This is a genomic window from Paraclostridium sp. MRS3W1 (assembly GCF_032465715.1).
Taxonomy (GTDB): Bacteria; Bacillota; Clostridia; order Peptostreptococcales; family Peptostreptococcaceae; genus Paraclostridium; species Paraclostridium dentum.
Genome location: NZ_JAWDJM010000149.1, coordinates 1 through 57,671 on the forward strand (window position 1 = coordinate 1; position 57,671 = coordinate 57,671).

At 29.0% G+C, this 57,671-nt stretch carries 55 protein-coding genes, 1 pseudogene and 2 other annotated features (1 of these 58 running past the window's edge); of the genes and pseudogenes, 2 read left to right on the forward strand and 54 right to left on the reverse strand.

What is annotated here, in order from left to right; genetic code table 11:
* Positions 1–78 precede the first annotated feature (78 nt).
* The 49 genes and pseudogenes from RWY47_RS11810 to RWY47_RS12050 form a co-directional block, all read right to left on the reverse strand.
* Positions 79–813: a polysaccharide deacetylase family protein gene (locus RWY47_RS11810; RefSeq protein ID WP_224170848.1), complete on the reverse strand. Its 735-nt coding sequence runs from the start codon at positions 811–813 to the stop codon at positions 79–81.
* A 15-nt stretch (positions 814–828) separates the two neighbouring features.
* Positions 829–1,320: a TraR/DksA C4-type zinc finger protein gene (locus RWY47_RS11815; protein ID WP_150843303.1), complete on the reverse strand. Its 492-nt coding sequence runs from the start codon at positions 1,318–1,320 to the stop codon at positions 829–831.
* Between the two features lie 9 nt (positions 1,321–1,329).
* On the reverse strand, positions 1,330–1,731 hold the full coding sequence (locus RWY47_RS11820; RefSeq protein ID WP_150843304.1) for a DUF5665 domain-containing protein: 402 nt from the start codon (positions 1,729–1,731) through the stop codon (positions 1,330–1,332).
* A gap of 155 nt (positions 1,732–1,886) precedes the next feature.
* Positions 1,887–2,891, reverse strand: coding sequence for a tryptophan--tRNA ligase (trpS, locus tag RWY47_RS11825; RefSeq protein ID WP_021430009.1), 1,005 nt, complete (start codon positions 2,889–2,891; stop codon positions 1,887–1,889).
* Between the two features lie 12 nt (positions 2,892–2,903).
* Positions 2,904–3,602 (reverse strand): 5'-methylthioadenosine/adenosylhomocysteine nucleosidase, encoded by a 699-nt coding sequence (locus RWY47_RS11830; RefSeq protein WP_053832620.1) that lies wholly within the window; start codon positions 3,600–3,602, stop codon positions 2,904–2,906.
* 64 nt (positions 3,603–3,666) lie between these two features.
* Positions 3,667–3,897 (reverse strand) — a binding site (T-box leader).
* Positions 3,898–4,303: 406 nt separating this feature from the next.
* Positions 4,304–7,411 carry an isoleucine--tRNA ligase gene (gene ileS, locus RWY47_RS11835; RefSeq protein WP_150843306.1) on the reverse strand — a complete coding sequence of 1,036 codons (3,108 nt, stop codon included), beginning with the start codon at positions 7,409–7,411 and terminating at the stop codon, positions 4,304–4,306.
* A 52-nt stretch (positions 7,412–7,463) separates the two neighbouring features.
* Positions 7,464–7,697 (reverse strand) — a binding site (T-box leader).
* A 61-nt stretch (positions 7,698–7,758) separates the two neighbouring features.
* A complete protein-coding gene (locus RWY47_RS11840) occupies positions 7,759–8,268 on the reverse strand; it encodes a DivIVA domain-containing protein (RefSeq protein ID WP_021430014.1) in 510 nt (169 codons plus the stop codon).
* A 12-nt stretch (positions 8,269–8,280) separates the two neighbouring features.
* Complete coding sequence (locus tag RWY47_RS11845; protein WP_025162244.1) at positions 8,281–9,066, reverse strand: YlmH family RNA-binding protein; 786 nt, start codon at positions 9,064–9,066, stop codon at positions 8,281–8,283.
* Between the two features lie 22 nt (positions 9,067–9,088).
* Positions 9,089–9,340, reverse strand: coding sequence for a YggT family protein (locus tag RWY47_RS11850; protein ID WP_021429989.1), 252 nt, complete (start codon positions 9,338–9,340; stop codon positions 9,089–9,091).
* Positions 9,341–9,362: 22 nt separating this feature from the next.
* Entirely contained in the window at positions 9,363–9,833 is a 471-nt protein-coding gene (locus tag RWY47_RS11855) for a cell division protein SepF (RefSeq protein ID WP_021430031.1), read from the reverse strand.
* Between the two features lie 28 nt (positions 9,834–9,861).
* Positions 9,862–10,566: a YggS family pyridoxal phosphate-dependent enzyme gene (locus RWY47_RS11860; RefSeq protein ID WP_025162242.1), complete on the reverse strand. Its 705-nt coding sequence runs from the start codon at positions 10,564–10,566 to the stop codon at positions 9,862–9,864.
* A gap of 4 nt (positions 10,567–10,570) precedes the next feature.
* Positions 10,571–11,860 (reverse strand): annotated as a pseudogene (locus RWY47_RS11865) (HlyD family efflux transporter periplasmic adaptor subunit); the annotation flags it as partial.
* 53 nt (positions 11,861–11,913) lie between these two features.
* Positions 11,914–13,386: a stage IV sporulation protein A gene (gene spoIVA, locus RWY47_RS11870; RefSeq protein ID WP_150843308.1), complete on the reverse strand. Its 1,473-nt coding sequence runs from the start codon at positions 13,384–13,386 to the stop codon at positions 11,914–11,916.
* Positions 13,387–13,477: 91 nt separating this feature from the next.
* Positions 13,478–14,491: an NAD(P)H-dependent glycerol-3-phosphate dehydrogenase gene (locus RWY47_RS11875; protein ID WP_021430033.1), complete on the reverse strand. Its 1,014-nt coding sequence runs from the start codon at positions 14,489–14,491 to the stop codon at positions 13,478–13,480.
* Between the two features lie 29 nt (positions 14,492–14,520).
* Positions 14,521–15,126, reverse strand: coding sequence for a glycerol-3-phosphate 1-O-acyltransferase PlsY (gene plsY, locus RWY47_RS11880; protein ID WP_021430032.1), 606 nt, complete (start codon positions 15,124–15,126; stop codon positions 14,521–14,523).
* Between the two features lie 17 nt (positions 15,127–15,143).
* The gene (gene der, locus RWY47_RS11885; protein WP_021430122.1) at positions 15,144–16,466 is read right to left on the reverse strand and encodes a ribosome biogenesis GTPase Der; all 1,323 of its coding nucleotides are present in this window, start codon (positions 16,464–16,466) and stop codon (positions 15,144–15,146) included.
* 14 nt (positions 16,467–16,480) lie between these two features.
* Positions 16,481–17,809 (reverse strand): DUF512 domain-containing protein, encoded by a 1,329-nt coding sequence (locus RWY47_RS11890; RefSeq protein WP_150843309.1) that lies wholly within the window; start codon positions 17,807–17,809, stop codon positions 16,481–16,483.
* Between the two features lie 92 nt (positions 17,810–17,901).
* Entirely contained in the window at positions 17,902–18,093 is a 192-nt protein-coding gene (locus RWY47_RS11895) for a capping complex subunit for YIEGIA (RefSeq protein ID WP_021429980.1), read from the reverse strand.
* 3 nt (positions 18,094–18,096) lie between these two features.
* A complete protein-coding gene (locus RWY47_RS11900; RefSeq protein ID WP_224170847.1) occupies positions 18,097–19,023 on the reverse strand; it encodes a YIEGIA domain-containing protein in 927 nt (308 codons plus the stop codon).
* Between the two features lie 11 nt (positions 19,024–19,034).
* Positions 19,035–19,967 (reverse strand): YIEGIA domain-containing protein, encoded by a 933-nt coding sequence (locus RWY47_RS11905; protein ID WP_150843310.1) that lies wholly within the window; start codon positions 19,965–19,967, stop codon positions 19,035–19,037.
* A 61-nt stretch (positions 19,968–20,028) separates the two neighbouring features.
* Entirely contained in the window at positions 20,029–21,315 is a 1,287-nt protein-coding gene (locus RWY47_RS11910) for a HAMP domain-containing sensor histidine kinase (protein WP_168930348.1), read from the reverse strand.
* A gap of 13 nt (positions 21,316–21,328) precedes the next feature.
* Positions 21,329–22,021 carry a winged helix-turn-helix domain-containing protein gene (locus RWY47_RS11915; protein ID WP_021433875.1) on the reverse strand — a complete coding sequence of 231 codons (693 nt, stop codon included), beginning with the start codon at positions 22,019–22,021 and terminating at the stop codon, positions 21,329–21,331.
* A gap of 17 nt (positions 22,022–22,038) precedes the next feature.
* Positions 22,039–22,749: a peptidoglycan editing factor PgeF gene (gene pgeF / locus RWY47_RS11920; RefSeq protein ID WP_150843311.1), complete on the reverse strand. Its 711-nt coding sequence runs from the start codon at positions 22,747–22,749 to the stop codon at positions 22,039–22,041.
* Between the two features lie 6 nt (positions 22,750–22,755).
* The gene (gene nrdR, locus RWY47_RS11925; RefSeq protein ID WP_021430012.1) at positions 22,756–23,211 is read right to left on the reverse strand and encodes a transcriptional regulator NrdR; all 456 of its coding nucleotides are present in this window, start codon (positions 23,209–23,211) and stop codon (positions 22,756–22,758) included.
* A 29-nt stretch (positions 23,212–23,240) separates the two neighbouring features.
* Positions 23,241–23,504 carry a YlmC/YmxH family sporulation protein gene (locus RWY47_RS11930; protein ID WP_021430001.1) on the reverse strand — a complete coding sequence of 88 codons (264 nt, stop codon included), beginning with the start codon at positions 23,502–23,504 and terminating at the stop codon, positions 23,241–23,243.
* Positions 23,505–23,577: 73 nt separating this feature from the next.
* Positions 23,578–25,260 (reverse strand): bifunctional diguanylate cyclase/phosphohydrolase, encoded by a 1,683-nt coding sequence (locus RWY47_RS11935; RefSeq protein WP_224170846.1) that lies wholly within the window; start codon positions 25,258–25,260, stop codon positions 23,578–23,580.
* 67 nt (positions 25,261–25,327) lie between these two features.
* Positions 25,328–25,447, reverse strand: coding sequence for a cyclic lactone autoinducer peptide (locus tag RWY47_RS11940; protein ID WP_150843313.1), 120 nt, complete (start codon positions 25,445–25,447; stop codon positions 25,328–25,330).
* Positions 25,448–25,470: 23 nt separating this feature from the next.
* The gene (locus tag RWY47_RS11945) at positions 25,471–26,112 is read right to left on the reverse strand and encodes an accessory gene regulator ArgB-like protein (protein ID WP_150843314.1); all 642 of its coding nucleotides are present in this window, start codon (positions 26,110–26,112) and stop codon (positions 25,471–25,473) included.
* Between the two features lie 10 nt (positions 26,113–26,122).
* A complete protein-coding gene (locus tag RWY47_RS11950) occupies positions 26,123–26,587 on the reverse strand; it encodes a hypothetical protein (protein WP_021430048.1) in 465 nt (154 codons plus the stop codon).
* Positions 26,588–26,715: 128 nt separating this feature from the next.
* Positions 26,716–27,489 carry an RNA polymerase sporulation sigma factor SigG gene (gene sigG, locus RWY47_RS11955; protein WP_150843315.1) on the reverse strand — a complete coding sequence of 258 codons (774 nt, stop codon included), beginning with the start codon at positions 27,487–27,489 and terminating at the stop codon, positions 26,716–26,718.
* A 90-nt stretch (positions 27,490–27,579) separates the two neighbouring features.
* On the reverse strand, positions 27,580–28,311 hold the full coding sequence (sigE, locus tag RWY47_RS11960; RefSeq protein WP_021429981.1) for an RNA polymerase sporulation sigma factor SigE: 732 nt from the start codon (positions 28,309–28,311) through the stop codon (positions 27,580–27,582).
* Positions 28,312–28,331: 20 nt separating this feature from the next.
* A complete protein-coding gene (locus RWY47_RS11965; protein WP_168930346.1) occupies positions 28,332–29,168 on the reverse strand; it encodes a sigma-E processing peptidase SpoIIGA in 837 nt (278 codons plus the stop codon).
* Between the two features lie 134 nt (positions 29,169–29,302).
* Complete coding sequence (gene ftsZ, locus RWY47_RS11970; protein ID WP_021430078.1) at positions 29,303–30,484, reverse strand: cell division protein FtsZ; 1,182 nt, start codon at positions 30,482–30,484, stop codon at positions 29,303–29,305.
* Between the two features lie 104 nt (positions 30,485–30,588).
* A complete protein-coding gene (locus RWY47_RS18125; RefSeq protein WP_114543618.1) occupies positions 30,589–30,771 on the reverse strand; it encodes a DUF1290 domain-containing protein in 183 nt (60 codons plus the stop codon).
* 281 nt (positions 30,772–31,052) lie between these two features.
* The gene (locus RWY47_RS11980; protein WP_168930345.1) at positions 31,053–31,787 is read right to left on the reverse strand and encodes a cell division protein FtsQ/DivIB; all 735 of its coding nucleotides are present in this window, start codon (positions 31,785–31,787) and stop codon (positions 31,053–31,055) included.
* A 144-nt stretch (positions 31,788–31,931) separates the two neighbouring features.
* On the reverse strand, positions 31,932–33,185 hold the full coding sequence (gene murA / locus RWY47_RS11985) for a UDP-N-acetylglucosamine 1-carboxyvinyltransferase (RefSeq protein ID WP_150843318.1): 1,254 nt from the start codon (positions 33,183–33,185) through the stop codon (positions 31,932–31,934).
* 84 nt (positions 33,186–33,269) lie between these two features.
* Positions 33,270–34,478 carry an undecaprenyldiphospho-muramoylpentapeptide beta-N-acetylglucosaminyltransferase gene (gene murG / locus RWY47_RS11990; RefSeq protein ID WP_021429984.1) on the reverse strand — a complete coding sequence of 403 codons (1,209 nt, stop codon included), beginning with the start codon at positions 34,476–34,478 and terminating at the stop codon, positions 33,270–33,272.
* Between the two features lie 17 nt (positions 34,479–34,495).
* The gene (ftsW, locus tag RWY47_RS11995; protein ID WP_021430094.1) at positions 34,496–35,626 is read right to left on the reverse strand and encodes a putative lipid II flippase FtsW; all 1,131 of its coding nucleotides are present in this window, start codon (positions 35,624–35,626) and stop codon (positions 34,496–34,498) included.
* 33 nt (positions 35,627–35,659) lie between these two features.
* Positions 35,660–37,018 (reverse strand): UDP-N-acetylmuramoyl-L-alanine--D-glutamate ligase, encoded by a 1,359-nt coding sequence (murD, locus tag RWY47_RS12000; RefSeq protein ID WP_150843319.1) that lies wholly within the window; start codon positions 37,016–37,018, stop codon positions 35,660–35,662.
* Between the two features lie 18 nt (positions 37,019–37,036).
* Entirely contained in the window at positions 37,037–38,002 is a 966-nt protein-coding gene (mraY, locus tag RWY47_RS12005) for a phospho-N-acetylmuramoyl-pentapeptide-transferase (RefSeq protein WP_025162704.1), read from the reverse strand.
* Between the two features lie 39 nt (positions 38,003–38,041).
* Positions 38,042–39,415 carry a UDP-N-acetylmuramoyl-tripeptide--D-alanyl-D-alanine ligase gene (locus RWY47_RS12010; protein ID WP_150843320.1) on the reverse strand — a complete coding sequence of 458 codons (1,374 nt, stop codon included), beginning with the start codon at positions 39,413–39,415 and terminating at the stop codon, positions 38,042–38,044.
* 248 nt (positions 39,416–39,663) lie between these two features.
* Positions 39,664–41,643 (reverse strand): stage V sporulation protein D, encoded by a 1,980-nt coding sequence (locus RWY47_RS12015; protein WP_025162706.1) that lies wholly within the window; start codon positions 41,641–41,643, stop codon positions 39,664–39,666.
* 11 nt (positions 41,644–41,654) lie between these two features.
* Positions 41,655–42,011, reverse strand: a complete 357-nt coding sequence (locus RWY47_RS12020; RefSeq protein ID WP_025162707.1) for a hypothetical protein — start codon at positions 42,009–42,011, stop codon at positions 41,655–41,657.
* 132 nt (positions 42,012–42,143) lie between these two features.
* Positions 42,144–43,079, reverse strand: coding sequence for a 16S rRNA (cytosine(1402)-N(4))-methyltransferase RsmH (gene rsmH / locus RWY47_RS12025; RefSeq protein WP_150843321.1), 936 nt, complete (start codon positions 43,077–43,079; stop codon positions 42,144–42,146).
* A gap of 3 nt (positions 43,080–43,082) precedes the next feature.
* On the reverse strand, positions 43,083–43,838 hold the full coding sequence (gene lgt, locus RWY47_RS12030) for a prolipoprotein diacylglyceryl transferase (RefSeq protein ID WP_021430114.1): 756 nt from the start codon (positions 43,836–43,838) through the stop codon (positions 43,083–43,085).
* 10 nt (positions 43,839–43,848) lie between these two features.
* Positions 43,849–44,628 (reverse strand): tyrosine-protein phosphatase, encoded by a 780-nt coding sequence (locus RWY47_RS12035; RefSeq protein ID WP_150843322.1) that lies wholly within the window; start codon positions 44,626–44,628, stop codon positions 43,849–43,851.
* Positions 44,629–44,883: 255 nt separating this feature from the next.
* A complete protein-coding gene (gene yfmH, locus RWY47_RS12040; RefSeq protein WP_021430050.1) occupies positions 44,884–46,170 on the reverse strand; it encodes an EF-P 5-aminopentanol modification-associated protein YfmH in 1,287 nt (428 codons plus the stop codon).
* Between the two features lie 9 nt (positions 46,171–46,179).
* A complete protein-coding gene (yfmF, locus tag RWY47_RS12045; RefSeq protein ID WP_035115479.1) occupies positions 46,180–47,442 on the reverse strand; it encodes an EF-P 5-aminopentanol modification-associated protein YfmF in 1,263 nt (420 codons plus the stop codon).
* Positions 47,443–47,451: 9 nt separating this feature from the next.
* On the reverse strand, positions 47,452–48,558 hold the full coding sequence (locus tag RWY47_RS12050) for a CbiX/SirB N-terminal domain-containing protein (protein ID WP_224170845.1): 1,107 nt from the start codon (positions 48,556–48,558) through the stop codon (positions 47,452–47,454).
* A 113-nt stretch (positions 48,559–48,671) separates the two neighbouring features.
* Between RWY47_RS12050 and ychF the strand changes: the two genes are divergently transcribed.
* The gene (ychF, locus tag RWY47_RS12055) at positions 48,672–49,769 is read left to right on the forward strand and encodes a redox-regulated ATPase YchF (protein ID WP_021430018.1); all 1,098 of its coding nucleotides are present in this window, start codon (positions 48,672–48,674) and stop codon (positions 49,767–49,769) included.
* Positions 49,770–50,081: 312 nt separating this feature from the next.
* On the opposite strand, the gene RWY47_RS12060 is transcribed toward ychF, so the two are convergent.
* The 3 genes from RWY47_RS12060 to deoC form a co-directional block, all read right to left on the reverse strand.
* Complete coding sequence (locus RWY47_RS12060) at positions 50,082–51,536, reverse strand: UDP-N-acetylmuramoyl-L-alanyl-D-glutamate--2,6-diaminopimelate ligase (RefSeq protein ID WP_168930333.1); 1,455 nt, start codon at positions 51,534–51,536, stop codon at positions 50,082–50,084.
* 197 nt (positions 51,537–51,733) lie between these two features.
* On the reverse strand, positions 51,734–55,273 hold the full coding sequence (nifJ, locus tag RWY47_RS12065; RefSeq protein ID WP_168930331.1) for a pyruvate:ferredoxin (flavodoxin) oxidoreductase: 3,540 nt from the start codon (positions 55,271–55,273) through the stop codon (positions 51,734–51,736).
* 227 nt (positions 55,274–55,500) lie between these two features.
* Positions 55,501–56,175: a deoxyribose-phosphate aldolase gene (gene deoC / locus RWY47_RS12070; protein WP_021430057.1), complete on the reverse strand. Its 675-nt coding sequence runs from the start codon at positions 56,173–56,175 to the stop codon at positions 55,501–55,503.
* A 250-nt stretch (positions 56,176–56,425) separates the two neighbouring features.
* Here deoC and RWY47_RS12075 point away from each other — a divergent pair, with 250 nt between their 5' ends.
* Entirely contained in the window at positions 56,426–56,821 is a 396-nt protein-coding gene (locus tag RWY47_RS12075; RefSeq protein ID WP_021430030.1) for a winged helix-turn-helix transcriptional regulator, read from the forward strand.
* 138 nt (positions 56,822–56,959) lie between these two features.
* On the opposite strand, the gene pduL is transcribed toward RWY47_RS12075, so the two are convergent.
* Positions 56,960–57,529 (reverse strand): phosphate propanoyltransferase, encoded by a 570-nt coding sequence (pduL, locus tag RWY47_RS12080; protein ID WP_021430061.1) that lies wholly within the window; start codon positions 57,527–57,529, stop codon positions 56,960–56,962.
* Positions 57,530–57,606: 77 nt separating this feature from the next.
* Positions 57,607–57,671, reverse strand: the final stretch of a protein-coding gene (gene aroA, locus RWY47_RS12085) for a 3-phosphoshikimate 1-carboxyvinyltransferase (protein WP_224170844.1). Its footprint extends 1,204 nt past the window's final position; the window shows 65 of its 1,269 coding nt (coding positions 1,205–1,269); the start codon falls outside the window, past its right edge — the gene reads right to left on this strand; the stop codon is at positions 57,607–57,609.

Here is a 57,671-nt window from a genome sequence, read left to right on the forward strand (position 1 = left end):
ATATTATATATATTAACATATATATGGGCAATACATGTTAATATCAAAAAAAGATAGCAATTGCTATCTCTCTTTGATTTATTCTTTAACAAGATCTGATATAGTTACAAATTCATATCCTTGTTTTTGTAACTCTGGAATTATACATTCTAAAGCTTTTATAGTTTGTGATTTATCATTTCTTATACTGTTGTAGTCATGAAGTAAAACTATACTACCATTTTTCGCATTTTTTTCTATTATGCTTATAATATTTCCAACTCCAGGGTTACTCCAATCTCTAGCATCAAAATCAGACCATAACACAACTTTCATATCTTTGGATTTCATTAAGTTAAATAAACTTTCATTTATTGCTCTATATGGAGGTCTAAACCAAGTTGGCTCCTTCCCTGTAACTTTTTTTATAATTTCTTGAGTTTTTATAATTTCATTATTAAGCTTTTCAGGTGAATTGTTGCATACATTTATATGCGTAAACGTATGATTCCCAATTTCATGCCCTTCATAAAATGCTCTTTTTACAATTTCAGGGTTCCACCCAACTTTTTGACCTACTACAAAAAATGTGGCTTTTGCATTATTTTTTTTAAGTATGTCTAGTATTTGTGGTGTAAAATCTTCATCAGGACCATCATCAAAGGTTAAAGCTATAACTTTTTTCTGATCACTACCTCTTTTAATTATTATATCTTCATACTTTTTTGATATATTATTTTTATTATTAAAAACTTCACTTTCACTTGACTTTGGCATATTAAATATACCTAATGCTAAAATTAAAAAGAATATAGGTATAATTAACTTCTTCATATTATCGCCTCTTTTCTAGTAGTCATCTCTCATATCTCTATTCATATCAACTAAATCTTTAACTTCTCGTGTAAATAAATTAGGTCCACTAAAATTATCTTTTATACTAACACTCTCTATATTATTTACTGGTCTTTCTTCTTTTTTAGCACAATCTACACATAATCTAGTTTCTGGAATAAAATCTAAACGATCTTCCTCTATACCTTTTTTGCAACTTTCACAAATTCCATAAGATCCATTTTTTATTTTATATAAAGCATTATCAATTTCATTTAGCTTAAATTTTTCATGATTAGTTAAACTATTTTGCATCTCTTGCATATATACTTCACTTCCTATATCTGCAAGATGATTATCATAACTTGAAAGCTCACCTGATGTGTACTTCTCACTTGTATGTTCAGTAGTATTTCCAAATACAGTGTTATCTTCCATTTCTGATACTAACGTTATTATATTATTTTTTTCTTCTAGTAACATCTTTTCATATTTTTTATTATTCATAATAATCCTCTACCTTCCTCTAAAATTATCTACCATATCTAAAAATTCAGCTATATATTCTCCTATAATAGGTAAGTTAACCCATTTAGATACAACATATAAAACTAAACCTGTAAGAAAACTGAATCCAATAGCTTGCCCAAAACCTTTTCCAATTCCTGCTATAAAGTTAATTGCAAACATTCGTCTTCTACTATCTGTTAAAATCATATAATCCATAATTCTACTTCTTTCAAACATGTATAGCAGACTGTCTATTCTATTATTTGCAATTTCTAGTGCTTTAACTAATGCGCTCGATTCATCATCCCCATGGATTCTTTTATCAATATCTTTCATACTCAATGCTTTAACTTCTTCTGTATATATTTCTTTTTCATTTTTTCTATTTCCTAATCTATATCGCTTCAAAACTTAACACGTCCTCTTCACATAGAAAAACTTTTTACAATTTTATTATTCCAACTTTTATATTTTAAATACAAGAATTTGCTTTACTAATAGTACTTAATTAATGTTTTATTGCACAAAAAAAGCCCTATTAAATAGGGCTTTCAATTTTAATTTTATAAAAATTTCTTTTCTATCAATCCAACTTTTTTATAAACTTTTCTTAGTGTTTTTCTAGCTTGATATTCTGCCTTTTGAGCACCTTTGGCATATATATCTTCTAAGTAATCCTTGTTTGACAGTAAATATTCATATTGGTCTTTTATAGGTTTTAAAGTTTCTACTATTACTTCAGCAACGTCATTTTTAAAATCTCCATATCCTTTACCTTCATACATAGCAACTACATCTTCTATAGATTTATTGTCTAGTTTTGAGTATATATCTAAAAGATTTTTTATACCTGGTTGCTCATCACTATATCTGACTACTCCAACAGAATCTGTTACACTTCTTTTTATTTTTCTTCTTATTGTATCAGCATCATCAACTAATAATATATATCCATTTTCATTTTCATCTGATTTACTCATTTTTTTAGTTGGTTCTTGTAAGCTCATTACTCTGGCTCCAGCTTTTGGTATATATGGTTCTGGAACTTTAAATGTAGGGCTATATCTGTTGTTAAATCTATTTGCTAAATCTCTAGCTAACTCTAGATGTTGTTTTTGATCTTCTCCAACTGGCACTAAATCTGTTTGATATAGTAATATGTCTGCGGCCATTAAAACTGGATAAGTAAACAATCCTGCATTTAAATTGGCTTCGCTTTTTTGAGATTTATCTTTAAACTGAGTCATTCTACTTAATTCACCCATATATGTCATTGTATTTAAAATCCACATTAACTCTGTATGACAACTAACATGTGACTGTATGAATATAGTATTTTTTTCTGGATCTAAACCACTTGCCATATATTGAGCTAATAACTGCATTGTGTTTGCTCTTAAGTTTTTAGCTTCTTGTGGAACTGTTATTGCATGTAAATCTACTACACTGTAATAGCAGTTATAATCTTCTTGTAATTCTTTCCAATTTTTTATAGCTCCAAGATAATTTCCTAATGTTAATTTACCTGATGGTTGAGCCCCACTAAATATTATTTTCTTTTCACTCATATTTAATGCCTCCTATAAATTTTTTAACATTCTAAGTACTATATCTTTTGAATTGTGAGCTGCTTGACCTACAAACTCTTCATATGTTACATCTGCACTTCCATCTGCTTTATCTGACATAGCTCTTATAACTACAAATGGAGTATGGTTCACATAGCATACATGTGCTATAGCAGCTCCTTCCATTTCTCCACAGTATCCGTTAAATTCTTTTACTAATTCATCTTTTAATTCCTTGTTGCTTATAAATATATCTCCACTTAAAACTCTACCTTTTAAAACTTTATGAGTTTTAACTTCTGCTTTTGATGATTCATAAGCCGCATTTATTAATTTTTCATCTGCTTTAAATATTGAATTATCCATTCTAGGTATCATACCTTTTTTATCACCAAATACAGTAGTGTCAAAGTCATGTTGTATCGCATCTGTAGATATAACTATATCATATACATCTAGTTCTTCATTTAATGCTCCTGCCACACCTGTATTAACAACTGCATCTACATTAAATTCACTTATTAATATTTGGGCACATAATGCAGCATTTACTTTACCTATTCCACATCTAACTAAAACAATATCTTTATTTTCTAATTTTCCTACATAAAATTTTAAACTAGCTTTTTCTATAGTTTCTTCTATGTCCATTATATCTCTTAATATATCTACTTCCTCATCCATTGCACCTATTATTCCTATTTTGTTCATTTCTAAATTCCTCCTATATGTTATCAATCTTTACTTTTTTATAATTAAAAAATCCGTCCTAAATAAATAGGACGGATATATTTTCCGCGGTACCACCTAAATTATATGCATTTTTATATGCATATCACTTAATAATTTCTGCTATAACGTGCAGTCACGATATCAGCTACTCTTTAAATTTCACCTAATTCCTCAAAGGTCCATTCATTAAATTTATTTATATTGAGTTCTCAGCTACCTCAATTCTCTGTATTAAATAAGAAATTTAATTACTAATCCTCTTCACTGGATTCTTGTATTATATTTTTATATTTATTTTATATGATATGTTTTAATCTACAAAAAGTCAACCATTTAAACTACATATTTTTTTCTACTACCTAATTTCCACAAAAAAAAATAAGCTATCTAATAAATAGATAGCAAGGATAAATAGTGTAGTTTTAGCGACATTTAAAAGCATCTTTTAAGCTTTTTGGAGCAAAACTAGACTATTTATCCGAAGCTTTATACTATTTATAGAAAGCTTATTTTCATTTTAAAATGGTAAATATATAAGTTTTAACGACCTTTAAATCTTCTTTTCAGCTTTGGGATCAAAACTTTTCTTTTTTATTCTTAATTGGGTATATTATAAGTTTTAGCGACTTTTAAAGCTTTTTTTTAGCTTTAGAAACAAAACTTATAATATACCCTAATCCTTATTTTCTTGTAACTTTTATACCTGTCATGTGGTCATTTAAGTTATGTTTTTCTATAGTTTCATCATCAACTCTATTTATGTTTAAAGCTAAAGTTTCTGATTTTATATATTCAGAGTATTCATTTATAGCATTTGCTATTTCATCATCTGAACAATAATCAATATCTATATTGTCTAAAACATCAAAGTCATTAGATTTTCTTAATTGTTGAACTTTAGATATAAATTCTCTAGCATATCCTTCGTTTATTAAAGTCTCATTTAAAGTTGTATCTAATATTACAAATAGGTTGTTTTCCATAGTAACATTAAATCCTTCTTTAGCTGATATATTTATTAATACATGATCTTTATTAAACTTAAATTCATCTCCGTCTATATCTACACTTATAGACTCTCCAGCTTCTAGCTTAGGTACAACTTCACTTGCATCAAGTTTATTTAATGCTCCAGCAAAGAATTTCATCTTAGCTCCAAGCACAGGTCCTAAAACTTTGAAGTTTGGTTTTAATGTAAAGTTCATATATTCTCCTAAATCTTTAGCAAATATAACTTCTTTAACATTAAGTTCTTCTTTTATTAAGTCAACAACATCACTTATAGTACCTTCATATTTTCCATCTACTAATACTTTTTGTATAGGTTGACGAACTTTTATTCTAGTAGCTTCTCTTGATGCTCTTCCTAATGTAACTAAGTTTTTAACTAAATCCATTTTTTCTTCTAGATTATTATTTATTAAATCTAAATTAGCTTTAGGATAAGTAGCTAAGTGAACTGAAGTTTCATTAGTTAAGTTTCTATATATTTCTTCTGCTATAAATGGTGTAAATGGAGCTATTAACTTGCAAAGCTCTGTTAATATCTCGTAAGTTGTATTATAAACTGATTTTTTATCTTCTGTTAATTCAGTTGCCCAGAATCTTCTTCTTGAACGTCTTATATACCAGTTAGATAAATCTTCATTTATAAATTCTTGAACCATTCTAACAGTTTTATTTAATTCAAATATCTCTAAGTTTTCTTCTACTTCTTTCTTTAAGTTGTTAAATTTAGATAATATCCATCTGTCTAATTCTGGTCTATCTTTATATTCAACGAAGAACTCTGATGGATTTATATTATCTGTATTTGCATATAATGTGAAGAAGTTATATACATTTTTCATAGTTCCTAAGAATTTACTTTGAACCTCTTTTAATCCATCTACATCAAATCTTGTTGGAGTCCATGGTGGAGATACATATAATAAATACCATCTTAATGCATCTGCTCCATATTGATCAAATAATTCAAAAGGATTTACTGTGTTTCCTCTTGATTTACTCATTTTCTTACCTTCTTTATCAAGTACCAAGTCATTAACTAAAACTCTCTTATATGGAGCTTTACCTGTAACAAAAGTAGATATAGCAAGTAATGAGTAGAACCATCCTCTAGTTTGATCTATACCTTCACATATAAAATCTGCTGGGAATAATTCATCAAAGTTTTCTTTATTTTCAAATGGGTAGTGATGTTGTGCAAATGGCATAGAACCACTATCAAACCAACAGTCTATAACGTCTGTTACTCTAGTCATAGTTCCTCCACACTTATCGCACTTAAAGTGTATGTCATCTACATATGGTCTGTGTAATTCTATAGTTTTTGGATCTATATCTTCTATAGCTTTTTTAGCTAGTTCTTCTCTTGATCCTACAGACTCCTTATGACCACATTCACACTTCCATACGTTTAATGGTGTTCCCCAATATCTACTTCTAGATATAGCCCAGTCATTTAAGTTTTCTAACCAGTTACCAAATCTTCCTTCTCCTACGAAACCTGGATACCATTCAACAGTTTTGTTATTTGCTATTAATTGGTCTTTTAGCTTAGTCATTTCTATATACCAGCTTGGTTTTGCATAGTATAAAAGTGGAGTTTGGCATCTCCAGCAGTGAGGATAGTTATGAGCTACCTTTTCTTTACTGAATAATTTATTTTCTCCGTGTAACCATTTTATAATTTCAACGTCTACACCATCTTCCATTACAAATTTACCTTCCCATGGAGTATTTGTAAACTTACCTGCTTCTGAAACTGGTTGTAACACTGGTAAATCGTATTTTCTTCCTAAGTTGTAGTCATCTTCACCAAATGCTGGTGCTGTATGAACTATTCCTGTACCATCTTCTGTTGTTACATAGTCTCCTAAAGTAACAAAGAATGCTTTTTTATCTGCTTCAACAAATGGCATTAATTGTTCATACTCAACGTACTCTAAATCTTTACCTTTTAACTCTTCTATAACTTCATAATCTTCTCCTAAAACTTTATTAGCTAAAGCTTTAGCAACATAGTATATTTCGTCATTTTGCTTAACTTTTATATAGTCTATTTCAGCACCTACTGTTAAAGCAACATTTGATGGTAATGTCCAAGGAGTTGTTGTCCATGCTAAGAAATATTCATTAGCATCTTTTCTCTTGAACTTAGCTATTACTGTATTATTTTTTATTTCTTTATATCCTTGTGCAACCTCATGTGATGCAAGACCTGTTCCACATCTTGGACAGTATGGAAGTATTTTATGACCTTCATATACATATCCTTCTTTGTTGAACTTATCTAATATCCACCATACAGACTCGATATAATTATTATCTAAAGTTATATACGGATTATCTAAGTCTATTTCATAAGCCATTCTTTCAGTCATGTCTCTCCATTGTTTTTCAAATGTGAAAACAGACTCTCTACACTTTTTATTGAATTTGTCTAATCCATAAGCTTCTATTTGTTGCTTATCAGATAAACCTAATTCTTTTTCTACTTGTATTTCTACTGGTAATCCATGTGTATCCCATCCTGCTTTTCTTTTTACTTGATATCCATTCATAGTTTTATATCTACAAACAGAGTCTTTTAAAGTTCTAGCTATAACGTGGTGTATTCCTGGGTTTCCATTTGCAGTTGGAGGCCCTTCATAGAATACAAAACTAGGATCATCTTTTCCTTTTTCTAAAGTTTTTTCTAACATATTTATGTCATTCCAGTAATCAGATACTTTAGCTTCAGCTTCTTTTACAGAAGAATCTACTAACGACTTAAATTTAGCCATTAAAATCCACCTTCCTTTAATTTTATTTTTTACACAAAAAAACCCGTCCCTGGAAAGGGACGAGTTATTACTCGCGTTACCACCCTAATTTTACAAATGTATATAATTAGCCTACATTTGTAACACTCTTTCAATATAACGGTATTTAACCGGCTCAGCTTAATAGATTTAATCGTTCAGCCTGCAGCTTAGGAGTGATCTTCATTTTTATAAATTTATTGGTTCTCAGCTTCTCCAACTCTCTGTAAAATTATCTAAAAACTACTCTCTCCATCATAGCATTTATTATAATATTAGTTTATATGTATGAAATTTTATAATAAATTGTTCAAATAGTCAATATATTTTTACTCTAAAGCATCTGATAATTCTTTTTGAAGCTCAGCTATTCTTTGAACTCCATTTTCATCTATGTCTGAGAAAATATCATCAACACTTCTAATTTCATCTTCTAATAATGATTTAAATTTATTTCTAAATATCTTGAACTCTTTAACTATAGAATCATATTCTTTTCTTATTTCAATAACTCTATTATTAGCTTGTCCTATTATTTGTCTTGATCTAAGTTCAGCCTCTTCAACTATTATCTTAGCTTTTTTATTCGCAGCACTACATGTATCCTCAGCTGCAGTTTGAGCAGTTATAAGTGTTGCCTTTAATGTTTCTTCTATGTTTTCAAACTTACTTACTTGTTCTTGGTACATTCTTATTTTGTCTTTTAATTCCAGGTTTTCTCTATATACGTTTTCGAAGTCTTCTTTTACTAAATCTAAAAATTCATCTACTTCATCTTCTCTATATCCACGTATACCTTTTTTAAATTCTTTATTTTCAATATCCACTGGAGTTAGCATGTATTCCCCTCCCTATATTATTAATTTTGCTTTTAATTTTATTTTTCCTTTTTTACTTATATCTCCTATATCGGCTATTATTACTCTACCTTTACCTCTTACTGATATAAGAGCATCCCGTTCTATAGTTTTTGATGTAGACATTATTTTTTCATAATCAACAAAAACTTTTTCTGCATTTATAAGCTTCAAACTTTCTTGTCTAGAAATATTGTATATCCCACTTATCAAGCAATCCAATCTTTGTGATGATACAGTTAATGATATTTCTTTGTATTTAGGTTTGGAATATGCTATATCATCTTCGGGAATTTCCTTTACCTTAACACTATTTCTAGCAACTTTGTCTAAATTCATAATAATAAAATCTGAGATATCTTTACTTACAATAACCTGACAAAAGTTATCATGTATATTTATATCCCCTATTTTTTCTCTTTTTATACCTAGACCCAATAAAGAACCTAAATAATCTTTATGCTTTATCTCTTTAAATTTAAAATTGCCCTCTATTTGTAACACTTTTATAGGTGATTGTACATCTTCATATTCCATATAATAAGGGAATATAGTAACAACTCTTCTTTCAGCTTCTTCAAAGCCTCCATCAACCCTATATTTTATATCGTCGAAACTATTTAATATTGATATAGAATTTTTTATTTCATAAGGATTTAAAAAATCAGTATACTTAATATCATAGCTTTTGATACAAGAATATGCTTTATCTATTACCTTAAACATCTTATTTTTTAAATCTATATCTTTAATATGATTTGTTAATGATACCTTGTCCATAATTTAACCTACTTCTAATATTTTAAAATATATTTATTATTAACATTCTTAAAAATTGAAGTACAAATAGCGCAATTATTGGAGAAAAATCTATTGGACCTTCAATATATCTAAACATAAAGTTTCTTATAGGCCCTTCTATAGGCTCTGTTAGCATACCTATAATATCATAGATTTTTGACTGTGTAGCTCCTGGAATCCATGACATTAATGCTCTTATTACAATCGCAAATTGAACTATGTCTGTTAAAACTAATAAAGAGTATTCTATCATTTCAATTCTTACTCCTTTTTATTTATTTATTTTGCCATGGGAAAAAAGCTTTACTTTCTAACTCTTTCTTCATGTTAGCATCTATATCTACATTATTAGGTGCTAATATAAATATTGCCTTAGATACTTTTTGTATACTTCCATCTAAAACATATACAGCTCCATTCATAAAGTCAAATATAGATTTACGAGTAACTGCATCATCTAAGTTTTCTAAATTAACTATTACAGCTCTTCTTTGTTTTAATTGATCAGCTATAGATGTAACCTCTTCATATTTCTTTGGTTCTACTATTACAACTTTCATTTGTCCTGCTGTATGTATATTTACTATTTTATTGCTTTTAGGTTGAGCTATAGATCCAACTCCATTACTTAAATCTTCTGATATCTCTACTTCTTCCTCAATCTCTTCTATCTCTTCATCCATAAACTCGTCTTCTACTTCATCTGTCATCCAATCTTTTATCTTACCTATGAAACCATTTCCCATTATTAACATCCTCCATTATATATATTCATTATTTTTTATTATAGTTTCTTTGTCCAAATATAGAAGTTCCAACTCTAACAAATGTTGCTCCTTCTTCAATAGCTATTTCAAAGTCATTGCTCATCCCCATAGATAGAGCTTCCATAGAAACATTATTTATATTTTCATGGTCTATTTTGTTAGCTAAATCTTTTAATCCCCTAAATACGGATTTTATTAAATTTTTATCATCTGTATTTGGAGCCATTGTCATAAGCCCCTTAACTCTTATATTTGGATAATTACTTGATATATTTTTTATAAAATCAATAGCATCTTCTTCAAGTATGCCGTGTTTACTTTCTTCCTTAGATATATTGACTTGTATTAAACAATTTATTTGTCTATCTATGCTTTGAGCTCGTTTTTGAATCTCATCACATAATGATAATCTATCTATAGAATGTATCATATATACTTTATCAATTATATATTTTACTTTATTAGTTTGCAAACTTCCAATAAGGTGCCATTTTACTCTATCACCTATTACTTCATATTTTCTAGCTAATTCTTGTGGCTTATTTTCGCCTACGTCAGTTACTCCACATTCTATAGCTTCATTAACTGCATCTATATCTACAGTCTTTGTTACAGCTATTAATTTAACTTCATCATTACTTCTATCGGAAGTTTTACAAGAATCATTAATTCTTTTTTCTATATTAATTAAATTAGATTTTATAGAGTTCATTTTATCACCTGCTTTTACTAATTTTTTTACCTCTTGGGTTTAATATCACTTCATCATAAATACTAATACTTTTTACTCCATTTATATGATTTTTGTAATAGTCAATAACTATATATTCTTCACTCTCATAAAAAGTTCCTTGTAATTCTACAAATTTCTCTTCTCCTGTTTCAGAAATTACGTAGACACCTTTTTTACCATCTACTTCTACAAATGCATCTTTAGGAACCTTTAAGCCTTCTGTTGACTTATATATTATATCAAATTCTTTTACTCTTGTATCGCAAATTTCCATATTTTGTTCGCTTATAGCTAATATCGCAATGTAGTCATTTCCATCCTTATATATATCATATACATTTGCATTTATTTTTTCAACGTCACTAGATAGAATTATTTTTTGTCCTACATTTAATTTTTTTGTTTCTTTTTCATTACAACTTATAGCTACATATTGCTTTAGATTGTTTACTATCCTTGCAACAGGTTCACCTTTTTTTACTTCTCCATCTTTTTTTATGTCTACATATTCTTCTTTTGCACTTTCTATATCTTCTTTTTTCACTTCTCCAATATTTTCTAAGTTAAATTTTTTCTCATTGTTATCAAACTTATATGAGATAATACCTGAGTTTTTAGCCTTAAATAATTGTGAGTTATCCTCAATTAAATTTGAAACTTTTTCTGCTTCATTTTCTTTATCTTGTAATGTCTTACTATTTAAATCACTTCCTATTATTTCATTTTTGTCTTTTAAAAGTTTAGATATTTTGTTTAAATCACTATCTATGTTTATATCTCCATCTAATAAATTGTTTTGTAAATTTAAACTCAGTTTTTTTATACCCTCATTTATGTTTTTTATATCCGATTTTACTATCTTTGTATTTCCTGATTCTATATCTGATATATCTTGTTTTAAATCTTTTAGCGTACTTACCGTTTTTTCATCTACATTACCATTGTAGATGTATGCTACTTCATCACCTTTTTTTATTTTATTACCTTCTTTAATACAGTATTTTACTTTTCCATCCATACTACTTTCCAATAAGTATTCATCTCTAATTACTAGTCCCTTTTTCTTGAAACTTTCTCGAACAACTTGATTTTCTAAAACCAAAGTATCTGCATTTTTTTTAATTATACCACTAAGTATATTTGATAATATATATATGCATATAAATATTAAAATCAACTTAGTATAATTAAATTTTAATTTTTTCAATATATATCCCCCTAAAAATAAATATAATACTATATTTATTTCTTCAATATAAATACAACTCCTCTTACTATTTTCAAAAACTTAAAAGGTGCATACCTAGATATGCACCTTTTTTAAGTTTATAAAATAATAGTTATTATATTTGAACAACCATCATTTATTATTTTTTGTAAAGTTTTTTGTATCTTAATTCTTACATCATCTGGCATCATATACAATTTACTTTGCAATTGATCTTTTACCAAATCATGTAATGATTTTCCAAACATATTGTATTCCCATATTTCATTTGGATTTTCTTCAAAACCTTTTAGTAAACTTTCTAACATCTCTTTACCTTGTTGCTCTGTTCCTACACCAGGAGAAATTTCTGTAGATATATCAGCTTTGATCATATGAATAGACCCAGCTTTTGCTCTTAATCTCACCCCATATTGTTTACCTTGTTTAACTATTTCAGGTACATCTAAAGTAAGTTCATCTATAGTAGGTGCTACTAATCCATACCCTTTCTCTCTTACATCAGTTAACGCTTGTTCTACCTTTTCATATTCTGTGTTAACTTTTGACAATCGAGTTACTAGGTTTAATAGTTCATATTCACCATCTATTTTAAATCCACTCTTCTCTTCTAAAACATTATAGAATAAGTCCTTTTTAGTTCCTAAATTTATACTTACTATACCTTCACCTAATTCTACATTGTCAACTTGAGTTTCATCTAAGAAATCTAAACTTTCAAATCCATCTATTATAGAATTCACATCTCTTATAACTCCAACCTCATTTATACTGTCTTTTATAGCACATATTATGTTATTTTTTATCCAATGATTTTTTTCTAATCCTTCTATCCATTTAGGGAAGTTTATATTTATTTCATTTATAGGGAAATCATATAATACATTTTCCATAACTTCTTCCACATCCTCTTCATCCATAGCCAAAACATTTAATGGTATTACAGGCTTATCATATTTTTCTTCTAGTTCTCTTTTTAATTCTAGAGTTGACTCAGCATATGGATCTAATGTGTTTAATACTATTACAAATGGTTTTTTAAGTTCTTTTAACTCATTTATTACTCTCTCTTCAGGTATAGAATATGATTTTCTATCTATTTCAGTAATACTTCCATCTGTAGTCATAACTATTCCTATTGTAGAATGGTCCCTTATAACTTTTTTTGTACCTATTTCAGCTGCTTTTTCAAAAGTCATAGCTTCATTAGACCATGGCGTAGATACTAATCTTTGTTTACCATCCTCTTCATGACCTAAAACTCCATCAACTATGTACCCAACGCAATCAACCATTCTAACTTTCATTGAAACATTTTCTCTAATCTTTATTTCTACACCATCAGCTGGAACAAATTTTGGTTCAACAGTCATAATTGTTTTTCCTGAACCACTTTGAGGTATTTCATCTTGTGTTCTTTCTCTTTTAAATTCATTTTCTATATTAGGTAAAACTAATAGTTCCATGAATTTTCTTATAAATGTAGATTTACCTGTTCTAACAGGTCCAACTACACCTACATATATATCCCCTTGAGTTCTTCTTGCTATGTCCTCATATATATTATTCATCTATAACCCTCCTGCATACAAATTCTTAATAAAGTATATTTTAATCTTCAGGTTAATATTACAAAAATAAAAAAAAACTAGATTTAATAATCTAGTTTTCTTTTACTACCTCTTCAACTTCATGTGTTTTGTTTCTCATCATTAACTCATCTACGACTTCATCTGGATTCGATCCATTGTGAAGAACTGAGTAAATAGCATTAGTTATAGGCATTTCTATGTTTAATTTTTTTGATACATCATAAGCAACTTCCGTTGCAGTTATTCCTTCTACTACCATTTTAACTTCTTTTAAAGTTTCTTCTAAACTTTTTCCTTGTCCTATAAGTATTCCAGCTCTTCTATTTCTACTATGCATGCTCGTACATGTAACAATTAGATCTCCTATTCCTGACAATCCAGAGAAAGTAGGTGATTCAGCTCCCATAGCAATCCCTAATCTACTTATTTCACGTATTCCTCTTGTCATAAGAGCTGCCTTGGCATTATCTCCATATCCTAATCCATCACATATACCTGCTCCAAATGCGATGATATTTTTCAATGCTCCACCTAATTCAACTCCAACAACATCCGGGTTTGTATATACTCTAAATTTAGGGCTCATAAACGTATCTTGGACTTTTTCCGCAGTACTTAATTTCTCAGATGCTACAACTACAGTTGTCGGTATATCTCTTGAAACTTCTTCTGCATGTGATGGTCCAGAAAGAACAACATATTCACATTCTGGTATTTCTTGTTCGCATACTTCAGAAAGTCTTAGTCCAGTTCCTTTCTCTAAACCTTTTGCAACATCAATTAATATTTGATTGCTTTTTACAAATGGCTTAATCTGCTTACAAATACTTCTTATAGCTTGAGAAGGTACCGCTAAAACTATCATTGAGCTATCTGTTACTGATTCCTCTATATTCGTTGTAACTTTAATATTTGTTGGTATGTTTACTCCTGGAAGATAATCTCTATTTTCTCTAGTTTCATTAATTAAACTACATTGGTCTTCATTTAAAGTCCACATAGAGACATCATAGCCTTTTTTCGCTACTACTAATGCTAATGCTGTTCCCCAACTTCCAGCTCCTAATACACAAATTTTTTCCATACAAACACCACCTAAATATACTTAAAGTATTATTTTTTTTCTCCTATTTTTCTTTCTGTTCCATTTAATAATCGTTTAATATTTTCTCTATGTTTAAAAATTACTGATGCTGATAAAAACAAAGTAACTACTAGTCCTTTATCATTTCCTATAAAAAACATTATTATAGGAGATGTACATATACTAAGTACTGACCCTAAAGAAACATATTTTGTCACGTATACAATTAGTATGAAAAATGCGAAACAACTTAAAGCTATCACAGGGTTTACAGCTATCATGGCTCCTAAAGAAGTAGCTACTCCTTTTCCACCCCTAAACCCTAGGTATATAGGCCAGTTATGACCTATTACAACAAATACAACTGCTATGTATGATGCTGTAGCTACATCTGTGTGGGCTATAGTGGCTATTACCTTTGCTATTAATACAGCTATTACACCTTTTAACAAATCTCCTACAAATGTCAGTATTCCAGCTTTTTTTCCTAATGTCCTAAGAACATTTGTAGATCCTGCATTTCCTGAACCTTGGGTTCTTATATCCACACCCATCATTCTTTTTGCTATTATATATGATGTCGATATACTTCCTATAAAGTACGATACTAAAATAATAATTAGGTAATTAATCATTTCTTCCCCCCTAATACCTATCTTCTTTTTTCTCTATAGTCAAACCATACAGGTGTACCTTCAAATCCAAAGTTTTCTCTTATCTTATTTTCAAGATATCTTTGATATGAGAAGTGAGTAAGTTGCTTATCATTTATAAATAATGTAAATTTAGGTGGTTGTGTTCCAGTTTGAGATCCATAGTATATCTTAAGTCTCTTACCTTTATCTGAAGGTGGTTGATTAAGAAGTACAGCTTCACCTATTACATCATTTAATGTTGATGTTGGAACTCTCTTAGCATGTTCTTCAGCTATATAAGTTACTGTTTCTAATATTTTGTTCATTCTTTGATTTGTTTTCGCAGATACAAATACTATAGGAGCATATGCCATGAACGGGAATTTTTCTCTTATAGTTTTTGTATATATGCTCATTGTTTTATCATTTTTTTCTATTAAGTCCCATTTATTTATTACAAATAAACAAGCCTTACCTTCATCATGTGCAATACCTGCTACTTTTGTATCTTGTTCTGTTACACCTTGTTCTGCATCTATTACAATAAGAACTACATCCGCTCTATCTACTGCACTCATGGCTCTTATTACACTGTATTTTTCTACATTTTCATATATTTTACTTTTTCTTCTAAGTCCTGCTGTGTCTATTAAAAGGAATTTATTATCTCCTTTTTCTAAATAAGTATCTATAGCATCTCTAGTTGTTCCAGCTATAGGACTTACTATAACTCTATCTTCTCCTAACATATTGTTTAATATAGAAGATTTTCCTGCATTAGGCTTACCTGTTATAGCAACTCTTATTATATCTTCGTCATACTCTGTATCTAATCCTTCTGGGAAGTTAGCTACAACTTCATCAAGTAAGTCTCCAAGTCCCATACTATTTGCACTAGATATTGCAAATGGAACCCCTAATCCTAACTCATAAAAATCATATACATTGTCAAATTGAGTTTGACTATCTATTTTGTTTACTACTAATATTACAGGTGTCTTAGTTTTTCTAAGCATTTGTGCTACTTCTTTATCTGCTGCTGTAAGACCTGCTTTACCATCAACAACAAACATTATAACGTGAGCCATATCCATAGCAAGCATAGCTTGATTTCTCATTTGAGATAATATTATATCATCACTATTTGGTTCTATCCCTCCAGTATCTACAAGTGTAAAATATTTGTTTAACCATTCTACCTCTGTAAATATTCTATCTCTTGTTACTCCTGGAGTATCTTCAACTATTGATATTCTTTTTCCTGCTAACTTATTAAATAAAGTTGATTTACCAACATTAGGTCTTCCAACTACTGCAACTACCGGTCTATTATCGTTCATAATAACCTCCCTCTCTATTTCAAAATCTTATCAACAAAGTCTTTACCTTCATTTAAGCAAGGTACAACTTCAATATTCATAGTATTTTGTAATTCTTCTAGTGTAATATTGTCTAAAAATATTTCTTCATCTGCTTTTAACATACTTCTTGGTATATATAAAGTTTGTCCTAAATCCTTGTCCTTTAACTGGTTTATTATATCTGTCGCTGTTATAAGCCCCGATACAGTTATAGTTTCTCCGAAGAAGTTATTTACTATCTTGTAAACCTCTATCTCTACTCCTGGGCATTTATTCATTATGCAACTCGCCATATTTTTTATAAATTCATATGCAGAGTGTCCCGTAGCTATAGAAATTTTCTTTTTAGAATTTATTTTTTCATCCGAAATAGTTTGTAGATAGTCATGAATTTCTCTTTCTAACTTACTTATCATACCTACTCCATTTTCGAATTGTATAAAGCCTTCATAATCGTCATACTCTAATAATTTTTTATTTGCCATTATATAAAACTCATCTGATAGGAATATAAATCTTGTTCCTAGTTCATTTAGATATTTTTCTTGTAATTCATGAACTAACTCTATAGTTTCTCCAGCAGTTTGTTCATTAAATATCTCTAAGTTTGGTAGATGGTCTCTGTGTTTAGTTATTCCTACCGGAACTGCTGCTGCACTATTTACATATGGATATAGCTTTGTTAAATCAGATACAGTTCTTTCTAATTCTGCTTTATCATTGTATCCTGGACATAAAACAATCTGACAATTCATTTGTATCTGAGCATCAGCCAATCTTTGCATTATTTCATAAAGCCTTCCAGCAAACTTATTTTTAATCATTTTTTGTCTAAGTTCTGGATTTGTAGTGTGAACAGATATATTAATAGGACTTATTCTATATCTAATTATATTATCTATATCTTCTTCACTCATATTTGTTAAAGTTACAAAGTTTCCTTGTAAAAATGACAATCTTGAGTCATCATCTTTAAAATAAAGTGTTTCTCTCATACCTTTTGGCAATTGATCTATAAAGCAAAATACACATTTATTTCTACAACTTTTAGCTTTATCTATTATAGGATTTGTAAATTCAATTCCTAAATCTTCATCATAATCTTTTTCTATTTCATACACATATATTTCATTGTTTTTCTTTTTTATTTCTACTTCTAAGTACTCATCACTTAGCAAGAATCTATATTCTATTATATCATGTATCGGTTGATCATTTATAGAAATTAACAAGTCTCCAACTTCTATTCCTAGTTCCCAAGCGATGCTATCTTTGTATACTTTACTGATTATATTATTTGTATTTTTCACATTGACTTCCATAAATTTCACCACTTTTCCTTTATAAGTACATCACATTATATTACCACGTTTTCTTTAAAATAGTCAATAAAAAGGTACCTTTAAAGGTACCTTTAATGCTTCACTACTATTAGAGTTCCATGATATACATCATGAACCATACCTCCCATAGTTTTAGATATTATTAAGCCTCTTTCTTGAAGTTCTTTTTCATCTTCTGCATAAAAAACAGGAATATTAGCCGATTTCATTTCTTTATTTGTAGTAATTATAGCTAATGTTACGTCAGTTATACCTACATTCATGTTCTACACTCCTTTTTGTTGTTTTATATTAAACCTCTTCAATGCCCAATTATTTCCTCTAGAGCTCTCAATTATAGGTGTACTTTTAACTGCTGCTATAAGCTGATTTATATCTTTCTCAATAGGTATATACGGCATTACTAAACTTTCATTTTTAGGATTTCTTCTCAAAAGCGGAACAAAGTCTGGTTCATCTGGAGTTCTCATTATTCCTAGTCTTGAGTAAGCTATATTAGCTATTGTCTGTCTTTGTCCTGGACTTAATATGATGCCACTATTTATGTAATTTCCATCTTTAGGTATTATTTCTACTGCTAGTCCATAATCTAAATATCGTTGTTTTGAAGAATCCAATCCTATATTGGAAATTACAACATCATTTACTTTTAAAAGCGGTCCGTCAAATGATATTTTTGCCGGAATAACCTCTGCTATAGCTCCTATACTTTCTCTTACAAACAGCTTTTTAAATATCAATGCCAATGCAAGCCCTGCTGCTGCCCCTAAGAAGATACTCCCTCCTTCTCCTACATAAAGCTCCGTCTTAGATAAATGGTACACCGCTGACGTCGTTAAAGCTGTAAGAATACAAGTATAACTTCTAACCTCATATGTTAGGGCAATTTCTTCAATAAACCCAGATCCACGTTTTACTAATAAAGCATCTTCCATATCTGTCAAAGACTTTCTCTTGCTATGTCTAACTTGTCTAAATTGACTAGCTGCAAGTGATAAAAATGTAATTGACGTATATGATTTTTGTATTAAAGCAGGAACTAGCATTGCTCCTAAAGCTGATCCTATAATAGCTAAAACAAGTTGTGATACTAACATATTTGGTTCTGTCGGGTATTGTTTTCGGTCTGTCTTTAAAGTTATAACCCTTGAAATAATCCCTATAACTATACCAATTATAAATATACTTTTCATTTACTCACCCCTTAATTTTGCTTGTTCTTATTTTTCTTTCTATATGCATTATTATTTCCTTTTGAACTATCTAATATAGGTGCACTTTTTATAGCTTCTACTGTTAAATCCACATCTCTAACTAATGGAATATATCCAAAGTTAACTGAATTATCTTTGGGATTTGTTCTGGCTATAGGTATAAATTCTGGCTCATCAACATCTCTATCTATTCCCATATGTAAATATACGTTATGTAGCATAGCTTGTTGTTGAGCTGGATCTCCTATTATCCCAGCAGATACCATATCTTTTGGAATAACTTTAAGCCCTATACCCTTTTCTAAATATTTTTGTTTTGATGTTTCTAGACCTATATTTGTTAAAACAACCCCACCTACTTTTAGCAATGCTCCGTCAAATTCTATAGGTACAACTTCTACATCTACAATATCCTCTAAACTCTTATTTGCTAGTATTTTTTTAAATATATATCCAACTACTCCAGTTGCCACAATTGATGATATAGTACAAATAATAAAGTTGACTTTGAATGTATTAAATACTGTTATAAATGCTATAGATGCTGCTAGTGATGAAAAAATACTAAGATAATTTCTAACCTCATAGTTTTTAGACACATCGTGAATATAAGTCATTCCTTTTCTAATTAATTCATTATCATCTATATTAGACAATGTTATTTCCTCTTCACTTGCTACTTCTTGAAACTGCTGGATCCCCACGGCTAAAAATGTAAGAGCTGCAAACTCTTTATCTAATAAAGCTGGGAATGCTACAGCTCCTAATGCTGATGCAATAAACGATAAAATAAGTTGTTCTATATAATCTTGAGGCTGAGTTGGTTGTTGTTTATTTACTATTCTTAAAACTATAAGTCTTGATAAAACTCCAAGTACTAAAGCTACCCCAAATGCACGCCTAAATAATGTAGCATCATCCATTTATTTCCCTCCTTTTATTTTTCACTATATTTATTGTGTGCAAAAATAAAAAAAAATTTCCTTAATTAAGGAAATTTTTTTTTGGTATTATAACTGTAAATTCAGTTCCTATATTTAATTCACTTTTTACACATATAGTTCCATTTAAAGATTTAACTATATGTTTTACTATAGCTAGCCCTAGCCCTGTACCACCTACATCTCTACTCCTAGCCTTATCAACTCTATAAAATCTCTCAAATACCCTGTCTTTATCTTCTTTAGATATTCCAATTCCATTATCTGAAACTTTTATAAATACCTCTTCATTACTTTCATATACACTGGTTTCTACAAAACCTCCATCAGGAGTATATTTTATAGCATTGTCTATTAAGTTTAAAAATATTTGTTTAATATAATCTCTATTAGAGTTTATAAAAATTTTCTCATCATCAAATTTATATTTTAATTCAATATTTTTTATCTTGGCAGAGTTAATCGTTAACTCATAAACTTCTTTAAATACATTTAGTACCTCTACATTTTCAGATGTTATAGTGTCTTTGTTTTCTATAAATGAAAGTAATAATATATCGTCTATAAGCCTTTTTAGTCTATCCGATTCTGTTTCAATTATTCCTAAGAATCTATCTCTCATATTTTTATCTATATTTTCATTTATTCTTAATGTTTCTACAAATCCACTTATAGATGTAAGAGGTGTCTTTAATTCATGAGTTACATTAGCAACAAAGTCACTTCTCATATTTTCTAACTTAACTCTTTCAGTTATGTTTTCTATGTTTATTATAGAACCAATGATAACATTATTGCTACTTTGAAGGTATATAGGGTCTAGCTTTATATTATATACTATGTCTTCATCATTGGTAATTTCTTTCATTTCAGTTTTCTTCGATCCTATAAATTTAGCAATTTCATTTAATATTTTATAGTCTTTTATAACGTGATGTATATTCTTACCTTCTATTATCTCAATTCCATCACTTTTTATTATTTTTTTTGCTTCTTCATTTATCAATAAAACATTTCCATTTATATCAATAGCTAAAATACCATGTGATATACTTTTTACAATAGATTTTAATTGTAAATTTTTATATTGAACTTCTTGAATCGTAATATCTATTGTATCAATCATATCATTAAAATTATCAACTAGTTGACCTAATTCACCTTTTGCTGATATGTTTATTTTTGCATGGAATTCTTTGTTGCTTATTTTTTTTGAAACAGCTATAAATTCTTGTAAGTAATTTCTTAAATTTATAGCATATCTTATTGAAATTATAGAAACTATAATTGATATTAAAACAATTAAAAAGTATATGCTTATATTATCCATGTTAAAACGCCCCTTAATCTATTTTATATCCTATTCCTCTAATAGTTTCTATATATTTTTCTTCTTCACTAGTTCCTTCTATTTTTTTTCTTAAATATCTTATATGAACATCTACAGTTCTAGTTTCTCCATAATATTCATATCCCCATATTTTATCTAATAAGTAGTTTCTTGATAAAACCTTTCCTTTGTTTTCTAGTAAAAGTCTTAAAAGTTCAAATTCTTTAAGTGTTAAATCTATCTTTTCAGTTCCTTTAATTACTTCATGCTTTTGTAAGTCTACTTTTAAATTTCCTATACTTAACACTGTTTTATCACTATTGTCATTATTTACATTATATCTTCTTAAAACAGAGTTACTTCTAGCTAATAACTCTTTTACACTAAATGGCTTTGTTATGTAATCATCAGCACCTGAATCTAAGCCTTCTACCTTGTCGTTTTCAATATTTTTAGCTGTTAGCATTATCACAGGTATATTTTTTAAATCTTTATCACTTCTAATTTTCTTTAAAAGGTCTATTCCACTTATATTTGGAAGCATCCAATCCAATAATATTAAGTCTGGCATTATCTCTTTAGCTTTTATAAATCCGTCAAATCCATCGTATGAGTAATGAACCTCATAATCCATAGTTTCTAAGTTAAATTTTAAAAGCTCTACAATATGCTTTTCATCATCTATAACTAACACTTTAGTTTTCATCTTAAGTTAGCCCCTCTCTACTTTACTTCAAGTATCATACCTAGCCTTTTTGTTGTTTGATTGTGTTTTCTATAGGAATGAAACTTGTCACTGTTACAACTAGTGCATATGTTTAAATTAACTATATTCTCTTTTTTTACACCACAACTTGTCAATATCAATTCATTTACTTTCCATAAATCTAGATAGTACTTGCTTTCTTTAATTATATAAAATTTTTCATCTCTATTTGTAATAATTGTGTTAAATTTTTCAATTAAATCTTTAGATACCTCATAACAACAAGGTCCAATTGAAGGTCCTAATACACAAACCAAATCTTCAGGGTTTGTTCCATACAGCTTTTCCATATTTTCAATAGATTTCTGAGTTATTTTTGAATATGTACCTCTCCATCCTGCATGACAAAGTGCTACAGCTTCCTTCTTAGGATCCACAATAGCCACAGGAACACAATCTGCAACAAAAACTAATAGTGGAGTTTTTTTCAAATTTGTAACTAAAGCATCTCCTTCTTTTATTTTCCCTATATCTTCTTTTTTTATTATGTTTACTATATCCGAGTGAGTTTGTTTATTATTTGTTAAGTTATCGAAATTCATATTTAACTCTTTACAAAGATTTTCTTTGTCAGACTTCGATGCCATATCAATATTTATATTGGAAAATGCTAAGTTTACAAAATCACACTTTTTATCAAATTCTTCAAATCTTATATAGTTTTTCATACTCAATCACCTTTTTTCTGTTAGTATATTTTTCAGCTCTTTAACAAATGTATTTATATCTTTAAATTGTCTATATACTGATGCAAATCTTACATACGCTACTTCATCTACATCTTTTAATTTATCCATTACCATCTCACCTATCTTTTTGCTTTCTATTTCTGATAAGTAAGCCTTGTTTATTTCATTTTCTATGTAATGTATTATTTCTTCAACTTGCTCTATTGAAACAGGCCTTTTTTCAGAAGACTTCAATATACCATTTTTTATTTTATTTCTATCAAAATATTCTCTACTATTATCTTTTTTTATAACCATAATAGGAGTTAATTCTATTTTTTCGTATGTAGTAAATCTCTTTTTACAAGATTCACACTCTCTTCGTCTTCTTATAGATTGACCATCTGTATGTCTTGAGTCTATTACCTTTGATTCTTTATAATTGCAGTAAGGACATAACAAAGCCTATCCCTCCTTTTTTCTTATGTCTTTTATATATTAAATTCATCTAAACTATGATCTTGACCTTGGTTTACTATAATTGTATCACATCCTATTTTTATTATATCATTCCAAAAAACAACTTGCCCATCATAATTTCTTGAAAAAAAGTTCATACCTCCATCACCTTCAATTGTGAATGATAAAATTTTACCTTCATTCGTATCCATCTCTATATCTGTAATAAATCCCATTCTTTTACCATTTTTAACATTTATTACTTCTTTATCCATTATATCAGAAATTCTAATCATATTATAATCTACCTCCTCTTAAAAATAAATATGTACAAGAATAAAAAAAAATGACCATACTGGCCATTTTAAATTATTTTTTTAATTCTATCATACTTATAAATTTTTCAACTAATTCTGGATCAAACTGACTTCCTGAACATCTTCTAAGTTCTTTTATAGCTTCTTCATGACCTTTTCTATTATTGTAAGGTCTATGAGATGTCATTGCATCAAAACTATCTGCTATAGATATTATTCTAGCTAAATATGGGATTTCCTTGCCTTTTAAATTGTCTGGATACCCTCTTCCATCGTATCTTTCATGGTGATGTTTTATAGCTGGTAATAATTCTTCAAATGCTTTTACATGCTTTATTAAGTCCACGCCCAATTCTGGATGTTTTTTTAACATATCATACTCTAAATCAGTTAGACTTCCTTTTTTATTTAATACTTCTTCTGGAATTTCAATTTTACCTATATCATGAAGATAAGCTGCTAGTTTTAAACGCAGTTTATCTTTTTCGTTGAGATTTAAATAGTTTGAAAACCAGCCTAGGTATATAACTACTCTTTCTGTATGTCCATATGTATATCTGTCTTTTTTATTTATCATGTTTATAAGTCTTTTTAATGAATTGGCTGTTTCTTCGTCTATATATATATGGTCTGAAATTTCTTCTAAAACACTATAATATACCTCTACCCTATTTTTATTAAGTGACTTAGCCCTATAAAGAGCATCATCTGCCGTATTTATAAACTGATGCTTATTACTTGCCCTTAGCGGATATGATGAAACTCCTATAGATATAGTCATGTTTTTATTTGGTTGATTTTCTTGACCATAAAAATATGTATTTTCTATATTTATTCTAATTCTCTCTCCAACTATTATAGCATCTTCTTCCACAGTATTTGGAAGAATTACAGCAAATTCTTCGCCTCCATATCTTGCTACAATATCATGTTCTCTTACACTTTCTTTTAAAATTTGACCTACATCTTTTAAAACAATATCCCCTGCCTGATGCCCATTTATATCATTATAATTTTTAAAATAATCAATATCCATAAACAACATCGAAATTGATGTATTTTCACTATCAGCACACTCCATTAGTGTTTCTAATGATTCTTGAAAATATCTATGATTATATAAACCCGTAAGTTCATCTACATTAGCTAGATTTTGAAGTTCTTTACTATGCTCTTTTTCTATATTAACGTACATTCCTAGTATCCATGACGTTACAAAAAAAGCACTTACTATAACTATGTCAATTTGAAAATAATTTGTTATTAATTCTTTAGCTGGTTCTTGAAGATGAGCTCCAAATTGTATTGATAATACATCCACTCCGCAAACTAATATAGAACAAATTATAGAAACAATCATAGCATAGTTTCTTCCAAATTGTATTGCTGCTATTATAATTATAAAAATATATAGAAATTTATAAGGACTCTCTTCTTTACCTGTTGACATTATTATAACTGTACATATTAGCATTAATAAAATTGTTTCTATATTGTCTCTAGATTTTGCTGGATTATCTATAAATTTATATTGTCTCTTTGATAACCATATAAAGTAAACTATTAAAAGTATTATTATAGCAACTATGTATATGTAAAATAACATATAATTATAACTTTCTATTGTTGTATAAGAACTTATCATAGCTACCATTCCTAAAAGCATGTATATAACTTTTATTATTGCTAATATTTCAAATACTTTTTTATTCCTTATATTTTCAAACTCATTCATTCTTTTCTCCTAAATTTCCTTTTTAATTAATAAACCATAAGGATATATCCTTATGGTTTATTTAAAATTACTCTTCTCTTAAAGATTTTGGCATTTCTGGTTCAAAGAATACCATCACACACATTGTAGATGCAGAATTTCCTAAATTCATTGCAAAATCTGAGAATAAATTTGCTAAAAAGTTCATAGCTAATCCCCCTTAAATATTTTTTATTTAAGAAAACAATCTAATTTTAATATGATTGTTTCTCCTAGCTTAGTTATTGCTATTGTCTGTAATATAATCCCTAATTCTATACAATATACAAACATAGCTATGTCATAATTTGAAATTTTAGTTAATCTAACTATTAAAAGTAATATTATAATTGCAATAAAAACGTTAAGTCTATTAAATAATTTTTTTCTAAGTCTATTTCTGGTTTCTTCCTTCTTTAAAGGCTTATTTTTTGTTCCAACTGGAGCCTTTTTATAAAAAATATAATAACATGATACAATACTTACTATACTGAAAGCATATATAAAATTGTACCCACAATATTTATTAAAAAAAACATAAATATAAGTAAAAATTAATGTTGTTATAATACCTATTATCAAACATCTATTAGGAGATGTTGCATGAACTCCCCCTGAAAACTTTTTCAAACTAGATGCAACAATAGAAATTAATAAAACTTCTATCGTTTTTCCTATTATTATTCCTACTAAAATTGTAGCTATGTAAGCCAATATAGTGTGTATCCAAATAAATAACCCATAATTCATAACTTGTATTTCTTCATTACTCTTATTTGCCTTTTCACCTATTTTATTTGAAATAGTATATGAAACCTTTTCTATAATAGCCATAAGTTTACCCCTATATATTTTCGCTTATTTTTTTAGTTATTAAATTTAATCCAATAATTAATAAAATAAATATTAGTAATGATGGAAGTGATAATATCGCGCTGTTAATACTCGTGTTATTTGTCAATGTTTGTGTAGGTATTTTTAATATTTTATCTGCAATCGTCATATAAATTCCTTCACTAATTGCTATGCATATGTATATCTTTGATACATTTATTATAGTGGGGATAATCTGTTGATTTTCAAACTTATAAAAAATCATTCCTATCACAAACATACTTAAAATAGTATGTATTCCAAAACTTATAGGTAACATCCTAATACATGTTAATATTACTAAAAAAATCAAAGAATTTTTAATAATATTTTTAAAATTAATATTTAAGTTAAATAAAATGTATCCAGATAAAATTAAAAAAATGCTTTCTGGAAAACTTCTAATTATTACATATGATAATGATGAATTTAACATTCAATTCTCCCTCTTCACTAATATTATCCACTACGAATTATACCATATTTTACATTTTTTTACAATTAATATGCAATTATGAGTACATCAAAAAAATATGCAAAAGTAGTACTACTTTTGCATATTTTTTATATATATTTTCTCATGTTTTTTAAAGCATTTTTCTCTATCCTAGAAACTTGCGCTTGAGAAATACCAATCTCATCAGCTACTTCAATCTGAGTTCTCCCTTTATAAAATCTTAAATCTAAAACCAATCGTTCTCTTCCATTTAATTTTTTTATAGCTTCTTTAAGAGCTATTTCTTGTAACCAATTTTCATCCGTATCTTTTTTATCTTGAACTTGGTCCATTACAAATATAGCATCTCCATTGTCCTGATATACCGGATCAAATAATGATATAGGATCTTGAATAGCATCTAAAGCCATTACTACATCTTCAACATCTAGCTCAAGCTCTTTAGCTATCTCCGAAACAGTTGGTTCCTTAGAATTAGACCTTACTAGCCTCTCTCTCACTTGAAGAGCTTTATATGCAATGTCTTTTAAGGACCTACTCACCCTTATAGGATTATTATCTCTTAGATACCTCCTTATCTCTCCTATAATCATAGGGACTGCATAAGTTGAAAATCTTACATTTTGGCTTAAGTCAAAATTATCAATTGCCTTTATAAGTCCTATACAACCTATTTGAAATAAATCGTCAATATTTTCCCCTCTGTTATTAAACTTTTGAATTACACTCAGAACCAATCTTAGATTTCCTCTTACAAATTCTTGTCTAGCTGCTTCATCTCCATTTTTAATTTTTACAAGGAGTTCTGTCATTTGATTATTTTTAAGAACTGGTAACTCAGAGGTATTTACTCCACAGATTTCAACTTTATTTATTTGCATTACAACTCAGTCCTCTCTTAAAAAGTATTTCTTATACAATTATTTACATCTAGTATATTTTTATACTGTTTAAGAGCAATTATTTATTCTCTAAACAAATTTTTTCATCTCTTTTTTTAGTCTAGATATTATCTTTTTCTCCAACCTAGATATGTACGATTGTGATATACCTAGCATCGTAGCAACTTCCTTTTGCGTTCTTTCATTTCCTTTGCTAGCTAGACCAAATCTTAACTCCATAATTTGTTTTTCCCTATCTGAAAGTCTATCAAGAGCCATAACTAAAAGATCTTTATCTATCTCCTCTTCTATTAACTTATATATTTCATCATTTTCTGTTCCTAATATATCAGATAATAAAAGTTCATTCCCATCTAAGTCAACATTAAGAGGTTCATCAAATGATACCTCGGTTTTCTTTTTATTATTTTTTCTTAAATACATAAGAATTTCATTTTCTATACATCTAGATGCATAAGTAGCTAGTTTTATATTTTTATTTAACTTAAATGTATTCACAGCTTTTATTAAACCTATTGTCCCTATTGATATAAGATCTTCCACATCAATCCCTGTATTTTCAAATTTCCTAGATATATATACTACCAATCTTAAATTTCTTTCAATTAAGATAGATTTTATACTTTCATCATGTTCTAAGTTTTTTAAAAGTTCTTGCTCTTCCTCAGTAGAAAGTGGTGGAGGCAATATATTTACGCCTCCTAAGTAATATAAACCTTTTGGATTTAAAAGACCTATTCTTTTTAAGATTTTATAAAAATAACCTATACACTTTGACTTTAATTTTATAAAATTTTTCATAAAACTATCCCCCTTAAATTTTATATACTCATTAATAGTTGTGGATTTAATATGGCGTTATAACCATCTTCATTAAAATTGGAAAGCCCTAATATTACATTAGGTATTTTTTGTCCATCAACTTTTATGTAATCTGATTTTATGCCTATTACCAAGTTGCTGTCATTTATTTGTTTTACGGGTATCATTCTAATCCTATAAGATATATTTTTATCAACTTTATCTATAACATTATCAATTGAACTTATATTTATATTTTTAAGATCTAGTTTTTGGAATTCTTCAGGTAATATTCCATATAATTTATTAGCACTTATAATAACAACTTCACTTTTACTTATCGGATCTTTCAATAAGTTCCCTGTATCTATTAAAGCCTTAAGTTCCACCTCTTTTTCATCTATGCATACAGTCATATCCTTTTTCATACTTGCTATATGCTTTAATTCTTTTATGTCATTATAAATATATTTAAGAACTACTCCACTTATATATGTAATTAAGATTATAAAAGATATAGTTAAATGTGTGAGGCCTGTACAATATATAATAAAAAACGAACTTCCGGCAATAAAAATATTAACAAAATAAAATATAGTCAAAGTCCTTAAATATCCCTTTAAGGATTTATTATTAAATGCTATTTTCGTTACAATTAAAATTAATAATACTTTCATAGGAATTGAAAAAAATAAATTAAAATTATCAAATAAATACAAAATTGAATATATCATTCCAATTGTAGCACCTGTCCATTTTTTCTTCATAGAACTATTATTTTTTGAAATTATAGCAGTGCAACTTATTATTATATAATTTACTAATAAGTTTTCAATTGCATAATATTCTACGTACACCTCCATCCCCCCCTTGAAACATTTACCTATATTATAGTTTAGGTTTAATGAGTTTTATGTCATAATTGATAGTCGAACCAAATTTAATTTATTCTTAAATAAAACAAAAAAACGCAAAAAAAAAGAAGATAATACTATCTTCTTCTTCTTAGGAATGTTGGAATCTCCATATCATCACTTTCTATGTATGTTGAACTTGTATTTTGTTTAACAACAGTTTCTTCTTCTTGTTTTTGTTCTGGCATTACTGGTCTTTGAGGCTCTCGTGCCGGATTATGATTTAAACTGTTTTGTTGAAAGTTTTGATGTTGTCCTTGGTTCATTGCGTTGTTTCTATTTATTAAATCTAAATCCATATCTTGTCCATCTTCAAATCCTGTAGCTATAACAGTTATAACAAGATCATCTTTTAAATCTTCTTTTATTGTAGCTCCAAATATTATATTAGCTTCAGAATCACAAGATTCTTGAACTAATGTAGAAGCTTCATTTATTTCAAATAGTCCTAAGTTTGCTCCACCTGTTATATTAAGTAAAACACCCTTAGCTCCTTTTATAGACGTTTCTAGTAATGGTGATTGTATAGCTTGTCTTGCTGCTTCTATAGCTCTATTTTCGCCTTGAGCTCTTCCCATACCCATATGTGCTAGGCCTTTTTCCTTCATTATAGATTGAACGTCAGCAAAGTCTAGGTTTATTAAACCTGGTGCTGCAATTAAGTCTGATATAGATTCTATACCTTGTTTTAATACATCATCTGCTATTGAAAATGCTTCTAACATAGATGTATTCTTTTGAACTATTTGTAACAATCTATCATTAGGTATAGTTATTAGAGTATCAACTTTTGTCTTTAACTCTTTTATACCTTGTTCTGCATTTTTCATTCTTACTTTACCTTCAAAAGCAAAAGGTTTTGTTACTACTCCTACTGTAAGTATACCCATTTCTTTTGCTAATTGAGCAACTACAGGTGCAGCTCCTGTTCCTGTTCCTCCGCCCATTCCTGCAGTTACAAATACCATATCCGCACCTTCAAGAACTTTGAGTATTTCATCCTTACTTTCTTCTGCAGACTTTTTCCCAACTTCTGGGTTTGCTCCTGCTCCTAAACCTCTAGTAAGTTTCTCTCCAACTTGAATTTTATGCTCAGCTTTAGATGTATATAAAGCTTGTTTATCAGTATTTACAGCTATAAATTCAACACCTTTTAATTGTGCTTCAACCATTCTGTTGACAGCGTTGTTACCACCGCCACCTACGCCTATTACTTTGATTTTTGCAAAGTTATCCATTTCTACGTCAAAGTTTAGCATCTACAAACCTCCTTATTTAATATTCAAAGTAAATCTATGTATTAATTATATCATTTTATATTAGCATTTTGTTAATATTTAACTAACTTATTCCACAAAAAAGTTCATTTTCCTCTTTTTTTATTGCATAAATTAGATACAATCTGTCTTCTTATAATTGATAAATTATTAAATAACCTTGTCCCAAATACCAATATATCTACATAATACATAGGAACTCCTATTATATATCCTATGTAAGTAAATTTTTTAAAGCCTAATTTAATTTTTAATTTACTTATATCCAGAGTACTCTATTGTATAATGTCATTTAAATATAATACCCAGTTATTATAATAAGCGAACTACCATTAATTACCTATATTATAAATATTCACCTTCTATATTTTACTTTGAAATACCTCCATTATTCAAGTTTTTTATTCATGTTTTTTACAAGAATTTGTAAATATACATAAATTTCGTTATCAATTTGTAAAATTTAATAAACAAAAATTAATTTTCAAAACAATTTGTTGCTTATATTTTAGTAAATATAAGCATTTTGAAATTATAATAAAGTTTAGCATCATGGAGAGTATATAGCTTGTTCTTTGGAAGTCAAATCTATATTACCACCTTTTTTATTATTAGATTTTAAATCAACTAGTATAGCCTTTAATCGATTGATATTATACTCTATATCTTCATCTATTTTCAAAACAATATTTGTGTTATCATCTGTTTTCATGTACATTTTATTTTTATTTATTTTTATACTTTCAATTTTCCTTGACATATTGTTATTTTTCAATGTATCTATAGCTAAAATTATGTCATTTGATTTATCTGAATTGATTTTAATCTTTGTGTTTAATTTTTTATTTTTTATTTCAATACCACTTACTAAGGGTATATTCTTGTTCTTTATATCTTTTTTCTCTGATAAAACCAATCCATTTTCACCTATATAAATATAACTTGCTCCTTCTTTTATTATTGCATATTCACTATTTTCTTTAATTGTTATTACTAACTTATCGGGAAACTTCCTACTAACTTTAACATATTTTATGTATGGGTTTACCAATAATTTTTTTTCTACATCATTTAAATTATATTTAAAAATATTTTTGCCAGTTTCAATATCTCCTATTTTAATTATGTCGCTTTTAGTTATTTTACTATTTCCATCCACATCGATTTGTTTAAGTTCAAAAATACTACTACTTATACATATATAAATAAATAATATAACTAGCAAAATAAAAGCATATATAGCAAATTTACCTCTCTTATTTAACTTGCATTTATTTTTTTTCATAATAACCCACCTTTAGTATTTTATATATTATAAAATACTACATAACGATAGCTTATCCTTTGTTATTTGATTATTTAATATTTTTAAATTATAAAAAAAGAAATCGTAATAGTACATAAAACTAATTCGATTTCTTTTTTTATACTAAATTTTTTTTATATTTGCGCCTAGACTTTTCAATGTTTTTTCAATATGCTCATAACCTCGTTCTACATGGCTAATATTAGTAACTTCAGTTATTCCTTCTGCAGCTAGACCTGCCAATATCAAGGCTGCCCCTCCTCTTAAATCCGAAGCTTCCACTTTAGCCCCAACAAGTTTATTTACACCCTTTACCATGCAGATATTTTCAGTTATTTTTATTATGTTTGCTCCCATTTTAGAAAGTTCTCCGCAATGCATAAATCGATTTTCAAATATTGATTCATGGAAAATACTAGTGCCTTCACTTAAACATAATAAAGTCATAAGCTGAGATTGCATATCAGTAGGAAATCCAGGATGAGGCGATGTTTTTATTATATCTATAGGTGCAATTTTACTTGGAGCTTTAAGTTCTAATCCAGCTCCTTTATATTCAATATTACATCCCAATTCTTCTAATCTACTAACTATAGGATCCATATGACTCTTTATAACTCTATCAACTTGTAAATACCCTCCAGTTATAGCACTAGCAATCATATAAGTCCCTATTGCAATTCTATCAGGAATTATTGTATGTTCGACAGAATGTAATTTATCTACACCCTCAATTTGAATACAACTAGTTCCTGCTCCACTTACTTTTGCTCCCATTAAATTCAAAAAATTTTGCAAGTCTTCTATCTCAGGTTCTCTTGCAGCATTATTTATTATTGTTATTCCCTTTGCTTTTACGGCTGCCAACATCGCATTTTCTGTAGCACCTACACTTGGAAATGTCAGATTTATAGTATTTCCTACCAAATACTCTCTATTACAATATATATATCCTCTGTCTTCAGTTATTTTTACACCTAGTTTATCCAAAGCATATAAATGAAGATCTATCGGTCTAGAACCTATAGAACATCCTCCTGGATAGCTTATACTTATATTGTTAAATCTTCCTATCATTGCCCCCATTACTATAATGGATGATCTTAATTTTTTCATATATTCTTCTTTAACACTATTTACATTAACATTTTTACTATCTATATATAAAGTATACTCATTGTATTCAACTTTACATCCTATGCTTTTCAATATATCAATCATTACATGTACATCTGATATATCAGGAATGTTTTTTATTATATTTTCAGATTCATTTAGTATAGACGCAGCCATTATAGGCAATACAGAGTTTTTTGCTCCTCTTATATCCAGCCTACCTTCTACTTTGTTGCCTCCACTAATTATATACTTTGACAAAAGTATCCCCCCTAGTAGCAAGTATTTTTAGCCTAAAATATAACTTCTTATATTTTTAATACTATGTACTAGAGGGGAAATATGTTACTTTTTATTTTTTATACCGATTGTCTTAACTTCTTTTACTTCATTTTCACTTATTTTTTCATCTTTACTTTCAACTTTAGCCTCTTTTTTCGGCTTTTTATTGTTTCTATTATAAACTTCCATAACTTCTTTATATATTATGTCTATCGCTTCTGGTTTTCCTATTTCTTTACTTGCATTTGACATGTCTATTAAAAGATCTCTGTCTCCCAATAATTTAAATACTGTATCATTTAAAGTTTCAGCTGTAAGATTTTTTTCTAAAATAGCTATTCCAGCACCTTTGCTTTCTATACTTTTCGCATTGTATTCCTGATGATTTTCTGCTGTATAGGCTTTAGGTATTATTATAGATGGTTTACCAAGAGCTGTTATCTCAGCTAAAGATATAGCCCCTGCACTTCCTATAACTATATCACAAGCTGCTAATGCACTTGCCATATCTTCTAAATATGGTACTACCTTTTGATATGGTTTTAACTGTAAGTCACTTATATCACTCATAAAACCATCATAGAAGTTCTTACCTGTAGCATATATAAACGCTACGTCTTCATTAACAAGATTTCTTATTACTACCTTCATAGAATCATTAATTTTTCTTGACCCTCCACTACCTCCGTAGCATAAAACCATTTTTTTATCTTCTTGTATTCCTAACTTTCTTCTCGAATTACTCTTTTTAGATATAAGTATTTCTTTTCTAACTGGATTTCCTGTAAGTACTAATTTATTTCTAGTTTCTTCAGGGAATCTAACATGAGAATCCTCAAAACTAGTTAAAACTTTAGTTACCATTTTAGCTAAAATTTTATTAGTAACTCCAGGGAAAGAATTTTGCTCATGAATTATAGCTGGAACTTTACCCATAGATGCATTGAATAATACAGGTCCACTAACATATCCTCCAGTTCCTATAACAACATCTGGCTTAAATTTCTTAACAATTCTTCTTGACTGTTCTAATCCTTTAAATAATTTAAATACTCTTTTAACATTATCAAAATCTATTTTTCTTTTAAATCCTTGTACTGTAACAGTTCTTAGTTCATATCCATATTTAGGAACAATTTCAGACTCTATACCTTTTTCAGTTCCTACAAATACTATTTCAGCATCTGGATTTTCTTCTTTTATTTTATTTGCTATAGCGATGGCAGGATATACATGTCCTCCCGTTCCTCCACCAGATAATAAAACTTTCATTAACTTTCATCTCCTGTCTAATTCATTTTTACATGTTTAGAGACGTTAAGTACAATCCCTACTGCTGCCATAAATATTATAAGCGAGGTTCCACCATAACTTATAAATGGTAAGGCGACTCCTGTAACAGGCATTGATGATGTTGCAACAGCTATATTTAAAGCTGCTTGAATACCTATTTGCCCACCTATACCTACAACAAGCATACATGAAAATACATCAGGACATTTTATTGCAATTCTTATACATCTATATACTAAAAATACAAATAACATTATTACTATTGCACACCCTACAAGGCCAAGTTCTTCTCCTATGATGGCAAATATAAAATCATTTTGCGGTTCTGGTATGTAAAAATACTTTTGTCTACTTTTTCCAAGGCCAAGTCCAAACAAACCACCTGATCCAAGTGCATATAACCCTTGTATAACTTGGTATCCTGCTCCTAGAGGATCTTTAAATGGATCTATAAATGAAGTGACACGTGCAAGTCTATACGGAGCTGCTAATACCATTACTGCAAATAATCCAACCCCTGCTCCAAACATAGCATAAACAATTTTCATATCCATACCTGCTACAAATATCATTACAAAAGTAACTAATATTACTGTTCCTGCAGTAGATAAATTTGGTTGTAATATTATTAGAGCAAAGAAAATACTAGGTATTATAAGAAGTGGTATAACTCCTTTGGTTAAAGATTTTATTTTATCGTACTTTAATTCTATTAATTTAGCAGTGATTATTATTGTTGCAAATTTAGCTAACTCTGCTGGTTGTATTGTTAACCCTCCAAAACCTAACCATCTTTGAGCTCCATTTAATGAAGTTCCAAGAGGTGAAAGGACTAATAGAAGTAGTATAACTACTACTATTCCTAATATTTTTGCATTTTTGTACCAAAATCTGTATTCTATCCTAGATGTAAAAATCATAGCAATAAATCCTATGGTTGCATAAATTACATTTCTCTTTAAAAAATAATAGGAATCATCTAGTTTAAATGTAGATTGTATAAAACTAGCACTAAAAACCATTATGATCCCTATAAATACTAATAACATTGTTGTATAAAATACCACATTGTCAAAATCAGTTTTTATCCCCCTACTAACACGTTTCTTTACTATCTCTTTAGGCATTAATTAGACCTACCTCCATTCCCGGTTATATATCTATAATTTATATATATTCTCTTTGAAGTCTAATCCTCTTGCCTCGAAGTTTGGATACATATCCCAACTTGCACAAGCTGGTGATAATAAAACTACATCCCCTGATTCAGCTATTTCATAAGCTTTCTTTACTGCAGCTTCCATATCTTCAACTTTTGATATATTATCAATTCCATGTTCTTTTGCAGTTGTTGCTATTTTATCTGCAGTCTGTCCTAATAGGACTAGAGCCTTTACATTTTTAGTTGCATATTTAATCATTTCAGTAAAGTCACTTTGCTTTTCATATCCTCCAGCTATTAAAACTATAGGTTTTTCATATGAAGTTATAGCTTTTATAGTCGAATCTGGGTTTGTTCCTTTAGAGTCATTTACAAACATAATACCATCTTTATTTGTAACAAACTCTAATCTATGCTCTACACCTTTAAATGTTCTTAATGTGTCTATTATAACGTCAGTATCGATATTTAATACGTATGCCATTAAAATAGCCGACATAGCATTTTCTAAATTGTGGTTTCCTGGTAAGCTCAATTCAGATTTATTCATAAGAACTAATTCTTTACCATCTACCTTTATAACTATATTGTTATTTTTATCTAGATATGCACCTTGCTTTACTTCTTCTTTTATTGAGAAGTATAAAACATTTCCATTGCTGTTTTTACCTAAATCTCTAACAATAGAATCATCATAGTTTAATATAGTAAAATCCGTCTTGTCTTGATTCTTAAACACTCTAGCTTTAGCATTTATATAGTTTTCCATAGTATGGTGTCTATTTAAATGATCTTCTGTAATATTTATTATAGTACTTACTTTAGGTTTAAAGTCTTCTATACTTTCTAATTGGAAACTACTTAACTCTGTTACAAGATATGAATTTTCATTAGTTAAATCAACAGTGTCTATAACTGGATTACCTATATTTCCAACTATATATGTATCTTTATTTGCTTTTTTAAACATCTTTCCGACTAAGCTAGTAGTCGTAGTTTTTCCATTTGTTCCTGTTATTCCTATGAATGTAGGGTTTTTAGATAATTTATATGCTAATTCAACTTCTCCTATTATTTTAATGCCTTCACATTTTATTTTTTCTATGAAAGGCAAGTCTAAAGGAACTCCAGGAGATACTATAGTTAAATCTATGTTTTCTATGTTTTCAAGGTGTTTACCTAAAACATATTCTATATTATCTAAATTATCTATTTCTTCTATTATTCCTTCTAATTTTTCCTTAGGTTTTATATCATTTACTATGATATTTGCACCTAATTTATTTAATTTTTTTATAGTTGATACGCCAGTTTTTGCTAGTCCTACAAGTAAGACATTTTTATTTTTTAAATCCATTGCTCTAACCCCCGTAAATTAGAATACTGCTATTATACCTATCCAAGCTAATACTATAGATGTTATCCAGAATACAAATATAACTTTTGTTTCAGGCCATCCACATTGCTCAAAGTGATGATGTATAGGTGCCATTTTGAATATTCTTTTCTTTCTTAGTTTATAAGAACCTACTTGAAGTATAACAGATATAGCTTCTGCGAAATAAATACCTCCAACTATAGGTATTATAAGGACGTTATTTGTAAGTACTGCAAATGAAATAACAGCCCCTCCTAATGCCATAGATCCTGTATCCCCCATAAACACTCTTGCAGGATATGAGTTGAATCCTAAGAATCCTATACATGCACCTACTGTAGCTGCTGCTAGTATAGCTACATCTGTATATCCATAATTAGCTGCAAGTAACATAAAGAACCCAGATACTATAACAGTTATTCCTGATGCTAATCCATCTAATCCATCTGTTAAGTTTACTGCATTTACAGTTCCAAGTATTACAAATACCATAACAGGTACATATAAAGGCCCTAAATTAATCGTAAAGCTTGTAAATGGTATTAATAATTGAGCAGCACTTGGTGAATTAGTATATTGATAATATGCTAAAAGTGTTGCTAAAGCAATTTGTAGTAAAATCTTTTGATATGCTTTTAATCCTAATGATCTTTTAAATTTAATCTTTAAAAAGTCATCTACAAATCCTACAAATCCAAATCCTGTTATACATAAAAGCCCCATTGTCATATCTGAGCTTACTTTTGTTCTTGTAAGAACTGTAACTAGTATTGCTACTATCATCATTATACCACCCATTGTAGGTGTTCCATTTTTTTGTAAATGTGTCTGTGGTCCATCATCTCTTACAGTTTGACCGAACTTAAACTTAGTTAACATAGGTATAAAAATCGGTCCTAGTATAATCACTATTAGAAATGAAATCATCGCTGTATACGTAAGTTGTGTTATTCCTAACATAATATAACTCCTCTCCCTTGCTGGCTATTTCTTAATTATTGTCTACCTGCTTAAATATTGTACTATATTTTCTAATTGCATACCTCTAGACGCCTTAACTAAAACTACGTCATCCTTATTTATTATATCACTTAATTTCTCGATTGCTATTTCTTTATTGTCAAAATGGTACACATTAGAACTATTTAAAGCTAGTTTAATTGCTTCATCACTTATAAACTTTGAGCTTTCTCCTATTGTTATTAAAACATCTGCATTTTCTTTTGCATATCCTCCTACAAGTCTATGACCATACTCTGAATGTTCTCCCATCTCAAACATATCTCCAAGTATTGCTACTCTTCTTTTTTCATATCTTCCTAATATATCTAATGCAGCTTTCATAGAATCTGGGCTTGCATTATATGCATCATTTATTATTGTTAAATCATCTTTTTTAATAATATCCAATCTCATCTTACTTGCTTTAAAGTTTTTAAGACCTTCTTTTATATCTTTTAAATCCATTTCTAAGCTTAATCCTACAAGTATAGCTGCCATTGCATTATATATATTGTGTTTTCCAACTGTAGGTATATATATTTCTTCTTTATTATTATCTATCATACATGTAAATCTTAGTTCTTCTTCTCCTATAGAGTACTCTGTACAATATATATCATTATTGTGGTCAAATCCAAAAGTTTTTAAATCATAATTTAATTCATCTTTGCATATTTTTTTTAGATATTCATCGTCTCCATTTACTATTAGAGTGTTAGATTCGTCAAAGTTTGAAGTGATTTCTAGCTTAGCTTTTAATATGCCTTCTTGAGATCCTAAATTTTCTATATGAGATAATCCTATATTTGATATTACTCCTATCTTAGGATTAACCATATTTGCTAAATACTCTATTTCGTTAAAATGAGACATTCCCATTTCTATTATTGCACAATCATGACTAGAGTTTAAATTGAACAATGTAAGAGGAACCCCTATATGATTATTGAAATTACCTTCATTTTTTAGGGTATTAAATTTTGTTGATATAGCTGCATATATCATGTCTTTTGTTGTAGTTTTTCCGACACTGCCTGTAACTCCAATATATGGTATTTGAAATTTGCATTTATAAAAATTCGCTATATCTCCAAGAGCCTTCGTTGTATCTTCTACTTCTATTAAATTTATATCCGAACTTTCAAATTTTATGCTATTACTTCTGTTTTTTATAAAAGTTTTACATCCATTTTCATATGCTGACTGCATAAACTTATGTCCGTCTAGGCTTTCACCTATTATAGCTATAAATACATCCGTAGATTTTGCTTTTCTACTATCGATAGCTATATTTTGTATTTCATCTGATTCATTACCTTTTACCAACGTACCTTTAGTTGCTGTAACTAGTTCTTTTATAGATAAAGATTCCATACTAAACCTCCTTAATTAAAGTAAATCTCTTTAAATATTATAAATCTTTTTATATTCATCATCTATACTTATAATATTTTAATATATAATTTTATAGAATACTAATTATTTTACACTTTTGTAAACCTTTAGAAATCCTAATAAAGAGCAATGTATATAAATTATATACATTGCTCTTTAAATTATTAACTCATTAATTATATACTATATATTAATATTTTTGAAGATGTTTATTCCTATATTGTCTTTTAATTATCTGTGTAAATTACTATTCCAGAATCTTGTGGTACCTCTGATCCTGCAGGAGGGAAAATTTCTTTAACCTTTGCACTTCCTTCAACCTCTGTGTCTGTGTCTTGTATCGGTTTTAATTTATTTTCTTCTAATACCTTTAAAGCATCTTCTATACTTAAGTCAACAATATTAGGTACCTTTACCTTAGGTTTTTCATATTCTTGCTTTTCTTCATCAGTATATTTAGGTTCAACTCCTAAATATTTTAGAGAATCATTCATGATTTCTTTTACTATAGGTCCGGCTGTTGTACTACCAAATGCACTAACACCAGTTGGTTCATCTACTATAGCTAATACTACTATTTGTGGATCATCACAAGGAGCTATCCCTACAAAAGAACATATATATTTACCTTGTGCATACTTACCATCTATAACCTTTTGTGCTGTTCCTGTTTTACCACCTATTTTAAATCCAGGTATATATGCAGCTTTACCAGATCCTTCACTTACAACAGATTCAGCTATTTCTAACATTTTTTTAGATGTATCTTCTGATATTACTTGTCTAACTACCTTTGGTTTTATATTTTCTGTTACGTTTCCTTGATTGTCAACTTTTGATTTAACTACTCTAGGTTCCATAAGTTTCCCATCATTTGCTATTGCACCTATTGCACTTATTAATTGCATAGGAGTAACAGATATAGATTGACCAAATGATATAGTTGCTAATTCTACAGGTCCTACATTTTTTTCATTATATAAAATACCTTTAGCTTCTCCAGGTAAATCTATATTAGTTTTATCCATGAATCCAAATCCTTCTATATAATCATACATCTTAGACACACCTAATCTTTGCCCTAACTCAACAAAAACTGGGTTACAAGAATTTTGAACTGCCTGTTTAAATTCTTGAGCGCCATGCGGTCTATAATGTCTCCAACATTTCAATTTTCTTCCTCCTACAGTAACACTACCTGTACATACAAATTTTTCTCCATCTTTTATAACACCCTCTTCTACAGATGCGGATGATGTTATAAGTTTGAAAGTAGATCCCGGTTCATACGTATCACTAACTGCAGGGTTTCTCCACATTGAGAAATATCCTTTTATTTTGTCTTTATCACTATATTTTTCAAGCTCTTCTTCGTAGTATGGATATATAGGAGTTCTTGAATCATTTGGATCATAATCAGGTTTTGATGCCATAGATAAAATATCACCAGTTTTTGGATCTAAAGCTATTGCCGTAACTCTTTTAGCATTATTTATTTCATAAGCTTTTTGAACTGCTTTTTCAGTATAATGTTGAATTACTTCATCTATACTAAGAACTAATCCATTTCCTTGCACTGGCTCATAATATTTTTCCATACCATGAGGAATTTCTCTTCCTGATGCATCAGTACTAACAATAAGTCTTCCTGGTTTTCCTTTCAAGTGTTTATCATATTGCATTTCTATCCCAGCAATTCCTGTTGCATCGTCTGATGTATGTCCGATTACGTATGGAGCAAAATTTCCATATGGATAATATCTTTGATTATCCTCAGCTACCCATATCCCTGGTAATTTAGAGTCTCTTATTTTCTCTGCTGTTTTATCGTCTATCCATCTTTTTACTTTTACCAAAGCCATGTTTTTCTTTTTCAACAATTTTAAAACATCCTCATAGTCTTCACCTATCATTTCAGATATTACCTTAGCTGACTTTTCTTTGTCTTTAACTTCAACTGGTTTAGCCCAAACAGTATACTTAGTAACACTTACAGCAAGCTCTTTCATGTTTCTATCATATATAGTACCTCTTTTAGGTTCTATAGGTATATCTCTTGTTTGCTGATCTAAAGCTTTTTCTGTAAGCCAATCCCCTTTAATTATTTGTAAGTATCCAGTCCTAAATATAAGCATCGTAAAAACAAAGCATGCTAGTATTAAAACAACTACTAACCTTTTTTTACTCAATCTCTTTATTTTACTCAAGCAAATCCCCCCTAATTAGGTACTTCTATGTACTTCATCTGACTTTCTTTAGGGTAGTCCATCCCTAATTTTTCATTAGCTTTTTTTTCTATATCTCTACTTCTAGTTAATAAATCTACATCTACTTGTAAATTTTCTTTTTCTATAGTTTTATTATGTAATTCAGACTCTAAATCCCCGATTTTGTATTTTAATTTTGCAACTTCGCTATATCCATACATGCACGCAAAAATTATACAACAAACACTTGCTACAGACCCTAACTTTATAACCCACTTTGTAATTTTTTTTATCATTCTTCTTTTATAGATATTCTTTTTATTTGCTCTATATTCATTTATATCTTTTATTTTATTTTTTCTTTTCATATATATCTCCTTACTTTTTATAAATAAATAGATATATATTATATTTAACTTTCTATATACACCTTCCTTTTTAGTCTTAATACAAAATTAAAACAATAAAAAACAAAAAAGTCTAAGCTTTCGCTTAGACTTCTATATTCTTTCAGCAACCCTTAATTTTGCACTTCTAGATCTTGGGTTTTCTTCGATTTCTTTGTCTGTTGGTAATATTGGTTTTCTAGTTATAACTTTTACTAAAGCCTCTTTATCACACTGACATATAGGAATATGTGGTGGACATATACAATCTGTTGCTAGATCTCTAAATGCATTTTTTACAATTCTATCCTCTAAAGAGTGGAAAGTTATTATACATATTCTTCCGCCCTCATTCATAATAGAAGCTGCATCATCTATCATCTCAGTTATAACTCCTAATTCATCGTTTACTTCTATTCTTATAGCCTGGAAAGTTCTTTTAGCTGGATGTGGCCCATCTATTCTAGCTTTCTTAGGTATAGCTTTTTTTATAATTTCAACTAGTTCACCTGTAGTTTCTATGTTCTTTTCTTTACGTCCTTCTACTATGAACTTAGCTATACGTTTAGCCCAATTATCTTCTCCATAATCTTTTATTATTTTTGATAATTCCGCTTCACTATATGTGTTTACAACATCATAAGCTGAAAAACTGCATCTTATATCCATTCTCATATCTAAAGGTGCGTCTTGCATATATGAAAATCCTCTATCCGCCTCATCTAATTGATGTGATGAAACACCTAAATCAGCTAGAACACCATCAACTTTATATACACCTATTTTTTCTAATTCATTTTTTAAATTTTGAAAATTACTATGCACAAATTTTACTCTGTCGCTATATTCACTTAATCTTTCTTTTGCTGTATTTATAGCGTTTATATCTTGGTCAAATCCTATAAAAAGTCCATCCTTAGAAAGTCTTTTTACTATTTCTTTGGAGTGGCCTGCACCACCCATTGTACAATCAACATATACTCCATCTGGTTTTATGTTTAAATTATCAATACACTCATCTAAAAGTACCGATACGTGATGAAATTCCATATTTTATCGCTCCTTAGTATCATCTATTTCTTTTTTATTTTTCTTTGATAAATATAGGTGGACTATTATTCCCCCTATTACGCCTGCTAAGCTTATAACTTGAGCCATTCTAAGCGGTCCTATCATAAGGCTATCAGTTCTAAGCCCTTCGATAAAAAATCTGCCTAAAGAATATAGTATAGCATATAAAACTATAATTTGACCCTCATAAGATTTCTTTTTTCTAAATATACATAGGAATATAAATATACCAAAATCCCATATAGATTCATATAGAAAAGTTGGATGTACTTTTACTCCATCTACCATTATTCCCCATGGTAAATTAGTTGGCCCTCCATGAGCTTCTTTATTTATAAAATTGCCCCATCTTCCTATAGCTTGAGCTAAAGGCATTCCAAGTATAACAGTATCTGCTAATTTTAGAAAATCAATCTTCTTATATCTAGAAAATATATATCCTGCTAATATTCCACCTATTAAAGCTCCATGTATTGCCATTCCACCACCTCTAAAATTGAATATTTGAGATGGGTTATTAGAATAATATTCCCAATTAAATATTACGTAATACAATCTGGCACTTATTAGTCCTACCGGAATTGCAATAATTGCTAAATCTAATATATCATCTTCTTTGATTCCAACTCTTTTAGCCTCTTTCAATGCTATTAATGTACCTAAAATCATACCTGTTGCCATAAGTATTCCATACCACATTACATCTATTCCAAATATAGTAAATGCAATTCTATCCATAAACTAATCCCTACCTTTTAAATAGTCTTTTAAATAAATTTTTCTTTTCTATGTATTTTGTTGGTTCTAAAATGCATATATCTTTATTTTCTAAAATACATTTTTGATTTTCTTCAAATATATTTTTTGCATTTTCTTCTCCATATTGCTTACTTATGTAATCATATACTTCTTTAATTAGTGGTCTTCTCTTTGTACTACTATGTGCATCTGTCGCTATAAAGTGAACCATATCATTTTCTAGTAAAATTTTACTAGTCTTCTCTGCCTCTTTACCATTTTTCCCTATTATACTAGCTCCATTCAATTGAATTAAAGCTCCCTCATTTATACAATCATATATAATATTTGGACTTTCTTGTACTTTAGGATATCTTTCTACATGCGCTAGTATAGGTATGTATTTTTTTAACTTTAATTCATACACTATATCTGCTAAATTATTAGGAAAATTATTAGGCGAAAACTCAACTAATATATATTTACTATTATTTAAGCTATGAAACTCTAATTTTTCAAAATCACATAATAAATCATCTGTAAAATAAAGCTCATTTCCTAAAAGAACTTCTATATCTATATTTTCATCTTTTAATTTCTTGTTAAAGCTTTTCAATATTGTTTTTAACTCTTCTCCACTTTTATATTTAAAATCTGGATGATAGTGGGATGTATTAATTATCTTTTTAATTCCTTCATTTTGTGCTATTTTTGCCATTTCTATAGATTCTTCTAAGCTTTTTGACCCATCATCTACTTGCGGCAATATATGACAATGTATATCTATCATTTAGCTCTCCCTCCTTTTATAAACTAAATGATACCATATTACCTATAAACCATCAATTTTCTTTAACTATTTCACTTTAAAACAAAGCTTTTTTTGAGCTTAAAACATATAAAAGTGATATAACTAATTCTCATAGATTGTCCATAATTCTTTCATAGGTGTGCTTTGATTAAACGTAAAAAATTCACTTCTCTCATGTCGCCAACGACTTCGTCCGTTGCGTAAAAAAAGTGCTATAATTAGCACTTTTTAAATTTACTTAGGTTCTACTATTGAGATTACACAATACTCTTCTTTTAAATGATTTTTTAATCTTTCTTCTACTTCTTTAAACTCTACTTCCTTAATAACATCTAAATAATCTAATAAGTTTATATCTTTAAACTTATATGCTATAAAATTATTAGCTATAAAGTTTACTGAATCAAAGTATTTTATAAACTGACCCATTTTTTTCTTTTTTATTCTATTGAAATCTTCTTCGCATAGTCCTTCTTTTTGATACTTAGTTATATACTTTAATATAACATCTTTTACTTTCATAGGACTTTCAGATTCTCCTCCTACTAAAGTAAATGCATAATCAACTTGAGATGTAAATCCACATCCAAAATTATCATTTATCAGTCCACTCATATATAATTCATCAAATACTTCGCTACCTCTTTTAAAAATCATATCTAACAGAATTTCTGTAACAACTTCTTTACGAAGCAGTTCTCTCCCCTTAATTCCTACGTTATCATCTTTAAATCCTATGTTAAACATAGGCATTGATATAGGGAAATTTGCAACTATTTCTTTTTTATTTATTTCTTTAGATTCTTCAGGATAAAATCTTTTTATACTATGATCTAGTTTTTCTATATTACTGTGATTACTTTTTTTGATACTTTCCATAACTTTATCAACTTCGACATCTCCTACTACAAATAAAGCCATATTTCCCGGGTTATAAAATGTATTATAACATTTATAAAGTTCATCTTTTGTAATTTTATATATACTTTCCACAGTTCCTGCTATATCAACATTTACAGGATAATCCTTGTACATTGCTCTTAAGCAATTGAAATATACATTCCAGTCAGGATCATCATTATACATTTTTATCTCCTGCTCAATTATACCTTTTTCTTTCTCTACATTCTCATCTGTAAAATATGGAGTTTGTACATAATCTATAAGGTGCTCTAAGCTTTCATAAAAGTTGTCTGTACAAGAAAATAAATATGCAGTCATAGTGAAATTAGTATATGCATTTGCACTAGCTCCTAACTTAGAAAATTTATCAAACGCATTTCCACCATCTGGTTGCTCGAACATTTTATGTTCTAAAAAGTGTGCTATACCTTCATTTACTCTAAATTTTTCATTTTCATTTATAGGAATGAATTCTAACTCATTAGATCCATAATTAGTAGCTAACACTGCAAATTTTTTCATAAACCCTTTTTTAGGCATAAAATATACATCAAGTCCATTGTCTAATTTTTCATAATAAAGTTCTTCTTTTAATATATCGTTAACTATCTTTTCCATATACTCCTCCTAATTTCTTAAGAAATAAATAGTATCTAATTGTAATTTTTTAAACACACTAATAATTTCTTCTTTATTAACTTTTTCTACATAATTAATAATATCTTCTATACTTAAATTTGTTTTACTTATATCTTGAGAAAATTTAAAATCAGATAATCCACCTATACTATCTTTTAAAGATCTCATAGAACTTGTAAGTGATATTTTACTATTTTCAAGTTCTTCGTCACTTATATCTCCATTTATAATACTTTCTATTTGTTGTCTAACTAAATCTGTTGTTTTTTCATAATTTTGAGTTTCTATACCTGAAGATATGAATAGTATTCCTTTATATTTTTCTATAGATGAATATATATAGTAACATAAGCTTTCTTTTTCTCTTATATTTATAAACATTTTAGATTGTGGTCCTCCACCTAAAATATTGCATCCTACAACTAGAGGGTAATAATTTTTTGCATCTGCAAAATCTGTATTCGTTCTATATCCCATAACTAATTTACCCTGTGCTATGTCCATTTTATCAACTATATTTTTAACAGATTTAACATTCTTTTCATATTTTTCTCTAGGTATTTCTATGACTTTTTCTCTTTCAAATTTAAATTTATTTTTTATAATATCTATAACTTTTTCTTCATCAAATTCACCTTCTATAACAATATCTATAGGAGATGTTTTTAAAATATCTTTATAGTGATTGTATAGATCTTTACCATTTATTTTATCAATTTCTTCTATATATCCGTATTCACTTATACTAAACTTTTCATCTTTGCACATTTCTTCAAAACATCTTTCTAGTGCATATCTTCCTTTATCATTTATCTTAGCTTTTATTCTTTCAGCTAAATTTTGTTTTTCTAATTTAAGATATTCCTCTTTAAAACCACCATTCTCTGTTAGTGGATTATTTATTATTTCATTTAAAAATTCTATCGCATCTGTAAATATAGGTTCTTCTAGATATTGTTCATTAGTTGTTACTAATTTTATATTTAAAACCTGTCTTTCACCTCGCTTACTTACATCAGCTAAAATAGACGCACCATACAAATCTTCCAATTTATTAGATATATCTTTTAATGTTTTATATTTGTTACTTGCATTAGTTATCATATTTGGAATTAACGCATTTTTTGTAGTCTCGTTTTTGTCTAAAATTCTTTGTATGTATACGCTAACTAAATTTGTTTTAAATTTTTTAGACTGTATTAAAGTTAAATTTATATTCTCATCTAAATTTATTTTTTTTATATTCTCCATATAATCCTCCTATTTTTCTATTAACAATATTTGAGCATACATTTCATCAATAAGTATCTTTACTTTATCTTTTGGTTCTATATAATGAAATCTAACTTCAGAAGTATCTAATTCTTTTAAAATACTTTCAACTAAGTTTTTATTGTACATGTTATCAATTGTACATGTAGGAATAACTACATGCAATACATCAATTCCATATTCTAGAAGTTGCTCTCCTGATTTTATTATATCGTCTTTATTATTTTCTAAAAGTGGTAATTTTATTTGAATTTTTGTATTTTTCTCTTTTTCTATGTAATATTTTATTTTTTCTCTAAAAATAATATCTTGTTCTAAATTATTTTCATCTTCTAATCCTATTAAAAGAACACCTGAGTCTACATCTTCATTTTTTATATTTCCCAAAATCTCATTGGTATATGACTTTGCTAAATTGTTGGATTTATAAAAAACATCAGTAAGTTTAATATTCACTCCATATTTATTAAGATTCATACTATCTAACCTTTTGTTAAATATCTCAAAGTCTTTCCCCTCTGTTATAAACATCGGACATATTATTATATTTTTATATCCTAGTTCTACAACCTCTTGTACCATATTTTCAAAATATGGTTTAGCGTACATATATGCATCAGCAACTTTGTATTTAGATCCTAGTTTAGATCTTAGCCCAGATGAAATTTTATGTGCAGTGTCTTTAAATTCACTAGTGCCTAGATTTTCATAGTACCCTTTATACTTATGCAAGTTATATATACTAGATATGTATGCCTCGTATCCCTTATCAAAGTAAATTTCATTTGCACGTTCTCTAATATTATATTTTTTAGATTCTCCATCATATACAAGCATTACTAAAGTTTCATCTTGAATATCTCCATGTTCTATAGATTTAACTGTTATATCATCCTTTATAAAAACTACAATTGATAAATTTATTATTAAAAACGAAACTATAAAACCTGCAAATAATTTTTTATAATCTTTTTCATAATATATAAAATATGTATATACAGACACTGTCGCAGCTATAATAAATATATTCTCCATATACCCATCAAATATAATGCTCAATCCAAATAAAATACCTAAACAAATTGGCATAACCATTGAATCAACTCCATTAAAAGTATAGTTTGCATGACTAATATATATGATGTATAATTAGAATGTATGTCTAAATTAAAATAAATATAAGACTTAAGAAGAGAGGAAGATACAATATGAAATTAGGTATAGTTGGTTTACCAAACGTAGGTAAAAGTACACTATTTAATGCGATAACTCAAGCAGGTGCTGAATCTGCTAACTACCCTTTCTGTACAATAGAGCCAAACGTAGGTGTTGTGGCTGTGCCGGACGAAAGACTAGAAAAATTAAAAGAACTATATGATTCTAAAAAAGTTGTGCCTACAGCTATAGAATTTTGTGATATAGCTGGTTTAGTTAGAGGTGCATCTAAAGGTGAAGGTCTTGGAAATAAATTCCTATCTCACATAAGAGAAGTTGATGCAATAGTACATGTTGTTAGATGCTTCGAAGATCCTAACGTTGTTCACGTTGATGGTTCAGTAGATCCTTTAAGAGATATAGAAACTATAAACTTAGAATTAATATTCTCTGATATAGAAATATTAGAAAGAAGAATTCAAAAGACTCAAAAAGCTGCTAAAGCAGATAAATCTTTAGCTTCAGAGCTTGAGTTCTTAAAAGAAATAATGGCTACTTTAGAAGATAGTAAATGTGTTAGAACTATGGAGTTTACTGAAGATCAACAAGCATTTGTTAACTCATTAAACTTACTTACTTCTAAACCAGTTATATATGCTACTAACGTAAGTGAAGATGATTTAGCTGATGAAGCTCAAAACAATGAATATGTAAATAGAGTTAGAGAATTCGCAGCAACTGAAGATGCTGAAGTTGTTGTTGTATGTGCTCAAATAGAAGCTGAAATAGCAGAACTTGACACTGATGAAGAAAAGAAAGAGTTCTTAGAAACATTAGGTCTTGAGCAATCTGGACTTGATAAACTTATAAAATCTTCATATGCTTTACTTGGACTTGTTTCTTATTTAACTGCTGGACCTCAAGAGGTTAGAGCTTGGACTATAAAAGTAGGAACTAAAGCTCCTCAAGCTGGTGGTAAGATACACTCTGATATAGAAAGAGGGTTCATAAGAGCGGAAACTATAGCATTTGATGATTTAGTTAATGTAGGAACAATGACAGCTGCTAAAGATAAAGGTTTAGTTAGACTTGAAGGTAAAGAATATATAGTTAAAGACGGAGATGTTATACTATTCAGATTTAACGTATAATATAGAAAAAGTATCGATATTTTTTATCGATACTTTTTTTAGTTAATAACACTAGAGGGAGTGAGAGTATATTTTACTACACAAGCTGAAAAAAAGCTTGAAATGTAGCTAAAGTATACTCTCACTCCCTCTTATACAAATTAACAGACTTACCCATCCTAATTAGGTATTTTGCATTATGTGATAAAGTTAAAGTTTAAAAATCAGATTAGCGAAGATTGAATATATAAGATTTAGCGACTTTTAAAGCATCTTTCCAGCTTTAGGAGCAAAACTTATATATTCACCTGAGCACCCCACTATTTTAAACTATTATTTATTTTGTAAAAACTCATTAGCTATTTCTTTATCATCAAAATGATGTTTAACTTTACCGATTACTTGGTAATTTTCATGCCCTTTACCTGCAATTAGTATTACATCGCCTTTTTGTGCCATTTCTATAGCTTCTTTTATAGCTTCTTTTCTATCTATAACAACTTTATAATTTTCTTTAGATTTATCTAATCCTTCTAATATATCATTTATTATAAGTTCTGGATCTTCTGTTCTTGGATTATCTGATGTTACTATACATATATCTGAAAGTTTTTGAGCAATATCTCCCATTAAAGGTCTTTTAGTTGTATCTCTATCTCCTCCGCATCCAAATACTGTTATTATCCTATTTTTAACAAACTCTCTAGCTGTTTTGATTACATTTTCTAATGCATCTGGAGTATGAGCATAATCTACTATAACACTTATTCCAGTTTCATTAGATATAGCTTCAAATCTTCCTGCTACTCCACCTGTATTTTTTAATCCATTTAGAACTATTTCTTTAGGGATTTCAAGTGCATAACATGTAGCTATAACCGCTAGAGTATTATAAACTGTGAATTTACCAGGAACCGGAACAAATATATCTTCTTCATAAGTTGGAGTTACAAGTTTATATGATACTCCTCTAGCTTCTATTTTTATGTCTTTAGCCATAAAATCAGCCTCGTGATCTATAGCATAAGTGTAGCATTTTGTATCTAAATTTTTTATATTTTCATATATAACTTTTCCGCCTTCATCATCTATATTTATAACATTAGCATTAGTTGTCATATAGAATAATTTCTCTTTAGCATTTCTATAATCTTCTAAATCCTTGTGGAAGTCTAAGTGATCTGGAGTTAAGTTAGTAAATACTCCAACCTTATACTTAGTTTGAGCCACTCTGTTCAATGCTAATGCATGCGATGAAACTTCCATAGCACAATACTTACATTCATTATTTATCATTTGATTGAAGTAATCTTGTAAATCTCTGCTTTCTGGAGTCGTTGAATTTGATTCAATTTCTTTGTCTCCATCAGATATTTTTATAGTTCCTATTAATCCTACTTTATTATCAGCTGATGTTAGTATTTCATTTAAAAATGTAGTTATACTAGTTTTTCCATTAGTTCCCGTAACTCCTATAACATCAAATCTTTGACTTGGATGATTGTAGAAATTATCTGCAACTTTAGCCATATCTTCTCTAGTGTTTTTAACTTTTATGAAAGTTACTCCATCTCTTTGGATATCTTCTTGAACTAAAAATGCCTTTGCACCTTTTTCTATAGCCATGTCTATAAATTTGTGTCCATCAACTGTAAATCCTTTAACGCATATAAATAGGTCATTCTCTCCTACTTTTCTAGAATCATATTGTATGTTATCTATTTCAATATCTAAACTTCCTTTAGTATCTAAAATATCTAAGCCTTTTATTACTTCTTTTAGTAACATAAATTTAACCTTCCTTCAATAAAAAATTCGCTATGCTTGAATACTTAACTTATTAATCAAGTTTAGCAGTTAGAATTTATAACTATATTATTATATAACAATATCATAAAAATAGAAATTGTCTAGTATGCTATTTTTATTGCAAAAAATGCAAAATAAAATAGAGAGGATAAAATCCTCTCTATTTATATACTAGATTAGTTTTGTTCAGCTAATCTCTTGTAACCTTCGTATCTATCTTTTGCATTTTCTTCTGCCATTTCAAATAATTCATCAGCTACATCTGGGAATTGTTTAGCTATAGCAGAATATCTTACTTGTTTCATTAAGAAGTCTCTGAAGCTTTCAGTTGGTTCTTTAGAGTCTAATGTGAATGGATTCTTACCTTCAGCTTTTAAAGTTGGGTTGAATCTGTATAAATGCCAGTATCCACACTTAACAGCTTGCTCTATGTTAGCTTGAGCTCTTCCCATACCTTCTTTTAATCCATGAGATATACATGGTGAGTAAGCTATTATTAATGATGGTCCATCATATTTTTCAGCTTCTACTACAGCTTTTATTAATTGATTCTTATCTGCACCCATACCAACTTGTGCTACATATACGTTTCCGTAAGACATAGCCATCATACCTAAATCTTTCTTTTTAGATCTCTTACCTGCTGCTGCGAATTTAGCCATTGCTGCAACTGGAGTTGACTTAGAAGCTTGACCTCCAGTATTAGAGTATATCTCTGTATCAAATACTAATACATTTACATTTTCACCAGAAGCAAGAACGTGATCTAATCCACCGTAACCGATGTCATAAGCCCATCCATCTCCTCCTAGTATCCATTGAGATCTCTTAGCTAAGTAATCTTTTCTAGATTCTATTTCAGCTACTAAAGCTTTTATTTCAGCATTTTCTATATTATGAGCATTTGCTAATACTGCAAGTACTTCTTCAGCTGCTTTAGCTGATGCTTCACTATCTTCTCTATTTTCTAACCAGTTAGTGAATGCTGTTCTTGCTGCATCACATATATCCATAGATATTAATTGTTCCATAGTCTCAACTAACTTAGCTCTCATTTGTTTAACACCTAAGAACATACCAAATCCGTACTCTGCATTATCCTCGAATAATGAGTTTGCCCAAGATGGACCTTTACCTTCATGGTTTACAGTGTATGGAGTTGATGGAGCTGATCCTCCCCATATAGAAGAACATCCAGTAGCATTAGCTATCATCATTCTATCTCCAAATAATTGAGTTACTAACTTAAGGTATGGAGTTTCTCCACATCCAGCACAAGCTCCTGAGAACTCCATAAGTGGTTGTCTAAATTGACTTCCTTTAACTGTTGTTGGAGCCATTATATCTCCTTTTGGAGCTACTTTCTTAGTATCAACTGCAAATGCCCAGTTTTCAACTTCAACTTCTTGAGTATCAAGAGGTTTCATAACTAAAGCTTTTTCTTTAGCTGGACATACGTCAGCACAGTTTCCACATCCAGTACAGTCCATTGGACTTACTTGCATTCTGTATTGTAATCCTTCAAATCCTTTACCTATAGCTTTCTTAGTATCGAATTTTTCTGGAGCATTTTTCATTTCTTCTTCATTAACTAATACTGGTCTTATACATGCATGAGGACATATGTAAGCACATTGGTTACATTGGATACAGTTATCAACTATCCACTCAGGAACGTTTACTGCTACCCCTCTCTTCTCATATGCAGCAAGTCCAGCTGGGAATGTACCATCTTCTATTCCATTGAATGTACTTACAGGTAAATTATCTCCTTCTTGTGCATTCATAGGTCTTACTATATTTTTTACGAAATCTGGTTCGTTAACTTCTTCTTTAACAGCATCCTTAGCATCTGCCCAGTTAGCTGGTATAGTAACTTTAACTAAAGCATTCATACCTGCATCAACAGCTTTGTAGTTCATGTTAACTATTTTTTCACCTTTTTTACCGTAAGCTTTCTTTATAGAATCTTTTAAGTATTCTACAGCATCAGCTTCTGGTATTATTTGAGCTAACTTGAAGAATGCAGATTGCATTATCATGTTTATTCTGTTTCCAAGTCCTATTTCTTGCCCTAATTTAGTACCGTTTACTGTATAGAATTGGATATCATTTTTAGCCATGTAATTTTTCATAGCTGCAGGTAAATGTTCGTTTAACTCATCTTCATTCCAGATAGTGTTAAGAACGAATATTCCACCTTTCTTTAATCCTTTTAATAGATCATATTGATATACATATGATTGATTATGACAAGCAATGTAATCAGCTTCATCTATTAAGTAAGTTGATCTTATAGGAGCATCTCCAAATCTTAAGTGAGACATTGTTATACCACCAGATTTTTTAGAGTCATATGCAAAGTAAGCTTGAGCATACTTTTCAGTGTTATCTCCTATTATTTTTATAGCTTGTTTGTTAGCTCCAACTGTACCATCAGATCCTAATCCCCAGAACTTACATCTTACAGTTCCTTTTTGAGCTATTTTTAATTCATCAGATAATTCTAAAGAAGTGTTAGTAACATCATCAACTATACCTAATGTAAATTGATCTTTAGGATTTTCTAATTTTAAGTTATCATAAACTGTTTTTATATGAGTAGGAACAGTATCTTTTGATCCTAATCCGTATCTTCCGCCTATTATCATAGGAGCATTTTCTTTTCCATAGTATACTGATTTAACATCTAAGTATAATGGCTCTCCAGTTGCTCCTGGCTCTTTAGTTCTATCTAATACACATATTCTTTCAACTGTTGATGGCATAGCATCTACAAAGTGTTGCATTGAGAATGGTCTGTATAAGTGAACTTTAACTAAACCGTACTTTTCTCCTTGTGCATTTAATACATCTATTGTTTCTTCTATAGCTTCTGTTACAGATCCCATAGCTACTATTACATATTTAGCATCTTCTGCTCCATAGTAATCAAATAGTCCATGTTTTCTTCCAGTTAACTCAGACATTTGGTTCATGTATTTGTCAACTATTCCAACTATATCATTGTAATATTTATTTGAAGCTTCTCTTGTTTGGAAGTATATATCAGGGTTTTGTGCTGTACCACGAGTTACAGGGTGATTTGGTGATAAAGCTCTGTTTCTGAACTCTTGAACAGCTTCCATATTTAATAATTTAGCATAATCTTCATTTTCTAATAATTCAACTTTTTGTATTTCGTGAGATGTTCTGAATCCATCAAAGAAATGTATAAATGGTAATCTACCTTCTATTGCAGCTAAATGTGCAACTGGTGCTATATCAGCAACCTCTTGAACTGATCCAGAAGCTAATAATACACATCCTGTTTGTCTAGCAGCCATAACGTCTTGGTGGTCACCGAATATTGATAAAGCTTGTGATGCTAAAGCACGAGCACTTACGTGGAATACTCCAGGTAATAACTCTCCTGCTACTTTATACATATTTGGTATCATAAGTAATAAACCTTGTGATGCAGTGAATGTTGATGTTAATGCTCCAGCTTGTAAAGAACCGTGGAATGCTCCTGCAGCTCCTGCTTCTGATTGCATTTCTACAACACTAACCTTTTGTCCAAATACGTTTTTTCTTCCTTGTGCAGCCCATTCGTCTACAACTTCTGCCATCGTAGATGATGGAGTTATTGGATATATTGCAGCTACATCTGTAAATGCATATGCAACGTGAGCAGCAGCAGTGTTACCATCTACTGTTTTCATAAATTTTGCCATAGTATGTATCCTCCTTGTATATTCCTCCCAAAATAGTCCTTTGTATTCTATATTGAGTAAATATTTTGAATAGTTTAAGATATTCTTAAGTAATAAATTCTACATTAACTTACAAATTCCTTCTATTCAATATATGTTTTTGTTTTTTGTATACTTTAAAAGTTCAATATTACATATATACCCTATTTTGTATACTTAAAACATTTTTCTGCATTTTTTTATTTTTTTTAATATCCTTGTGTTTCAGAATCTTCACCTTTAGCAATTGCAATTGATGCACTTGCTCCTATTCTAGAACATCCAGCCTCAATTACAGCTTTTGCATCTTTTTGATTTCTTACTCCACCTGAAGCTTTTACCCCTATATTAGGTCCAACAACATCTCTCATAAGTTTTATATCTTCAGGAGTAGATCCGCCTGTTCCAAAACCAGTTGATGTTTTTACATAATCAGCTCCAGCTTTAACTGATAATTCACAAGCTATTTTCTTTTCTTCATCATTTAAATAGCATGTTTCTATTATTACTTTCACTAATGCTCTTTTATTAGAAGCATCTACAACAGCTTTTATATCATTTAGTACATAATCGTACTTTTTATCTTTTAATGCTGCTATGTTTATAACCATATCAACTTCATCTGCACCTTTTTTAATAGCATCGTCTGTTTCAAAAGCTTTTACTTCTGATGTATTTGCCCCTAGAGGGAATCCTATAACAGTACATACCTTTACATTAGATCCTTCTAATTCTTTCTTTGCAAGTTCTACATTTGCTGGGTTTATACATACTGAAAAGAAATTATATTCTTTAGCTTCCTTACATAATTGTTTTACATCATTTTCTGTGGCAAAAGCCTTTAAAATAGTATGATCAATCATTTTTGCTATATTTTTATCCATAAATATGTCTCCTTTTTATTTTTATAATGTTCTTTTATTATAGCAAATATATACATTTTTTGTATATATCACTTACTTATTATAATTTACAGAGTATCATATTTTTATTAAAAAATTTTAAGGTATCAACGAATAGATAGCTTGCGAAATTCATGATATAATAGTACCAATTAAGTTTTTTTATAACAAGTAGGTACTTTTTTGTTTTATAGTACCCAAAAGTATACTATTATAATTCAAGGTGGTTATTATGAAAATTCAACTCGAGGTACAAGATCATTCTAAATGTCACATGAATGAACGATGTAATAAGTATGAAATGTGTCCTATAAACTTAGTTCATAAAATCATTTCGGGAAAATGGAAAATATTAATTCTTTGGTATTTAATGCCTAATCCTCTTAGATTTAGTGATTTAAGACGCAAACTTCCTGATGTAACTCAAAAAATGTTAACACAACAGTTGAGAAGTTTAGAGTCTCATAACTTAGTCTATAGAAAAGTATATCCTGTAGTTCCTCCGAAGGTAGAATATGGACTTACAGAATGTGGGGAGAAACTTATTCCTGTTTTAGAAAGCATGTATAGCTATGGAGTAGATTATCTTCAGGACAATAGTTTGGATAGCTTAAAATTAGATAAGTAGTTTTTGTGTGAATAGAGCCTTTATTGTATGTATAGGATTTGATTTAGTTTCTTATTTACATATATCTATAATTCAATCTTAAATAATTTCATATAACAAAAAAAGTATGTGAAAAATCACATACTTTTTTTATATATATTACTCAGCTATTAACTCTACCATATCTCCGTTTCTAACAGCTGCTGCATTTCCTTCTTCAACGTCAACATGCATTTCTAAAGCAAAATTAGCATTAGCTCTTACTAATACATTTTCGAAAACTATAGATCTAGGTCCGAAAGTTCTAACTTTTACTATTTGCTTGTCTTTTACTCCAAATTTAGCTGCGTCATCTAAGCTCATATGTATATGTCTTGATGCAACTATAACACCTTCTGTTAATTCTACTTCACCTGCTGGCCCAACTAATTTAACTCCTGGAGTTCCTTCTATATCTCCAGATTCCTTTATTGGAGCTTTAACTCCTAAAGTAAATCCGTCTGCTAAAGATATTTCAACTTGTGTGTTAGGTCTAGCTGGTCCTAAAACTCTAACTCCTTTTATAGTTCCTTTAGGTCCTACTAAATCAACTTTCTCTTCACAAGCATATTGCCCTGGTTGGCTTAATGGCTTGAATTCTACTAATTGATGACCTGCTCCAAATAATGTCTCTATATCTGCTTGACTTAAATGAACGTGTTTATTTGATAATGCTATTGGTAATTTCATTTATAAAGTCCTCCTAAGTTTTTTAAAATATTGCAATACAATTATACATAATATTCCTAATAAAATCAAATTTTATTCTAATTTTGCTTTAATAAATTATTTATTAAATCGAAATATCCCGGAAAAGATATATCTATGCAAG

Excerpts from the sequence above, each read along its gene's own strand:
- RWY47_RS11815 (WP_150843303.1), bottom strand. The coding sequence starts at position 1,320 with ATGAATAATAAAAAATATGAAAAGATGTTACTAGAAGAAAAAAATAAT.
- RWY47_RS11875 (WP_021430033.1), bottom strand. The coding sequence starts at position 14,491 with ATGGAAAAAATTTGTGTATTAGGAGCTGGAAGTTGGGGAACAGCATTA.
- RWY47_RS12010 (WP_150843320.1), bottom strand. The coding sequence starts at position 39,415 with ATGGAATCTTTATCTATAAAAGAACTAGTTACAGCAACTAAAGGTACG.
- RWY47_RS11850 (WP_021429989.1), bottom strand. The coding sequence starts at position 9,340 with ATGATAGAATACTCTTTATTAGTTTTAACAGACATAGTTCAATTTGCG.
- RWY47_RS11860 (WP_025162242.1), bottom strand. The coding sequence starts at position 10,566 with ATGAACTCTATAAAATCTAATTTAATTAATATAGAAAAAAGAATTAAT.
- ftsZ (WP_021430078.1), bottom strand. The coding sequence starts at position 30,484 with ATGCTAAACTTTGACGTAGAAATGGATAACTTTGCAAAAATCAAAGTA.
- RWY47_RS11935 (WP_224170846.1), bottom strand. The coding sequence starts at position 25,260 with ATGAATGAGTTTGAAAATATAAGGAATAAAAAAGTATTTGAAATATTA.
- RWY47_RS12060 (WP_168930333.1), bottom strand. The coding sequence starts at position 51,536 with ATGTTACTAAAAGAAGTAATAAAAGGCTTAGATATTTTAGATACTAAA.
- yfmF (WP_035115479.1), bottom strand. The coding sequence starts at position 47,442 with ATGGAGAATATAAAAAAAATAAATTTAGATGAGAATATAAATTTAACT.
- spoIVA (WP_150843308.1), bottom strand. The coding sequence starts at position 13,386 with ATGAATAATATATATGAGGACATAGCAAGAAGAACTCAAGGGGATATA.
- pgeF (WP_150843311.1), bottom strand. The coding sequence starts at position 22,749 with ATGAAAAACTATATAAGATTTGAAGAATTTGATAAAAAGTGTGATTTT.
- RWY47_RS11980 (WP_168930345.1), bottom strand. The coding sequence starts at position 31,787 with ATGAAAAAAAATAAATGCAAGTTAAATAAGAGAGGTAAATTTGCTATA.
- nifJ (WP_168930331.1), bottom strand. The coding sequence starts at position 55,273 with ATGGCAAAATTTATGAAAACAGTAGATGGTAACACTGCTGCTGCTCAC.
- RWY47_RS11830 (WP_053832620.1), bottom strand. The coding sequence starts at position 3,602 with ATGAACAAAATAGGAATAATAGGTGCAATGGATGAGGAAGTAGATATA.
- deoC (WP_021430057.1), bottom strand. The coding sequence starts at position 56,175 with ATGGATAAAAATATAGCAAAAATGATTGATCATACTATTTTAAAGGCT.
- lgt (WP_021430114.1), bottom strand. The coding sequence starts at position 43,838 with ATGGATAGAATTGCATTTACTATATTTGGAATAGATGTAATGTGGTAT.
- ychF (WP_021430018.1), top strand. The coding sequence starts at position 48,672 with ATGAAATTAGGTATAGTTGGTTTACCAAACGTAGGTAAAAGTACACTA.
- RWY47_RS11855 (WP_021430031.1), bottom strand. The coding sequence starts at position 9,833 with ATGGGAAATGGTTTCATAGGTAAGATAAAAGATTGGATGACAGATGAA.
- RWY47_RS11895 (WP_021429980.1), bottom strand. The coding sequence starts at position 18,093 with ATGAATGTAGGTATAACTGACGTAACATTAGCTATAATTACTACAAAT.
- rsmH (WP_150843321.1), bottom strand. The coding sequence starts at position 43,079 with ATGGAATTTCATCACGTATCGGTACTTTTAGATGAGTGTATTGATAAT.
- der (WP_021430122.1), bottom strand. The coding sequence starts at position 16,466 with ATGAACGATAATAGACCGGTAGTTGCAGTAGTTGGAAGACCTAATGTT.
- RWY47_RS11915 (WP_021433875.1), bottom strand. The coding sequence starts at position 22,021 with ATGAAAACTAAAGTGTTAGTTATAGATGATGAAAAGCATATTGTAGAG.
- sigE (WP_021429981.1), bottom strand. The coding sequence starts at position 28,311 with ATGAAAAATTTTATAAAATTAAAGTCAAAGTGTATAGGTTATTTTTAT.
- trpS (WP_021430009.1), bottom strand. The coding sequence starts at position 2,891 with ATGAGTGAAAAGAAAATAATATTTAGTGGGGCTCAACCATCAGGTAAA.
- RWY47_RS11845 (WP_025162244.1), bottom strand. The coding sequence starts at position 9,066 with ATGGACAAGGTATCATTAACAAATCATATTAAAGATATAGATTTAAAA.
- RWY47_RS11905 (WP_150843310.1), bottom strand. The coding sequence starts at position 19,967 with ATGGATGATGCTACATTATTTAGGCGTGCATTTGGGGTAGCTTTAGTA.
- RWY47_RS11810 (WP_224170848.1), bottom strand. The coding sequence starts at position 813 with ATGAAGAAGTTAATTATACCTATATTCTTTTTAATTTTAGCATTAGGT.
- RWY47_RS12020 (WP_025162707.1), bottom strand. The coding sequence starts at position 42,011 with ATGAAAAGAAAAAATAAAATAAAAGATATAAATGAATATAGAGCAAAT.
- ftsW (WP_021430094.1), bottom strand. The coding sequence starts at position 35,626 with ATGCCTAAAGAGATAGTAAAGAAACGTGTTAGTAGGGGGATAAAAACT.
- RWY47_RS11950 (WP_021430048.1), bottom strand. The coding sequence starts at position 26,587 with ATGTTAAATTCATCATTATCATATGTAATAATTAGAAGTTTTCCAGAA.
- plsY (WP_021430032.1), bottom strand. The coding sequence starts at position 15,126 with ATGATTAATTACCTAATTATTATTTTAGTATCGTACTTTATAGGAAGT.
- RWY47_RS12075 (WP_021430030.1), top strand. The coding sequence starts at position 56,426 with ATGAAAATTCAACTCGAGGTACAAGATCATTCTAAATGTCACATGAAT.
- RWY47_RS11890 (WP_150843309.1), bottom strand. The coding sequence starts at position 17,809 with ATGGAAGTCAATGTGAAAAATACAAATAATATAATCAGTAAAGTATAC.
- murG (WP_021429984.1), bottom strand. The coding sequence starts at position 34,478 with ATGAAAGTTTTATTATCTGGTGGAGGAACGGGAGGACATGTATATCCT.
- RWY47_RS11910 (WP_168930348.1), bottom strand. The coding sequence starts at position 21,315 with ATGGATAATATAAGCATATACTTTTTAATTGTTTTAATATCAATTATA.
- yfmH (WP_021430050.1), bottom strand. The coding sequence starts at position 46,170 with ATGGAAAAGATAGTTAACGATATATTAAAAGAAGAACTTTATTATGAA.
- RWY47_RS11840 (WP_021430014.1), bottom strand. The coding sequence starts at position 8,268 with ATGCTAACTCCAGTGGATATTGAAAATAAAGAATTTAAAAAAGGTATA.
- RWY47_RS12050 (WP_224170845.1), bottom strand. The coding sequence starts at position 48,558 with ATGGTTATGCCAATTTGTTTAGGTATTTTATTTGGATTGAGCATTATA.
- RWY47_RS11900 (WP_224170847.1), bottom strand. The coding sequence starts at position 19,023 with ATGAAAAGTATATTTATAATTGGTATAGTTATAGGGATTATTTCAAGG.
- RWY47_RS11930 (WP_021430001.1), bottom strand. The coding sequence starts at position 23,504 with ATGATTAGAATTTCTGATATAATGGATAAAGAAGTAATAAATGTTAAA.
- RWY47_RS12035 (WP_150843322.1), bottom strand. The coding sequence starts at position 44,628 with ATGATAGATATACATTGTCATATATTGCCGCAAGTAGATGATGGGTCA.
- ileS (WP_150843306.1), bottom strand. The coding sequence starts at position 7,411 with ATGGCTAAATTTAAGTCGTTAGTAGATTCTTCTGTAAAAGAAGCTGAA.
- pduL (WP_021430061.1), bottom strand. The coding sequence starts at position 57,529 with ATGAAATTACCAATAGCATTATCAAATAAACACGTTCATTTAAGTCAA.
- murD (WP_150843319.1), bottom strand. The coding sequence starts at position 37,018 with ATGGATTTAAAAAATAAAAATGTCTTACTTGTAGGACTAGCAAAAACT.
- sigG (WP_150843315.1), bottom strand. The coding sequence starts at position 27,489 with ATGCAAATAAATAAAGTTGAAATCTGTGGAGTAAATACCTCTGAGTTA.
- RWY47_RS11945 (WP_150843314.1), bottom strand. The coding sequence starts at position 26,112 with ATGGCTATTATAGAAAAGGTTTCATATACTATTTCAAATAAAATAGGT.
- RWY47_RS11940 (WP_150843313.1), bottom strand. The coding sequence starts at position 25,447 with ATGAACTTTTTAGCAAATTTATTCTCAGATTTTGCAATGAATTTAGGA.